Genomic DNA, 57671 nt, shown 5'->3' with positions numbered 1-57671 from the left:
TCGCGCGCATATGGTCGAGGGTGATGATGTCGGCGTTGCCGGTGGCGGTGACGAAGATGTCGCCCAAGGGGGCGGCCTCGTCCATGGTCACGACCTCATAGCCTTCAAGCGCCGCCTGAAGCGCGCAGATCGGATCGATCTCGGTGATGAGCACCCGCGCGCCCGAAGCCCGCAGCGACATCGCCGAGCCCTTGCCCACGTCGCCGAAGCCCGCGACCACCGCCACCTTGCCCGCGATCATGACGTCGGTGGCGCGGCGCAGGCCGTCCACGAGGCTCTCGCGGCAGCCATAAAGATTGTCGAATTTGGATTTCGTCACGCTGTCGTTGACGTTGATCGCCGGGAAGGGCAGCTGGCCCTTGGCCGCCAGCTGATACAGCCGGTGCACGCCGGTGGTGGTCTCCTCGGAGACGCCTTTCAGCGCGGCGCGGGCTTTGGCGAACCAGCCGGGCGCGGCCTTGATCCTTTTCAGGATCTGGGCCTTGAGGACTTCCTCCTCTTCATTGGCGGGCTTCTCAAGGAGCTTTTCGCCCGCCTCGATCCGCGCGCCATAGAGGATGTAGATGGTGGCGTCGCCGCCGTCGTCGAGGATGAGATTCGCCGTCTCGCCGTTGGGCCAGTCGAAGATCCGGTCCACATAGGACCAATATTCCTCCAGCGTCTCGCCCTTCACCGCGAAGACCGGAGTCCCGGCGGCGGCGATGGCGGCGGCGGCGTGATCCTGCGTCGAGAAGATGTTGCAGGAGGCCCAGCGCACTTCAGCCCCGAGCGCCTGAAGCGTCTCGATCAAAACGGCGGTCTGGATGGTCATATGGAGGCATCCGGCGATCCGCGCGCCCTTCAGAATCCGCGCAGGCCCGAATTCGGCGCGGGAGGCCATGAGCCCCGGCATCTCGCTCTCCGCGATGGAGATCTCCTTGCGGCCCCAATCGGCGAGGCTGAGGTCGGCGACGACATGGTCGGTCATAAGGCGGTCTCCTGCGCGGGGAAGCGCGAATTCTGGTCTTCGAAAGCGAAATCGCCCCGCCCTAACATTTCGCGGGGGCGAACTCAACCGCCGCATAAGGAAATCCTTATGCGCTCCGCTTATCGAAATCTTCACTCGGAGCGTTTTCCGCAGTCGGATCGTTCAAACGCTCCGACTTCTTTTCGGGCCGCATTTCCGCGACGCGAAGCCTGGTCGGCTTCGCTGGGACATGCTCCAGGCTTTCAATCCAGCGGAATCACGTCCACGCCCTGCTCGGTGCGCTGTTCTCCGGCCATGCGCATCACGCCGCGCACCGGCGCGACGTCGTCGTAATCGCGGCCCCGGGCGATGACGATGTGGTCCGTCCCGACGTTCAGGGCGTTGGTGGGGTCATATTCGACCCAGCCCATTTCGCGGCCGCACCAGATCCGCACCCAAGCGTGCATGGCGTCGGCGCCCTCCAGACGCTCGGCGCCCTCCGGCGGGATGGTCCGCAGAAAGCCCGAGACATAGGCCGCCGGAATCCGCAGGGACCGCAAAGCCACGATCATGATATGGCTGAAGTCTTGGCAAACGCCGCGTTTGGCCTCGAAGGCCACGGAGGCGGGCGTGTCGACGTTGGTGGCCTCGGGATCATAGGCCATCTGCTCATAAATGGCCTCGCCTATGGCCACGGCGATCTCATAGACGCTGTTTTTTCCCGCCGCCAGATCGGCGGCCCATTGCGCGATCAGCGGATCGGCGGGCGCCCGCGGCGAAGGGGCGAGGAAATGATGCGGCGCCTCGGGCTCGACGCTGGCGTATCCCGCGATCTCCGCCTCGAAGCGCTCCAGAGGCGGCGAGACGTCCTGAGGCTTCAGCCGGACATGGCGCTCGATCCGGGCCAGCATGAGGAATTCGCTGCGCTCCAGAGGCTCGTAGAAAGCCACTTCGGCGATGGGGTTCTGAAAGAAGTCGCGCCGCTCCAGACGCTCGTCCGGGCGCGGGTCGATCTTCAGACGGCTGGCGATCACCGTCTGCTCGCCCGGCAGATTCGGCGGCGTCAGACACAGCAGATGACGGCCCGTCTCGGCGGCGCGGGGATATTCGTAGATGATGGAGAGACGCACGTCGTAGCGCATGGAATCCTCCTCGGCGCCGGCCTCCGGGGCGAGCGCCTCCTTTCCTACCGCAAAGCCCGATCCGGGCAAGAAAAAAGGCCGCCCCGCCCCCAATCCGAGGGCGGAGGGCGGCCTCGCCGAAGCGGCCTCGGGCGGCGCGGACTCAGGCCGCCGCCTTCTTCCGGCGCCACAGGGGTTCGCCGGGGTCGCCCGCCATGATGCAGCCGTAGGGAAGCACCTCGTCGACGATCTCCGCGAGGCCGTAGGCGTCGATATGCCGACGCAGCGAAACGGCGTCCTTATAGGCGCTCGGGAGTTCGGAGAGATCGACCCGGCCCGAGAAGAAACGCGCCTCGATTCCGCGCGTCTCCTCGGCGAAGACCTCCTCGGGCTCCCGCCCCTCCATTTTGCGCTTATGCGCCGTCCGCGAGAAATTGCGCCCCGCCCCATGCGGCGAGAAGCCGAGCCCGTTCGGCGCGTTCAGCCCCCGCGCGATGAGGATGGGCTGCGCCATATTGAGCGGAATCAGCGTCAGTTCGGTGGCGTCCTCGGCCCAGCCGTCGAAGGCCGGAGTGGCGCCCTTGGCGTGGGCGAAGAGCCCGTCCGGGCGGCGGAAGACGAAATTATGCTCGTTCCAGAAGCGCCCGATCCGCGTCGCTCCGGCGCGCTCCGCCGCGAGATCGTGGAGGATCTCGTGATTCGCCTTGGTCCAGACGCGCAGGATCTGGAGCGCCTCCCAATAAGCCTCGCCCTCTTCGGTGTCGGGGGGGATCCAGGCGTTGACCGGCAGAGTCTCCGGCGAGAGCCGCAGACGATGGCGCTCGGCGGCCTCCACGCCGCGCGCGTAAAGCCGGGCGCCGGGGGCGCGCGAGCCGTGATGGGTCACGAGGGCGGTCTCGCCCGAGGATTTCAGACGCCCCACGTAAGCGAAGTGGTTCCCGTCGCCTTGGGTGCCGAAATGCGCCACGGCGGCCGAACCGAGATCCTTCAGGAAGGGATTCTCCGCGAAGCGCGAGAGCAGGCCCCAGCCCGGCTGAAGCTGATCGCGGGGGGCGCGTCCGCCGGGTCCGAAATGAGTCACGGCCTGCATGGCGGCCAGCAGGGGCGCGGGATCGACCTCGCGGAAGATGGAGATCATCACCGAGCAGCAGACGTCCGCCGAATGCATGCCCGGATGAATCGCCTCCGAGAGGACCACGCCGCCCACCGGAATCGCGCCCTCGACGCCCGCAGGGCAGGCGTCCGGCATGACGGCGCCCGCCCGCACCATGGGCGTGCGCATCAGCGCCGCCATCGTCCGCTTCACGGCGGCGGCGTTCTGCTCCTCCTCCAGGCTGTCCGGATAGAGGTTGACGTGAAAGGGAAGTTCTCCCGAAGCGCGCAAGGGCGTCGCCGGGGGGGCGAGAGGCGGGGCGAAGCTGAGCGCCGTCGCCAGAGCCTCCGCGAAATCGGCGCCCCGGGCGAGCGCCGCGTCTCCTGCGGCCAGAGCCGCCTTGAACCAAGCGCCCGGACGCGCGCCCGCATCGATCAAGTCTTGTCCGCTCAAGATTCTGGTCATCCTGACGACGCCTTTCTTCTCTCACTCTGTCTTTACGACGGAAGCGGCCCCCTTGAACGGAGCCTTCGTTTCGAGTGTCGGGATGCCTAAGCCTCCACGCGCGGATTCGTCAGGATCTGGAGAACGCCGACGCGGCGCGCCGTCGAAAGCCTTCCTGCCGAAGCCGCCTCCGGGGAGGCAGGCCGAGCTGCGGAATCCGAGCCGCTCCCGCCCCGAAGGACGCAGCGCGGCGGCGTGGAATCCGCGATCAGGAAGGCGACGGTCCGGCGCCGCCTTGAGCTTCAGGCCCTCCTTCCGGGGAGGGCCTTCCCGCCGATGTGCAACCCCTTGTCCGGGGCTCGGCGGCGAGCTCCGCGAATCATACGCTCAAAAGGCGTGAAACTCAACCATCGCCCTCCTGATCCGGCTGCGGGAAGCGCCGCGGCCGGCTGAGGCCGATCAGGGCCATGACGACGAAAGATGACGAAACCTTACGCCCCCGCGCTTCCAGACTGCGCTACGCCGCGAAGGTCGCGGCGGCGGGATTCGAACCCGCGGCCTGAGGCTCCCATGGAGTTCCGTCGGCATTCGTCATGGCCCTGATCGGCCTGATTCTAAATTTCGGGCGGCCCCTCGGGGTCGCGACGACAAGAAGGCGTGAAACGTTCCGCCCGAGGGCGGACCCGCTCTGCCGCTGAGCTACGGGTCCATAAATGGCGGACCCGGCGGGATTCGAACCCGCGACCTGGAGATGAGAAGTCTGGAGTTCCACGCGGCATTCGTCGCGCCCCGGAGGGGCCGCGGGACGCCCGGCGAAGCTGCGCCGGAAGTCCTCTGTTCAGGAAGGGCCGCAGCCGGTCAGGGGCGCGGCGACAAAAGAGATGAAGCGAGCCCGCCCTTCGCCACAGGGCCGCCGCGGGGCGGCTCCGCCTTCGAAAAGGCGAAGCCCGCGGAGGGCGTCGTTTGGAGACGGAGCTCCATCGGCATTCGTCGCGCCCCTGACCGGCCGCAAGGCCTTTCGAGGCGCCTTCGGCGACGGTCCGCGCCGCCGAAGGACGTTTTCACAAGACGATCTCCTCGATCCGCGAAACCCAATGGTCCGCATCCTCAGAGCCCGCGAAGCTCGCGATCACGTCGAAGACCTGATCCGAGAAGCCCCCCAGATTCAAAACGTCGGGCGCGTTCTTCATCTGGGTCGTGGCGGAGGGCTGGAGGTCGAGGCAGACCATCTTCGCCTCCGGATTGATCTGCTTCAGCTTGCTCCAGATCGTCATGGCGGCGGTCGGATAAGGACCGGAGCGCCCATTGATCCAGGATTCGTTGTCCGAAACGAAGATCAGCAGATCGAACTTCGCCTTGCGCTTGAGCAGCTCCTCCATGGGCGCGGCCATATTGGTGCCGCCGCCCCCGTAGGAGGCCAGACGCTTGGCCGTCTCGAAGATCCCCGCCTCGCGCCCGAAATCCACCTGATGGACCTGATGGTCGAAAGGCAGGATCAGAGTCTCCGGATTCGCCCGCAGGAAGGCCGCCGCCATCAGACCCGCCACGTCCACGCAGCGCGTGACCGTGGTCGAGCCCTTGCGCCAGCCCGTCACGGGCGAGCCCATGGAGCCCGAGACGTCGGGCGCCACCACGATGCGGCCCGCGAAGCGCGGAACGTTCTGCAAGGAGACGTTCAGCGCCGCGTTCAGAGCCTTCCGGACCTCAAGCGGAACCTGAGGCGAGACGTTGTCCAGCGTCGTCATCAGCTGATAGGGCATCAGACGCGTCCGGCGGATCTCCGCGCGGTCGGAGAGGCGGCCCGCGATCATCGCCGTGAAGCCCTTCTCCTGAAACAGGCCGTAACGGGCGAAGGCGTTCAGGTTCTGACGCAGCATCTGCCATCCGGCTTTCCGGGCGATCTGAGCCCAATGCGCCTTTTTCAGGGGCAAAGAGGTCAGCATCTGGAAAGGGACGTCAGGGACCGGACCGGAGATCTCGCGCTTGAAGCCCTCGAAATCCTTCACGACCTGAGGCAGAGCCCCGAAATCATAGGGACGCCCGATGAGCCAGCCGTAAAGCGCGGCGCGCTCGGGAGTCTGCGGCTTGGGATGGACCATCTTGACCACGTCGGCCAGAGAAGGATCCGCCCCCACCGAAGCCCGCAGGATCTCGACGGGCGAAGCCGCGTCGATCCAGTCGCGGATCAGCCGCTTGGGCCGCGAGCCCAGAGAAGACCGCCCCGTCTGGCCCGAACGCATGATCTGCACGAAGTTGCGCAGCATCTTGCCGTTGCGGGCCACGCGCTTGAAAGCCTTCTCGAAGAGCTCGCCGCTCTCGGGGTCGCCCTTCTGCGAGAGGACCGCCAGCAAAAGCGCGGGCATGTCCTTCATGTTGCCGCGTTCGAAGGCGTAGACCGCCGTTTTGGCGAGAAACTCCGCATCGGCCGCGTGAGCGAGGGCGAGCGTATTCTTCAGCTGCGCTTCGGCGTCGGCGTAAAAGCCGCTCGCCAGAGTTCCGGTCGCGGCGTATTGCGCCAGAGCCTGACGGGGGGTCAGGGCGTAGGCGCGGCCTCCGGCTTCGTTCACGACGTCGGCCTGAGGAAGGGCCGCGCGCCGCGCCATGCTGGCGAAGAGGGATTTCAGAGCCATCTCGTCCTCCTTTCCGGCGGTTCCGACCACCCGGGATGCGAGGGATATTTCAAGTTCGGCGCCAGATGGGGCCGGAGGCGCGGAATCCGGGATGAAATTTCTTCTAATGAATTGAATTATCTTGAAGATAAATTTTCATGCGCCGTGGATTCGGCCATGCGGCGCTTGACGATCCCGCCATATTTTCGATATGAACTTATCTGAGTTTATAAATTTGGATAAGTCATGCGCCGCCGCGTCGCCCTCTCCATCCTCGGAACCACCCTCGACGCCTCGAAGCGCGTCCCTTCGCGCTGGAGCCGCTGGCGCCCGACCTTCGCGCTCTGCCGCCAGCCCGGATTGCGCATCGACCGTCTGGAGCTGATCCACAGCCCCCATCATCAGGCTCTGGCGGATCTCATGACGGAGGATCTCGCCGAGGCCGCGCCTGAAACCGAAGTCCGCGCGCATCTGACCGACCTCAAGGATCCTTGGGATTTCAGCGAGGTCTACGCCGCCCTGAGCGATCTCGCCCAAGGCTATCCCTTCGACCCGGAGGCGGAGGATTACCTCGTCAACATCACCACCGGCACCCATGTGGCGCAAATCTGCTGGTTCCTGCTGACCGAGGCTCATGTGATTCCGGGGCGGCTGATCCAGCTCTCCCCCACCCCCCGCGCGCCGCCCGAGGAGATCCCCATCGGGCGTCATCGAATCATCGACCTCGATCTCTCGCGCTACGACGCCCTCGCCACGCGATTCGCCGCCGAGCGCGAAACCGCGACCTCTTTTCTGAAATCCGGGATCGCCACGCGGAATCCCGCCTTCAACGCCCTGATCGACCAGATTGAAAAAGTCGCGATCCGCTCGCGGGCGCCGGTGCTGCTCTCCGGACCGACGGGCGCGGGGAAATCGCAGCTCGCGCGGCGGATCTATGAGCTGAAGCGCGCGCAAAGACAGGTCTCCGGGGAGTTCGTGGAGGTGAATTGCGCCACGCTCCGGGGCGATCAGGCCATGTCGACGCTCTTCGGCCATGCGCGCGGGGCCTTCACCGGCGCCCAGAACGCCCGCGCGGGCCTCATGAAGGCCGCCGACAAGGGCTTGCTCTTTCTCGACGAGATCGGGGAATTGGGCCTCGACGAGCAGGCCATGTGTCTGCGAGCCATCGAAGAAAAGCGGTTCCGGCCCATGGGCGCCGATCAGGACGCCTCCTCCGATTTCCAATTGCTCGCCGGGACGAACCGCGATCTTGCGGAGGAGGTGCGGGCGGGGCGCTTCCGCGAGGATCTTCTGGCCCGGCTGGATCTCTGGAGCTTCCGTCTGCCGCCTTTGCGCGAGCGCCGGGAGGACGTCGAGCCCAATCTCGATTTCGAATTGCGCCGCTTCCATGAGCGCGAAGGCTTCAAGGCGGGATTCAACGCCGAAGCCCGACGGCTTTATCTGGATTTCGCCGCCTCGCCGGAAGCGCTCTGGAGCGCCAATTTCCGCGATCTCTCGGCCTCGGCGACGCGCATGGCCACCCTCGCCCATCGCGGCCGCATCGACGTCGGGACCGTGCGCGGCGAGATCGAGACTCTGAAACGCCGCTGGCGGATCGAAGCTCCCTCAGGCCCGGAGGCGATCCTCACGCCCCTGCTCGGCGCCGAACGGCTGGAGGAGGTCGATCTCTTCGACCGCGCCCAATTGGCGGCGGCGGTCGAGGTCTGCCGCGCCAGCCCTTCGGCCAGCGCGGCGGGACGCAAGCTCTTCGCCGCCTCGCGCCGCGCCAAGGCCAGCGCCAATGACGCCGATCGTCTGCGCAAATATCTTCAGCGCTTCGGGCTGAGCTTCGAAGCGCTGAAGCCCGAAAAGATCAGCCCCTGATCCGCTCGGCGTAGAGCTTGCGCAGGCGCCCTTCCTCGGATTCGGTCATGAGCGCCGTGATGCGCATGGCGCCGTCCTCCTCATCCTTGCGCGAGGCCACCAAGCCTTGACGATAAAGCCAAGCCAAGGCGTCGCCGCCCTCGGGCGCCAGAACCAAGGAGACCTCGCGGGCCTCGCGGGTCAGAGCGCCCTCCACCACGTCGAGCAGGGCGGGCAGATTCTGGCCCGTCTGAGCCGAAACCGCCACCGCGTCGGGGCGCCGCGAGGATTCGTTGAGCCAAGCCGCCTGTTCCTCAGGATCAAGGGCGTCGATCTTGTTCAGCGCCTCGACGGCGTTGTGGATCTTCGAGTCCTCGACGCCCAAATCCTTGAGCACGCTCAGAACGTCGGCCTTCTGGGCCTCATGGTCGGGATTGGAGACGTCCCGCACATGAATCAGCAGATCCGCCTCAAGCACCTCCTCCAGAGTGGCGCGGAAGGCCGCGACCAGCATGGTCGGAAGATCGGAGATGAAGCCCACCGTGTCCGAGAGGATCACCGGACGCCCTGAAGGCGTCTCGATGAGCCGCATGGTCGGATCCAGCGTGGCGAAGAGCATGTCCTTGGCCATGACGTCGGCGGTGGAGAGCCGGTTGAACAAGGTCGATTTCCCGGCGTTGGTGTAGCCCACCAAAGCCACGATGGGATAAGGAACCTTGCGCCGCGCCGAGCGGTGCAGCTCGCGGGTGCGGGCCACCTTCTCCAGATCGGCCTTGAGGCGGATCACCCGCTCGTCGATCATGCGGCGGTCGGCTTCGAGCTGGGTCTCGCCGGGGCCGCCGAGGAAGCCGAAGCCGCCGCGCTGACGCTCCAGATGGGTCCAGGTGCGCACCAGCCGGCTGCGCTGATAGGTCAGATGCGCCAGCTCCACCTGAAGCACGCCTTCGCGGGTGCGGGCGCGCTCGCCGAAGATCTCGAGGATCAGGCCGGTGCGATCAAGGATCTTGAGGCCCCATTCCTTTTCAAGATTGCGCTGCTGAACGGGGCTCAGAGGCCCGTCCACCACCACGAGGCCGATCTCCTCGGTTTTAAAGAAGGTCTTGAGGGTCTCGATCTTGCCCGAGCCGAAGAGCAGGCCGGGGCGCGGATTGGCCAGAGGAACGATCTCCCCGCCGACCAGCTCCAGCGCGCCGAGCGCCCGCGCGAGGCTCAGAGCCTCGGAGAGACGGGCTTTCGCGTCGCGCGAAGCGCCTTCGCCGTCGGAACGACGGCGAAGGTCGGGATGCAGAACATAGGCTTTGGTCAAAGAGGCCGCCTTGCGCAAGACGGCTCAAGGTCAGCCAGCGGCCGCCTCGTCGCCGTCATAGAGATTGATGGGTTGAGCGGGCATCACCGTCGAGATCGCGTGCTTATACACGAGCTGAGACTGGCCGTCGCGGCGCAGCAACACGCAGAAATTATCGAACCAAGTGATGACGCCCTGCAGCTTCACGCCATTGACGAGGAAAATCGTCACGGCGATCTTGTTCTTGCGGACGTGGTTCAGGAAGACATCCTGAAGATTTTGCTTTTCGGCGGCCATATGCGCCCCCTGTTCGGGTTTCATTGTTTTTGAGCGCCAGAAGCGCCGACAAGCCGCCTCCCCCTTGAAGGCGGCCCGCCGACGCTACACGACCCTTCGCGAGCGCGAAAAGCGCTTTCCGGTCTTCCTTAAGAAAATCGGCGCAAGTGTCACTGTTTAGCCGCGAAAGCCATACGGGAGCCGGCCCTGTTCGAGGTCTCGACGCCCAAAGACTTCAACTTCCTGTGAAGCGCCGAGCGCTCCATGCCGATGAAGGCCGCCGTGCGCGAGACGTTGCCGCTGAAGCGGTTGATCTGCGCGATGAGATATTCGCGCTCGAAGGCCTCGCGGGCCTCGCGCAGAGGCAAAGCCACGAGGCTCTCGCCCCCCACCCCCACCAGAGCCGCAGGCGCGGAGCCCACGATCTCGCCCGGCAGATCCTCGGCGCAGATGGCGCCCTCCTCGCCGGAGCCGCCGAGAATCAGCAGCCGCTCGACCACGTTGCGCAATTGCCGCACGTTGCCCGGCCATGCGTAGGTCTGGAGCGCGGCCAGAGTGTCCTCGCCGATCTTGCGGCGCGGCAAGCCCTGATCCCGGTGGAGCTTCTCGGCGATATGGTCCACCAGAGCCGGGATGTCCTCGCGGCGCTGCGAGAGCGCGGGCGCCTCGATGGGCACCACGCTCAGACGATGGAAGAGATCCTCGCGGAAGCGCCCCTCGGCGATCTCGTCGCGCAGGTCGCGGCTGGTCGAGCTGACCACCCGCACGTCCACGCGCACCATGTCGGCGCCCCCCACCCGGCTGAAGCTCTGATCCACCAGAACCCGCAGGATCTTCGATTGCGCCCCGCGCGGCATGTCGGCCACTTCGTCGAAGAAGATGGTGCCGCCATGCGCCGTCTCCAGCAGGCCCGATTGCGCGATTCCGCCCTCGCGCTCGCGGCCGAAGAGGGTCTCCTCGAGGCGGTCGGGATCCATGGTCGCGGCGCTGACCACCACGAAAGGCCCCGAGGCCCGTTTCGAATGCTGATGCAGCCAGCGCGCCGCCACCTCTTTGCCCACCCCCGAAGGCCCCGAGATCAGCACCCGCGAGCCCGTCGGCGCCACGCGCTCCAGAGTCTGGCGGAAGGCGGTCATGGCGGCCGAGGAGCCGATCATCTCGCCCGCGCGGTCGTCGCGCTGACGCAGACGCGCGTTCTCGCGCCGCAGACGCGCCGCCTCCAGAGCCCTTTGCACGATCACCAGCAGATGATCCGTCTTGAAGGGCTTCTCGATGAAGTCGTAGGCGCCCTGCTTGATCGCCGCCACCGCCAGCTCGATGTTGCCGTGGCCGCTGATGATGATCACCGGCAGCTCGGGATTGTCGCGCTTGACGATCTTCAGCAGCTCGATGCCGTCCTTGCGGCTGCCCTGAAGCCAGATGTCGAGGATGATCAGATCCGGCTGACGGATGTTGATCTCGCGCAGGGCGGAATCGGCGTCGGCGGCTCTGCGCGCCTTATAGCCCTCGTCTTCGAGGATGTCGGCGATCAGGTCGCGGATGTCGGCTTCGTCGTCGACGACCAGGATTTCAGCCATGGCTCACCTCTTCTGCGGCCCGCGCGGAGGGGCCTGATGGGGTCTTTCGATCCGTCACGCCGCAGGCGGAACGGAAACAGGCGCGAGGGCGGGAGCGGATCCCGCCTCCGGCGCGGCGGGGACCGCCTTCGCCAGAGGCAGAAGCACGCGCGCCAGAGCGCCGCAATGGGCCTCCGGCGCGAAAGGCGGCGCGTCGGTCAGGGCGAGGACTCCGCCATGCTGCTCGACGATGCGTTTGACGATGGCCAGCCCCAGCCCCGTGCCTTTGGCGCGGGTGGTGACGTAGGGCTCGGTCAGACGGCGGCGGTCCTGTTTGGGCAGGCCGACGCCGTTGTCGGAGATTTCGATCACGACATGGTCGTTCTCCAGAAAGGCTTTCGTGCGGATCTCGCCGGGAGGGCCGCCGGGGCAAGCCTCCATCCGGGCCTCGACGGCCTCGGCGGCGTTCTTCATCAGATTGGTGCAGACCTGCCCCAGCATGCCGCGGTCGGCGCTGACCGGGATCTTGTCCGGCCGGGCCGAAACCGGATAGGCCACCTGCGGATGCGCCGCGCTTTGCAGAGCGGCGGATTCCCGCAGGATCTCCACGAGATCCACGGTGAGCTTCTCGGGCTCGGGCATGCGGGCGAATTTGGAGAATTCGTCCACCATGCGCCGGATGTCGCCGACCTGACGCACGATGGTGTCGACGCATTGGTCGAAGACGGGCTTGTCGGCCTCGATCTGCTTGCCGAATTTGCGGCGCAGGCGCTCGGCGGAAAGCTGGATCGGAGTCAGAGGATTCTTGATCTCATGCGCCACGCGCCGGGCGACGTCGCTCCAGGCGGCGAGGCGCTGGGCGGCGGCCATGTCGGTCATGTCGTCGAAGGTCACGACCACGCCGCGCGAGGGATCGGAATCGGCGCTCGCGCGCACGAGGGCTTCGATCTCGGAGCCCTCGCGGCTGAAGGAGACCTTGGATTCCGCCAGACGATTGGGAGCCTCGGCGGCGGCGGCGGCCACCCGCGCCAAAGCCGGAGCCGCCTCCTTCAGCGAACGCCCGACCAAAGAGCCCTCCGGCAGATCCAAGAGAGTCTCGGCGGAGGCGTTGGCCAGCTCCACCCGGCCCGCTCCGTCGACCCGCAGGATGCCCGCCCCGGCCCCGGCCAGAACCGCTTCGATGAATTGGCGGCGGCTTTCGCTTTCCTCATGGGCCTCCACGAGGAGGTCGCGCTGAAGCTCCACCTGCTCGGTCATGCGGTTGAAGACCCGCCCGAGCATGGCGATTTCATCCCCCGCCTCGCCGGAATCGGGCACGCGGGCGCTGAGGTCGCCCCCCGCGACGCGCTCGGCCGCGCCCGCCAGACGCGAGACCGGCGCCGTCAGGCGGTCGGCGAACCAGATGCCGAACCAGATCGCCGCCAGAACCACCAGCAAGGCGAAGCCGATGTAGATCGCCGCGAAGGTCAATTGCATCTCGCCGCGCTGCGCCAGAAGGCGGCGATAATCGGCGGTCAGGCTCTCCACGACGCGATAGGCCTCGACGGCGCCGCCCCCCGCCGGACGCGAGGCGTAAAGATACAGCGGCTCGACGCTGCCGGTCACGGTCTCCGGCAGGCGGGCCAAGGCTCGGGAGGCGCGATTCTGCACGTCGACGTAGAAGCGCACCGTGGCGGGCGTCGCGAGGGCCAGCTGGTTCGGCGGCGGCGGCGTGTAGTAGAATTCATAACTGCCTTCGCTCCGCGCGATGATGCGGGCGTCGCCGGTCACGACGTAATAAGTGGTTTCGCCGCTGTTGCGCAGACGCTCAGCGGTGCGGGTCAGACTATCGCTCATGCGCGGAGGCGAGAGGGAGCCGCGTCCGGCTTCGCGGGTCATGTCGGCCATGGCGGAGCCCGCGTCTTCGAGAATGTCCTTATCGCGCTGCTCGCGATAGACCGAGGCCAGAGTCGAAGCCGCCTCCGCGATGGAGCGCACGCCGGGTCCGAACCACATGTCGAGCCCGCGCGTGACCGTCGCGCCCGCCAGAACGCCCAAGAGCAGCGCAGGCGCCACCGCGAGGATGGTGAACATCCGCACCATCCGCAGATGCAGCCGCGAGCCGCTGGAGCGGCGGCGCCGCGCCAGCACCATCTTGGCCACGCGCCAGGCTATGGCCGCCAGAAGCGCCAGAGCCAGCCCCATGTCGGCCAGAACCAGCGCCGGCAGAAAGCGGCGCACGGAGTCGTCGGGCGAGGTCAGCACGGCGTAAGTCGCCGCCGCGCAGAAAGGCGCGAGGATCGCCAGCAGGGCCGGGACGTTGATCCGCTTGCGCAAAGGAAGCCGCGCCGGAGCGGAAGGGGTCTCAGCCGAAGGAGGGAGGGACGACGTCACGACCAAAGATCAATCCGTCTGCGGCGGGAAGGACGCGCCTTCTGTTGCGATGACGCATCACTTTTTCCGCCGCGCGGCCGGAATGTCAAGCTCCCGCATCCGCTTGCGCAGCGTGTTGCGGTTGACGCCCAGAATCTCCGCCGCGCGGATCTGATTGCCGCGCGTCGCCGCCAAGGTCATGATGATCAAGGGAAAATCCACCTCGGCGAGGATGCGCGCATGCAGGCCGGGCGGCGGAAGGGCGTCTCCATGCAGCGCGAAATACTGCGCAAGATGCGCCTCGACCAAAGAGCTCAAAGGCTTAGCTCCCTCGGTCCGGCCGCCCGCAGGGGGCGGAGCGGGCGGCTCGGCGCCCGCCGCAAGCTCGGCCTCCACGGCCGCCGCCCCGATGATCTCCTCGGGATGCAAGGCCGCCAGACGCAGAATCAGATTCTCCAGCTCACGCACGTTGCCCGGCCAAGCGTAGCCTTTCAGCCGCTCCATGGCCTCCGGCGAGAGGATCTTGCGCGGCAGGCCCTCGGCGGCGGCGCGGCGCAGGAAGGCCCGCGCCAGATCCGGCGCGTCCTCCACCCGCTCGCGCAGAGGCGGCAGGCGCAGAGGCGCCACGTTGAGCCGATAATACAAATCGCTGCGGAAGGCGCCCTCGCGGGTCAGGGCGCGGAGATCCTGATGAGTCGCCGCGATGATCCGCACGTCCGCCTTGCGCGCCGAGCGCCCGCCGACCGGCGTGAACTCCGATTCCTGCAACACCCGCAAAAGACGGGTTTGAGCCTCGGCGGGCATGTCGCCGATTTCGTCGAGGAAGAGCGTGCCGCCCTGAGCCTGCGCGAATTTGCCCTCGGCGCGCGCGACCGCCCCCGTGAAGGCGCCGCGCTCATGGCCGAAAAGTTCGGATTCGATCAGGTCGCGGGGAATCGCCGCCATGTTCAGCGCCACGAAGGGGCCGCCCTTGCGGCGCCCGTAATCATGGAGCGCCCGCGCCACCAATTCCTTGCCCGTGCCGGATTCGCCTTGGATCATCACGGTGAGATCCGTGTTCATCAGGCGGGCCATGAGCCGATAGACCTCCTGCATGGCGGGCGAGCGCCCCACCAGAGGCAGGGATTCGTCGCGGCTTTCGGCGGATTCCCCGCCTCCGCCGCCCGCTCCCGCGCCTCCGGCGGCGTCGGCGAGGGCCTTGCGCACGCAGGAGATCAAATCCTGCAAATCGAAGGGCTTGGCGAGATAATCGAAGGCGCCCGCCTCAGCCGCCCGAATGGCGGTCATCACGGTGTTTTGGGCGCTCATGACGATGATCGGCAGATTGGGCCGCCGACGCTTCAGCGCGGGCAGCATGTCGAGCGCGTCGCCGTCGGGCATCATGACGTCCGTGACCACGGCGTCGCCCTCGCCCTCCTCGACCCAGCGCCAGAGCGTCGCGGCGGTTCCGGTGGCCCGCGTGCGCAGGCCCGCCCGCGCCAGAGCCTGACAAAGCACCGTCCGGATCGCCTTATCGTCGTCGGCGACGAGGATCAGCCCGCCTTCGGCGTTCATGCGGCGTCTCCTTCGGTCCAGACGGGCAGCAGCACCCGGAAGATGGTGCGTCCGGGGCGGCTGTCGCATTCGATCAGCCCGCCATGGTCGGCCACGATCTTCGAGACCAGAGCCAGACCCAAGCCCACCCCCGCCCCTTTCGAGGTCACGAAGGGCTCGAAGACATGCGGCGCGAGATCCTCAGGCACGCCGGGGCCGTCGTCGATGACGCAGATCTCCAAAGGCAGGCTTTCCCGGCTGCGGCCGTCGCGGCCGGTGAGGCGCAAGCCCGCCCGATAAGAGGTCTTCAGCGTGATCGCCCCCGAAGGCCCGGCGGCCTCCACGGCGTTCTTCACCAGATTCTGAAAGACTTGCACCAATTGGTCGGAATCTCCGGGAGCGGCGGGCAGAGAAGGATCGAAATCCAGCACGAATTTCACGCCGCGTCCGAATCCCGCTTCGGCGGCGCGGCGCGTGAGGTCCAGCACTTGATGCAGGTTCACAGCTTTGCGCGTCAAGGGCCTGAGATCGGTGAAATTCTCCATCCGATCCACCAGAGCCCGAATCCGTCGGGCCTCTTCTTGGATGAGTTGCGCCAATTCGGCCTCGGCGGGCTCGGATCCCATCTCCAGAAGCTGCGCCGCACCCGAGATCCCCGCCAGAGGATTGCGGATCTCATGAGCCAGAGCCGCCGCCAATCCGCTGATCGAGCGCGCCGCTCCGCGATGGGCCAGCGAGCGGTCCATCTTTCCGGCGATGGAGCGCGGATGCAATTGCAGGATGAGCCAACCCTCGCGCTCGGGGGTGGCGGCGGCGAGGGCGTCCACGATGCGCGGCGGATGGTCGAGCCAATGCAGGTCCATGTCGTATTCCGCGATGGAGAGCGCCCCCCGGCGCACCTCCGCCGTCAGGACTCCCACCCGCGAGCCCGGCGGCAGGAATTCGGCCAGCCGACGCCCCGCCAGAACCGCCGAACTCATGGAGAGAAACAACTCCGCCGCCGGATTCACCGCCCGAAAGCGGTCTTCGTCGTCGAGCAGCATGGTGGGTTGCGGCAGAGCCTGCCAGAGCGTTTCAAAATCAAGGCCCCCGCCCACGCCCGGCGCCCGCAGCGCGGAGACGGGCTTGCGCGCCGCCCCCTTCACGCCGCCGCCCGCCCTTCCGGACGGCCTCCCCCGGCGTGGGCCTCGAAAGCCGCGACGAACTCCGCCCGCAGCAGCTTCCGGACTTCGGCGGGCTCCTCCGTGGACATGAGCCTGCGGCGCAGGGCCTCGCCGGGCTCTCCGGCCTCGGCGAGCGCCCAGCCGAGATGTTTGCGCGCGGCCTTCACGCCGATCCGGATCCCGTAAATTCCAAGCATTCCGTCATATTGTTCAAGCGTCAGATCAAGACGCGCCTCCGGAGCGGGCGGCGCGAAATCCGCCCCCGCCAGACCCGCCGAAATCTCGGCCAGACGCCAGGGCGCGCCCTGAACCGCCCGCCCGACCATGATCCCCGCCGCGCCGGAAAGCTCAAGCGCCCTGCGGGCTTGCGCGGCGTCATGAATGTCGCCGTTGACGAGGACCGGAATGCGCACCGCCTCTACGGTCTCGCGCACGGCGGCCCAATCGGCGGAGCCCTTATAGAACTGGCTCCGCGTGCGGCCATGGAGGGTCAGCATGGCGACGCCCGCCGCCTCCAGCCTGCGAGCCAAGCTCGGCGCGGTGAGGGTCTTCTCATCCCAGCCGAGCCGGGTCTTGACGGTCACCGGCAGGCTCACGGCCTCCTTCACCGCCTCGAAGACCCGCAGGGCCAGATCGAGATCGCAGAGCAGCCCCGCCCCCGCCAGACCATTGGTCACCCGCTTGCAGGGACAGCCCATGTTGATGTCGATGAGCGCCGCCCCGCGCGCCTCGGCGATGCGGGCGGCCTCGGCCATGAGCGCGGGCTCGCGTCCGGCGATCTGGGCGGCGGTGGGCGGATCGTCCGCCGAGATGGCCGCGCGTCCCTCGGCCTCCGGACGCTCCTGCAAAAGCTCCTCTCCGGCGATCATCTCCGAGGCGGTCAGCCCCGCCCCGAAGCGCGCGACCTGACGGCGCAAAGGCGCGTCGGTGATCCCGGCCATGGGCGCGAGCAGCACCGGCGGATCGATCCGCAAAGCGCCGAGCGTCAGAGGAGGCGGAAGAGCATGCATGGATTTGCCTAATTTTTGGGCTTTCCCCGCCCTGATACTCCCGCGGGCGGCTCTCCCGCAAGGGCCTATGCGCAAGACGAGGTTTCGCTTGGATCGGCCCGCGAAAAGGTCCACAAGAGGCCCGGAGCCTGAGGGTGGAGGGAGTCGGGGTTGAGGATCGCGGCGTTGATCGTGGCGGCGGGGCGAGGCGCCCGCATGCAGGCGCAGGGGGGCGGCGGCGAGCCGAAGCAATATCTCCGCCTCGCCGGACGCAGCCTGCTCCGTCGCGCTCTGGAGGCTTTCGCGGCCCATCCCCGCGTTTCGGGGCTTCAGCTCGTGATCCGCCCCGGCGACGAGGCCCGCGCCAAGGCCGAAGCCGAGGGCCTGCCGAAGATCCTCCCCTTCGCGGCGGGGGGCGCCGAGCGTCAGGATTCCGTTCTGGCCGGGCTGGAGGCTCTGGCGCCGCAGGGCTTCGACCTTGTTTTGATTCACGACGCCGCCCGCCCCTTCGTCTCCGAGGCGCTGATCTCCCGGGTGATCGCGGCTTTAGAGGCCGGAGAGGCCGGCGCCCTGCCCGCCTTGCCCGTCGCGGACGCCCTCTGGCGCGAGGACGGCGCCGGAGGCTGCGGCGAGCCCGTCCCCCGCGCGGGGCTCTGGCGGGCGCAGACGCCGCAGGGCTTCCGCCTGCCCGAGATCCTCGCCGCCCATCGCGCGGCTCAGGGGCTCGGGCTGCTCGACGACGCCGAGGCCGCCCGTCGGGCGGGGCTCGCCGTGCGGCTCGTCGCGGGCGAGGAGGCCAACGGCAAGATCACCCATCCGCAGGATTTCGCCGCCGCCGAGGCGCGGCTCGCCCAGAAGGATAAGCCCATGGAGTTCCGGTTCGGCCAAGGCTACGACGTGCATCGCTTCGCTTCGGGAGATCATGTCATGCTCGGCGGGGTGCGGGCGCCTCACGACCAAGGGGTCGAGGCCCATTCCGACGGCGACGTCGTTCTGCACGCCCTCACGGACGCGATCCTCGGGGCTCTGGCCATGGGCGACATCGGGCGGCATTTCCCGCCCTCGGATCCGCAATGGAAAGGCGCCTCCAGCGACCGCTTCCTCGCCCACGCCGTGGAGCTGGCCGCGCGCGAGGGCTGGCGGCTCAACAACGCCGACGTGACCGTCGTCTGCGAGCGCCCGAAGATCGCGCCTCACGCCGCCGCCATGCGGGCGCGCATCGCGGAGATCTGCGGCTCCACGCCCGACCGCGTCAGCGTCAAGGCGACCACCAATGAAGGCATGGGCTTCGCCGGGCGCGGCGAGGGCTTGGCCGCGTTGGCCGTGGCTAGTTTGATCCGGGGAGTCTGACGGATGAATCCTTCCCTCGCGCGCCTGATCTCGCAGGGCTTCGGGCTGGGGCTGCTGCCCAAGGCGCCCGGCACATGGGCCTCGGCGGCGGCGATTCCGGTCGGCTATCTCTTGCATCGGATCGGCGGATTTCCGCTCTTCGGGGCGGTCGCGGTTCTGACGGCGGTCGTGGGCTGGATCGCGGTCCGGAGCTATCTCCAAACCTCCGCCGATCCCGATCCTTCCGAGGTGGTGGTCGACGAGATCGTCGGGCAATGGATTCCGCTGGCGGCGGTCTCTTACGGGCTCTGGGCCCATGGCGTGACGAGCTTTCCTTGGCCGGGCTGGGTCTGCGCCTTCCTCTTCTTCCGGCTCTTCGACATCTGGAAGCCCGGCCCCGTCGGCTGGGCCGACCGCAAGCCCGGCGCGACCGGCGTGATGCTCGACGACGTGATCGCGGGCCTGCTGGCGGCGGTCGTCACCATGGCGGCGGCGGGCTTTTATCATGGAGTTCTGGGCAGATGAGCGCGGGGCTCGATCCGGAGCTTGAAGCCGCCGCCCGCGGAGTTCTGACCGCCTTCGAGTCGCGCGGCTGGCGGCTGGCTCTGGCGGAGAGCTGCACGGGCGGACTCGCCGCCGCCGCTTTGACGGCGGTTCCCGGCTCTTCGCGCGTGGTGGAGGCGGGGGTGGTCTCCTACTCCAACGCCGCCAAGACGAGGCTGCTCGGCGTCGAGCCCGCCCTGATCGCGGCGCATGGCGCCGTGAGCGAGCCCGTGGCGGTCGCCATGGCCGAGGGCGTCCGCGCCCGCATGGCGGTCGAGGCGGCGGCTTCGATCACCGGGATCGCGGGGCCGGGCGGCTCGGAGTTCAAACCAGAGGGGCGGGTCTGTTTCGGCCTCGCCCGCGCGGAGAAGCCGACCCGCGCATGGACCGTGGATTTCGGCGCCCTCGGCCGGGGCGAAGTGCGCCGCCGCGCGGCTCTGGAGGCGCTGGGGGCCTTGGAGCGGGCGGCTCAGGAGCAAGGCCCGCCCTCCTCTGAACGCGGCGCTTAATCGTCGTCGCCGAGGCCGTTATATTCGTTTTCAATCGCCAGCTTGAGGCCGTCCATCTCCTGCCGGGCCGTCGCGCGGATGCGCTCGATGAAGGGCTTGGCGCTGGCCAGAGCCAGCTTCCCGACGAGGGTCGAGCCGACGCCTTCGAGATGCAGATCCACCGCGGTCTTCTGCGGGCCTTTCGAGGTCAGATCGAAGGCCAGACCCATCTGCACCCCGCGATAGGCCGTCTTGAACTTATAGCCCTTGGGACGCTCCACTTCGACCATGGTCGCCTCAAGATTGATGCGTCGGCCGTAAATCTCGAGAGTCTCGCGCCAACGCGCCCCGACCACGGCCCCGCCCGGCGTCAACATGCGCAGAGACTTCAGAATCGACATATATCGCGGCGCGTCTTCGATTCGCGCCAAACAATCGAAACAAAACGCCGCCGGCGCCTCGACGACCACGCTATGCGACAGCTTCATAAGCCCCCTCGTCCCCTCACGCTTTCTTCACGTCCGCGCTTCGCCGGCCTCAGCCGCTCCGCGCGCGCGCCGACGAGCGGTCGGGAGAACCCTCCCCGACACGCCGACGGCGCATGCGGACAGAGAAACGGGTTTCCGCTTTTGATCAAGAGAATTCGTCTGAAAGACCTCCCAACCACCATCTTTCGCGTCTGAGGCGAAGGGAAAACGGGGCTTGCGGCTCATAGGGCGCCGGCTTATGGTCCCTTATCTCGCGCATGTCGTCCCACGCCTGTTGAAAAGGCCCCTTACTTGCGTCACCAAGTCCGTAAAGTCGTTTTTCCCGTCGCAGGCCTCGGGACGCGGTTTCTGCCCGCCACGAAATCCATCCCCAAAGAGATCCTCACGCTCGTCGACCGCCCCCTGATCCAATACGCCATCGACGAAGCCCGCGCCGCCGGAATCGAGCAGTTCATTTTCGTGACCTCGCGCGGGAAAAGCTCGCTTGAGGATTATTTCGACGACGCCCCCCATCTCGCCGCCGAACTGGCGAGCGGCGGCAAAACGGATCTGCTGGAGATCCTCGAAGCCACTTATATGAAAAGCGGCTCCCTCGCCTATGTGCGCCAGAACCGCGCCCTTGGGCTGGGACATGCGGTCTGGTGCGCGCGCCATCTCATCGGCTCCGAGCCCTTCGCGGTGCTTCTGCCGGACGACGTGATCGCCGCCGAAAAGCCCTGTCTGCGCCAGATGGTCGAGGCCTATGGCGACGTCGGCGGCAATATGCTCGCCATGATGGAGGTCGCGCCGGAGCGGACGTCCTCCTATGGCGTGCTCGACGTGGCGGCGGAGCCGAAGCGGCTGCGGCCCGTGCGCGGCATGGTGGAGAAGCCCCCGGCGGGCGAAGCCCCCTCCAATATGGCGATCATCGGGCGCTATATTCTGACGCCCTCCGTTCTGGAGGCCATCGGCCGCGCGGCGCCGGGCTCCGGCGGAGAGATCCAGCTCACCGACGCCATCGCCTCCGAGATCGGCCGTCGCCCCGTCAACGGCTTCGCCTTCGAGGGGCGGCGCTTCGATTGCGGATCGAAGGCGGGCTTCGTTCAGGCCACCATCGCCTTCGCGCTCCAGCGCCCGGATCTGCGCGAGGCCGTGCTGGAGATCATCGCCGAAACCGCCGCGACGCGGCGGGCCTGAGGGCTTCGCTTGCGCGGCGACAGATGATAGACAGGCGGACGAAGCCCTCGGCCTTCGCCTGCGCGCGGGCGCTTTCCCTCTGACCGGATCCGGGAGTCCGAGCTTTTGGACGTCTCCGCCCTTTTCGCTCCATGGCGCCGAGCCTCCGCGCAATTCGCGCTGAGGCGGCGCGTCGATCCGATCTGGCGCGCCGCCCGAAGCCGCCGCGGGCCTCAGGCTCCGACGGCGGTCCTCGTCGGGTTTTCGCGCTGGAAGACCTTCATGCTCGATTTCCTGCCCGAGCATAACGTGGCCGTCCTCTCGCATGACGGCTCGGCGCCTTTGGCGGCTCTTGAGGGCCTCCTGCGCCTGCCCAAGCCGGAGATCTTCGCCTGGAGCTATAATTTCGCGCCGGATCTGGAGCTGTTTTGTCGGCGCAAGGGCCTGCCTCTGACCTACGTCGAGGATGGATTTCTGCGGTCTCTGGGGCTCGGGGTGGCGCGCAGCGCTCCGGCCAGCCTCGTCTTCGACGACCGCGCCATGCATTTCGACCGTCTGCGGCCTTCGCGGCTGGAGGAGCTTCTCGCCTCCTACGACTTCGACGCGGATTCCGAGCTCATGGCGGCGGCGGAGGCTCTGGCCGGACTCATGCGCGGGCGGGGCCTGTCGAAATATAATCTCCCCGCCGCGCGGCGGGTCGAGGAGGCGCTGAGGCCGGGCAAGCGGCGCGTCCTCGTGCTGGGGCAGGTGGAGGACGATCTCTCCATCCGCTATGGAACGGAGTCGCCGCTCACCGGCAATCAGATGGTCATGCGGGCCGCCGAGGAGAATCCGGAGGCGCAGATCCTTTATCGGCTCCATCCCGACACCGCTTCGCACGCCCGGCCGCAATATTCCGATCCGGCGCTGGTGGCGGATCTCTGCGCGATCCTCGGGCCGGAGTTCGGCATCGCCGATTGCCTCGATCAGGCGGATCTCGTCTATACGGCCACCTCTCTGGCGGGCTTCGAGGCGGCCTTGCGCGGCAAGCCGGTCGTGACGCTCGGCGCGCCCTTCTACGCCGGATGGGGGATCACCGAGGACCGCCTGCCCGTCCCGCGCCGGAGCCGCAAGCTGAGCGCCCTCCAGATTCTGGCGGGCGCCTATCTGCTCTATCCGCGCTATGCGGGCGTCCGGCCGGAAGCCGGGCCGCGCGCGATCCTCGATCTTCTGCCCGGACTGCTCGCCGCTCAGACCTGAGCCTGCGGCCTCCGCGCCGTCCGCCAGACCAGAGGCGCGAGGATCAAAGCCACGGCGGGGAAGATCAGCCAGTTGATCATCCGCCAGCCCGAGGCGTTCAGCAGAGCGCCCGAGAAGAAGGAGGCCGCCGCCACCACGCCGAAGACGAGAAAATCGTTCAGGCCCTGAGCCTTGCCGCGCTCGGCGGGACTATGGGCGGCGGCCACCATGGCGCTGGCCCCGATGAAGCCGAAGTTCCAGCCCACGCCCAGCAGGATCAGCGAAACCCAGAAATGGCCGAGATCCATCCCGCCCAGAGCCACCGCGCCGGAAAGCGCCGTGACCACGAGCCCGACCGCCGCCACCCGCTCGGCGCCGAAACGCGCGATGAGGCGCCCCGTCACGAAGCTCGGCGCGAACATGGCCAGCACATGCCATTGAATCCCCTGAGCCGCATGATCCACGCTATGGCCATGCCCCACCATGGCCATAGGCGCGGCGGTCATGACGAAGGTCATCAGCCCATAGGAGACGATCCCCGTCGCCACCGCCAGCAGATAGCGCGGCGAAGATAAAAGCTCGCCGAGGCCGCGCCCGCCCTCGGCGGCGCCCGCGCCCATCGCGGCGGGCTTGGGCGTCCGCAGCATGAGCAGAACCGGAATCGCCAGAAGCGCCAAAGCCGCCTGACTGAAGAAGGCCCCGGCGAAAGGCGCGTCCGGGATGGAGTCGCGGGTGTGGATGACCAGCTGCGGCCCGATGATCGCCGCCGCCAGACCGCCCAGCATCACCCAAGAGATCGCTTTGGCCTTCATCGGCCCCTCGACGCCGTCGGCGGCGGCGAAGCGATAGCTCTGGACATAGGCGGCGTAAAAGCCCGCCAGAGTCGCCCCCGCGCAGAAGACCGCGAAAACCGCCGAGATCACGCCGAAAGCCGCGATCAGCCCGGAGACGATCCCGAAGCAGGCGCCGAAGACATAAGCGCTGCGGCGTCCGTAGCGGCGCATCAGATAGGCGGCGGGCAAAGTCCCGAGCGCCAGCCCGAGATTGAAGAGGCTCACCGGCAAAGTCGCCATGGCGGGATCGGAGGCCAGCCTCTGACCCACCAGCCCGCCCAGAGAAATCAAAATCGGCGGACTCGCCGAGCCCAAAGCCGCCGCCATCGTCAGCGCGACGATATTGCGGCGGGCCGAAGCCGGTTCGGAAGCCTGAAGAGGGGCCTGAGGGGACATGGGGCGCGGTCTTTCTGAAAAGGCGAAGAGGCGGCCCCGCCGCGCGGAGCCGCCTCCCCTCCTAGATCATTCGGGAGCCGAATAAGCTTATGCTTTTCGCCGCAGAGGCTTAGTTTTCGTCGAGCCGCACCACCGTCACCGAGACTTCGGGCTTCTTGCCCCAAAGCGCCGCCGAAACCCGGCGCGTCGCGAGGACGGCGGCTTCCTCAAGAGAGCCGTCGGAGCGGCGGGCCTTGGCGCTCATGGCCTCCACCGCCGTCTCGACCGCCGCCGTGATCTGATCCTCGAAGCTGCCGCGCCAGGAGGAGGATTCCTCCGGCGCGCCCAGAGCGCGGGCCTCGGGATCGGCGATGAGCTCGCCCGCCTTATCCACCACCAGCGTCACGGCGATATGGCCGTTCATCGCCATCTTGCGCCGGGCGCGGACCACGCCGTCCATGGCGCCGATGAGCTGATGCCCGTCCACATACATGCGACCGGTCTCGACCGTCTCCAGCACCTTGGGCGCGCCCGGCCCCAGACGCGCGAGGCGTCCGTTGGGCGCGAGCACCGCCTGATCGGCGCCCCATTCTCCGGCCATGCGGGCGTGCTCCAGCAGATGGCGGAATTCGCCATGCATCGGAATGGCCAGCTTGGGACGCAGAAGCTCGTAGAGCCGGGCGATCTCGTCGCGGCGGGCGTGGCCCGAGACATGGACGTGATGACGGTCCACGTCCACCACCTCCACGCCCTTCTCCGCGAGCTTGTTGTAGATGCGATAGACGCCGTTCTCATTGCCGGGGATGATCCGCGAGGAGAAGATCACCGTGTCGCCGTCGCCGAGATCCACGCCGGAGAACTGCCCCTCGGCGATGCGCGCCAGAGCCGCCCGCGATTCGCCTTGGCTGCCCGTGACCAGATAAAAGGCCTCATGGTCGGGCAGATCGCGCATGCGCTCCTCCGAGGTCACCGGAGGGAAGCTGTCGATCACGCCGGTCTCCAGCGCGGCCTCGATCATGCGGCGCATGGCGCGGCCCGCCACCGAGACCTGACGCCCCGCCTCGATCGCCGCTTCGGCCAGCATCTTCACGCGCGCCACGTTGGAGGCGAAGCTCGTGGCCGCGACGCGGCCCTTGCGCGCCGCGATGATCTCGCGGAGGCTGTCCTTGAGGCTGGATTCCGAGCGCGACCAGCCTTCCTGAAAGACATTGGTGGAATCGCAGGCCAGAGCGAGAATCCCCTCGTCGCCGAGGCGCTTCAGAGCCTCTTCGTCGATGGGCGCGCCCTGCCCCGGCATGGGGGTGCGGTCGATTTTAAAGTCGGCGCTGTGGAAGATGGTCCCGACCGGCGTGCGGATGATCAGCGCGTTGGTTTCCGGCGCGGAATGGGTCATGGCGAAGGTCTCGACGGTGAAGGCGCCGACCGTCACCCGCTCGCCCGGAGCCATTTCGCGAATGGCCTTCGCGTCGATCCGCGCCTCGGCGAGCTTGCCGCGCCCGATGGCCGCCGCGAATTTGCCCGCGTAGATCGGACAATTCAGCTCAGGCCAGAGATATTCCAGCGCGCCGATATGGTCTTCATGGGCGTGGGTGATGAAGAGCGCGTCCAGACGCCCCGCCTCGCGCTTGAGGAAAGAAATGTCGGGGGTCATGACCTCCACGCCGGGGGCGTGGGCCTCCTCGGGGAAGCCGATGCCGCAATCCACGGCGATCCAGCGGCGGTCGTTCTGCGAGCCGTAGCCGTAGAGATAGAGATTCATGCCGATTTCGCCCGCGCCGCCCAAAGCGACGTAGTAAAGGCCTTCTTGACGCGCCATGCGTCCCTCCATGTTGATCTTCGCCCAAAAGGCGAAGCCGCGGTCTGAAAAGGCCCCGCGGCGCGGCCCTATGGCGTCATGCGTCTGCTTTAAGCATCTCCGGGGGGCTTCGCCCGGTTCAACGCATGGATGTAGGCCAGTCCGCGCATGGTCAGATCCGGATCTCCGTGATCGATGCGCGGGGTGGCCTTCGAAAACAACGGCGCGAGCCCGCCGGTGGCGATGACGGTCATGGGGCGCCCATGCTCGGCCTCGATGCGGTCGCAGAGGCCCTCGATGAGTCCCACATATCCCCAATAGACGCCGCTGCGCATGGCGTCGACGGTTCCTTTGCCGATCACCCGCGCCGGACGCGCCACGTCGATGCGCGGCAGCTTGGCGGCCGCCTGATGCAGCGCCTCCAGAGAGAGGTTGATCCCCGGGGAAATCGCGCCCCCCGCATAGGCGCCGTCCTCGTCGCAGACGTCGAAGGTGGTGGCGGTGCCGAAATCTATGATGATGAGGTTCGGGCCGTAGTCGCGCAGGCCCGCCGCCACGTTGACGAGGCGATCCGCGCCCACCTCGCCCGGATTGGGCATGCGCACCTCGATGCCGAGCGCGCAGCCCGGCTCGCCGACCACCAGAGGCTCCACCTTGAAATATTTCCGGCAGAGACTGCGCAGATTGAACAAGGTCTGCGGCGCGACCTGCGCCAGAATGGCGTCCGTCACGGCTTCGGGGTCGACCCCCTCCAGCGCCATGAGGTTGCGCAGCCAGACGTAATATTCGTCGGCGGTGCGGCGGCCGTCGGTGGAGATGCGCCATTGCGCGCGAAAGCCCTCGCCGTCATGCAGGGCGAAGAGGGTGTTGGTGTTGCCGACGTCGATGGCGAGCAGCATTCTAGGGAGCCCCCCGGCGATCAGGTTCAGGAAAATGCACGTCGGCCGCCGCGATGCGGAGCAGGCCGGCTCCCTGACGGAGCATCAGAGCGCCCTGCGCGTCAAGATCCTCGAAGATCCCTTCGAAATTTTCGGCCCCCGCCCGCGCGAGGATCGGGCCGCCCAAACCCGCCGCCCAAGTCAGCCAAGCCGCCCGCAAAGGCGCGAAGCCCTCGGTGGCCAGCCGCAAGGCCCAATGGTCGAAGCGCGCCGCGACCAGCGTGAGATAAGCCTCAGGATCCAGAGGCGCGGCGGCGAAGGCGTCGAGCCGGGTCGGCGTCCAGCGCGCCCCGGCGGCCTCGGGGACGGTCGCAAGGTTCACGCCCATCCCCACCGCCAGCCAGTCCACGCTGCGGCCGAGTCCGCCGCCCGAGGCCTCCAGCAGAAGCCCGGAGGCCTTGCCGCCCTTCACCAGCAGATCATTCGGCCATTTCAGCCGGACCTCCGCGCGGGCGAGCTTCGGAACCGCCTGAAGCGTCGCCTCGGCCAGAGCCAGCCCCGCCGCGAAAGCGTGAAGCGCCGCCTGAGCGGGCGGCGCCTCCGGCGCGAAGAGCAGGGTGGCGGCGAGATTGCCCTCCGGCGTGGACCATGCGCGGCCTGAGCGTCCGCGTCCCGCCGTCTGGCGCTTCGCGAGGATCCAGAGCGGCCCCCGCTCGCCGGAGGCGGCGCGTCTGGCCGCCTCGGCGTTGGTGCTGTCGAGATCGTCGAAGCGGAGAACCCGCGCGGAATCGAGACCGAGGCCGAGACTCACGCGCCGCCGCCGATCAGGGCCGTCGCGGCCCGCTGCGCCGCCTCCGGCAGGCCGAAGCCGCCGATGACGAAGATCAGGCTGAAGGCCGCCGCCGCGTAAAGCGCCAGCCTCTGCCCGAAGGGCTGCGGGTCGAAGGCCTCCGCGGGCTCGTCGAAGAACATGACCTTGACGACGCGGATGTAATAAAAGGCGCTGACCACCGCCGCGAGGACCGCGATCACCAGCAGATAGCCCAGACCCGCCGTCCAGGCGGCCTGGAAGGCGTAGAGCTTGGCGAAGAAGCCCGCCAGAGGCGGAACGCCCGCCAGACTGAACATCAGCGCGCCGAGGCAAAGCGCCGAAGCCATGTCGCGCCGGGCCAGCCCCGCGAAATCGGAGATGGCCAGCGCGGGCTTGCCGCCCCGGCGCATCCCGAAGAGGAAGGCGAAGACGCCCAAAGTCGTGACCGCGTAGATCACCATATAGAGCAGGCCGCTGGAGATTCCCTGCGCCGTGCCCGCCGCCATGCCCGTCAGGGCGAAGCCGACGTTGCCGATGGAGGAATAGGCCAGCAGCCGCACGACGTTGGTCTGCACCAGAGCGCCGAAGCCGCCGACCAGCATCGAGGCCGCCGCCAGCACCGCGAGGATGTCGCGCCATTGGCTCGTGGCCTCGCCGAAGGCGCCGTAGAAAAGGCGCAGCAGCATGGCCGCCGCCGCGATCTTCGCCGCCGAGGCGAAGAAGGCCGCGATGGGCAGAGGCGCGCCCTGATAGACGTCGGGCGTCCACATGTGGAAGGGCGCGGCCGAGAGCTTGAAGCCGATGCCGCACGCCATCAGGGAGATGCCGATCAGCAGGCCGACGGAGAGGTTATGACCCTCCTCCACCGCCGTGACGGCGCGGATGACGTCGAAATTGATCGAGCCGGTGTAGCCGTAGACGAAGCTTGCGCCGAAGAGCAGCAGGCCCGATGAAAGCGCGCCCAGCACGAAATACTTCAATCCGGCTTCGGTGGCGCGGGCGTCGTCGCGGCGCAGGGCGGCGAGGACGTAAAGCGCCAGAGACTGAAGCTCAAGGCCGATGTAGAGCGAGATCAGATCATTGGCCGAGGCCATCATCCCCATGCCGAGGGCGGCCAGCACCACCAGCACGGCGTATTCGTAGCTCAGAGCCTCCAGCCGCCCCATGAGGTCGCGCGAGAGCGCCAGAGCCGCCGCCGCCGTCAGGAAGGCCGCGACCTTGGCGTAGCGCGACAGCCCGTCGAGGATGAAGGCGTCCGAGAAGGCGCGTCCCGCCGGAGCCCAGAACCCCGCCCAAAGCGCCGCGAGGATCAGAGCCCCCACCGCGAACCACAAAGCCCATGCGGCGTTGCGGCGCTCGGCGAGGGCGGCGGCGGGCTTGTCGCCCGCAGCCAGCAGATAGGCCGGAGCCGGAGCGCGCAGCACTCCGAACATCAGGATGGCGAGCGCCGCCACGGCGAGGATCAGTTCCGGCGCGGCGGCCGCGAGATTCAGGCTCATCTTACGCCCCTCCGGATCAATGATGCGCTTCGGCGGCGGCGGGAGCCGCGCCCGGCAGAGCGATGGGCGGACGCTCGCCCACCGCCGCCTCATAGCGGGTCAGCAGATGGGCCGTCGAGGTTCCGAAGGCGTCCAGAGCGGGCTTCGGATAAAGGCCGAAGTACAGCGTGGCGATCACCAGCGGCGCGAAGAGCGCGATCTCGCGACGGCCCATCTCCTTCATCTCGGCGACATGGGGGTTGGTGATCGTCCCGAAGGCCACCCGGCGGTAAAGCCAGAGCGCGTAGCCCGCCGAGAGGATCACGCCCGTCGCCGCGAAGAAGGCGACCCAAGTGTTGGCCTCATAGGCGCCGGTCATGGTGAGGAACTCGCCCACGAAGCCCGAGGTGCCCGGCAAGCCCACGTTGCCCATGGTGAAGAACAGGAAGACCACCGCGAACATCGGCATGACGTTGACCACGCCGCCGTAAGCCGCGATCTCGCGGGTGTGGAGGCGGTCGTAGACCACGCCCACGCAGAGGAACAAGGCGCCCGCGATGAAGCCGTGGCTGAGCATCTGGAACATGGCGCCGTCGATCCCCTGCTGAGTGCCGGAGAAGAGGCCCATGGTCACGAAGCCCATATGCGCCACCGAGCTATAGGCGACGAGCTTCTTCATGTCCTCCTGCACCAGCGCGACCAGCGAGGCGTAGACGATGCCGATCACGCTGAGCGTGAAGACGAAATTCGCCATGAGGTCGGAGGCGACGGGGAACATCGGCAGATTGAACCGCACGAAGCCGTAACCGCCCATCTTCAGCAGGATCGAGGCCAGAACCACCGAGCCCGCCGTCGGCGCCTCGACGTGGGCGTCGGGGAGCCAGGTGTGGACCGGCCACATGGGCATCTTCACCGCGAAGCTCGCGAAGAAGGCCAGCCAGAGCAAAGTCTGCGCCCCGCCCGTGACCATGAAGCCGAGCACCCGGAAGCCGTCATGCGGGAAATCCGTCACGAGCAGCTTTTCGATGTCGGTGGTGCCCGCGTAGCTCCACATCCAGATCATCGCCACCAGCATCAGCAAGGAGCCGAGCAGGGTGTAGAGGAAGAATTTGAAGCTCGCGTAGATGCGCCGCTTGCCGCCCCAGACGCCGATGATCAGGAACATCGGGATCAGGCCGGCCTCGAAGAAGAGGTAGAAGAGCACCATGTCCAGCGCGCAGAACACGCCGATCATCAGCGTCTCCAGCACGAGGAAGGCGATGAAATACTCCCGGACCCGCGTCTCGACGTTCCAGCTCGCCAGGAAGACGATGGGCATCAGCGCCGTCGTCAGCATGAGGAAGGGGAAGGAGAAGCCGTCCACGCCGAGCTTATAATTCAGCCCCGCCAGCCAAGGCCGGTCCACCACGAACTGGAAGGCCGGAGAGCTGGAGTCGAAGCTGAAGAGCAGGATCAGCGAGATCAAAAAGGTGAGGACCGAAATCCCAAGGGACCAACGCTTGATCAACAACCGCTCCGCCGGACCATCGCCCTTCAGAAGCAGCAGGATCAAGCCGCCGATCAGCGGCAGCCATAAAACGGCGTTCAACACATAGCCCATGCTTGCGGCCCCCTCAAACCACCGCCAGACCGACCAGCACCACGACCCCAAGGATCATCGCGAAGGCGTAGTGGAACACATATCCGGATTGCGCCCGGCGCAGCAAACCGGCGATGGCGGGGGCGATCTTCATCGAAGCCCCGTCGATGGCGCCGTCGATGGTCGCGCCGTCGCCCTTCTTCCAGAGGAACCGCCCCAGAGCCTGAGCAGGCTTCACGAAGAGGAAGTCATAAGCCTGATCGAACCACCAGCGATTCAGGAAGAAGGTGTACAGCGCCTCCTGAGACCGGGCGAGCTTCGCAGGCAGATCGCGGCGGCGCTCATAGAGCGTCCAGGCGATGAAGAAGCCCGTGACCATCATCATGAAGGGCGCAAACTTCACCCACAGCGGCACATAATGGAAGTCGTGCATGACGTGGTTGTTCGGGCCGAAGAAGATGGAGCCGCGCCAGAATTCTTCATATCCGTCGCCGATGAAGCCCGGCGCGAAGATCGCGCCCGCGAGGATCGCGCCGACCGTCAGCACCCCGATGGGGATGAGCATGGTCTTGGGGCTCTCATGCGGATGAAGCTCGTGATGGCCGTGGCCGTGATCATCTCCATGAGCATGGTCGTCATGCGCCTCTTCGACCGGCGTCGGATAAGGATCGGGATCGTCCTTCCAGACGCGGGGTCCGAAGAAGACCTTGAAGATCAGCCGCCAGGAATAGAAGGAGGTCATCGCCGCGACGAGCAGGCTCACGAAGAAGGCGTATTGCGCCGTCCAGCCCTTGCCGACGAAGGCCACCTCGATGATGGCGTCCTTGGAGTAGAAGCCCGAGAGCAGCGGCAGGCCGGTGATCGCCAGAGTGCCCACCACCATCATGACGAAGGTCAGCGGGATATAGCGCCAGAGGCCGCCCATCTTGCGGATGTCCTGCTCATGATGCATCGCATGGATGACCGAGCCGGCGCCCAAGAAGAGCAGAGCCTTGAAGAAGGCGTGCGTGAAAAGGTGGAACATCGCCACCGGATAGGCCCCGAGGCCCGCCGCGAAGAACATATAGCCGAGCTGCGAGCAGGTCGAATAAGCGATGATGCGCTTGATGTCGTTCTGCACGAGGCCGACCGTCGCCGCGAAGAGCGCCGTGGTCGCGCCGATGAAGGTCACGAAGGCCAGAGCCCCCGGCGCCCACTCGAAAAGCGGCGAGAGGCGGCAGATCATCACCACGCCCGCGGTCACCATGGTGGCGGCGTGGATCAGCGCCGACACCGGCGTCGGGCCCTCCATGGCGTCGGGGAGCCAGGTGTGCAGAAAGAACTGCGCCGACTTGCCCATGGCGCCGATGAAGAGCAGGAAGCAGATCGCCTCCAGAACCTTCACCTCCATCCAGAGGAAATGGAAGGTGGATTCGGCGTATTGCGGCGCGGCGGCGAAGACGGTGTCGAAATCCAGACTGCGGAAGACCGCGAAGACGCCGAACATGCCGAGCAGGAAGCCGAAATCGCCGACGCGGTTGACGATGAAGGCCTTCATCGAGGCGGCGTTGGCGCTGTCCTTCTGATGCCAGAAGCCGATGAGCAGATAAGACGCGACGCCCACGCCTTCCCAGCCGAAGAACATCTGCAGGAAGTTGTCGGCCGTCACCAGCATCAGCATGGCGAAGGTGAAGAACGAGAGATAACTGAAGAACCGCGCCTTAGACGGATCCTCCGCCATATAGCCGACCGAATAGAGATGGACCAAGGCCGAAACCGTGGTCACCACCACCAGCATCACGGCGGTCAGCGGATCGGCGCGCAACGCCCAATCCGTCTGAAGCTCGCCCGAGGAGATCCAGGTGAAGAGCCGCACGAGGCGGTCCTCTCCGCCGAGGGTCTGGGCGAAGACGATCCACGAAAACAGCGCCGAGACGAAAAGCAGCCCCGTCGGGATCCATTGCGCCAGAGTCTCGCCGAGGCGCTTGCCGAAGAAGCCCGAGATCAGCGAACCGATCAGAGGCAGAAAGACGATCGCGGTCAGCATGCCCTCAGCCCTTCATCATATTGACGTCGTCCACCGCGATGGTCCCGCGATTTCGGAAGAAGCAGACGAGAATGGCGAGGCCGATGGCCGCTTCCGCAGCCGCCACGGTCAGCACGAAGATCGTGAAGATCTGCCCCGTCAGATCCTGAAGATGCGTCGAGAAGGCGACGAAATTGATGTTCACCGCCAAAAGCATCAGCTCGATCGACATCAGAATGACGATCACGTTCTTGCGGTTGAGGAAGACCCCGAAGATCCCGACGACGAAGAGCATCGCCGCCACGGTCAGATAATGCTCCAGCCCGATGGTCATGAGCGCGTCTCCTGAAGGCCCTCGCCGGGCTTGGCGTCCACCAACTCCATCGCCTCCTCGCGGGTGCGGTGGATCTGCGCGAGCGGGTCTTGCCGCTTGATCCCTTCGCGGTGGCGAAGCGTCAGGGCGATGGCGCCGATCATGGCCACCAGCAGCACCAGACCCGCCGCCTGAAAGGCGTAGACGTATTGCGTATAGAGCACCATGCCGATGGCGTGGGCGTTGGGCAGATCGGCGGGGGTCGGCGTGGCGGCGGCGGCGCGCTGCGCGACGCCCTCGCTCCAGGCGCCGAAGCCCATGACGAACTGCACCAGCAGGATCACGCCGATCAGCGCCCCGAGCGGGAAATATTCTGCGACGCGGCCCCTCAGCGCGGCGAAATCCACGTCGAGCATCATCACCACGAAGAGGAACAGCACCATCACCGCCCCGACGTAGACGATGACCAGCAGCATCGCGAGGAACTCCGCGCCCATCAGCACGAAGAGCCCCGCGGCCGAAAAGAAGGTCAGGATCAGCCAAAGGACCGAATGCACCGGATTGCGGGCGAAGACCACCAGCAACGCCGCGACGACGGCCACAAGGGCGAATAGGTAAAAGGCGACGGCTTGCAGCGCCATGGTCTCTCGCTCCCCCGGGGACCGGCCTTAACGGTAAGGCGCGTCCAGCTCCAGATTTTTGGCGATCTCCCGCTCCCAGCGGTCGCCGTTCGCGAGCAGGCGGTCCTTGTTATAGAACAGCTCTTCGCGGGTCTCGGTGGCGAATTCGAAATTCGGCCCCTCGACGATGGCGTCCACCGGGCAGGCTTCCTGGCAGAAGCCGCAGTAGATGCATTTGGTCATGTCGATGTCGTAGCGCGTGGTGCGCCGCGAGCCGTCTTCGCGCGGCTCGGCCTCGATGGTGATCGCCTGAGCCGGACAGATCGCCTCGCAAAGCTTGCAGGCGATGCAGCGCTCTTCGCCGTTGGGATAACGGCGCAGGGCGTGCTCGCCGCGAAAGCGCGGGCTGAGCGGGCCTTTTTCGAAGGGATAATTCAGCGTCGGCTTGGGCTTGAAGAAATACTTCATCCCCAGCTTGAAGCCCCCTACGAAATCGGCGAGCAGAAAGGCTTTCGCCGTCCGCGACCAACTAACGCCCATGGCTCACCTCCACGGCGCGGCCGATCTCGCGCGCCTCGTCGCTCATCGTCCAGGGCTGGATGTCGAACGTCTTCATGAAGCCGGCCGTCAGCACCACGAAGGCGAGGGACAGCGGCAGGAAGATCTTCCAGCCCAGACGCATCAGCTGATCATAGCGATAGCGCGGCACGATCGCCTTCACCATCGCGAACATGAAGAACACGAAGACCATCTTCCCGGCCATCCAGAGCACGCCATGCGGCAGGCCCGGGATCGGCGACAGCCAGCCGCCGAGAAAGAGGATGCTCGTCATCGCGCACATCAGCACGATGTTGAGATATTCGCCCACCATGAAGAGCAGATAGGGCGTCGAGGAATATTCGACCTGATAGCCCGCCACCAGCTCCGATTCCGCTTCGGGAAGATCGAAGGGCGGACGGTTCGTCTCGGCCAGCGCCGAGATGAAGAAGACCACGAACATCACCGGCTGCTTCCAGAAGAACCAGCCCATCAGCCCGAAGCCCTGCTGCGCCATGACGATGTCGGTCATGTTCAGCGAGCCGACCATCAGCAGCACGCAGACGATCACGAAGCCGATGGAGACTTCGTAGCTCACCATCTGCGCCGCCGAGCGCATGCTTCCGAGGAAGGGATATTTCGAATTGGAGGCCCAGCCTCCCATGATGATGCCGTAGACGCCCAAGCTCGAAATGGCCAAGACGTAGAGCACGCCCACGTTCAGATCCGAGATCACCCAACCCAAGTTGAAGGGGATCACCGCCCAAGCGATCAGCGCGAAGATGAAGCTCAGCAGAGGCGCCAGAAGGAAGATCGGCTTATCGGCGCCCGCCGGAACCACGATCTCCTTCAGCACGAATTTCAGGAAGTCCGCGAAGCTCTGCAGCAGGCCGAAAGGGCCGACCACGTTCGGGCCGCGCCGGATCTGCACCGCCGCCCAGACCTTGCGGTCCATATAGAGCAGGAAGGCCAGAGCGATCAGCAGCACGATCGTCAACAGCAGGGTCTGCCCCAAGATCACGAGGCCGGGCCACACATAGCCGGACCAGAGACCAACCTCCATCACCCGCGCTCCCCCATTCGCGTCATTCCGGCTCCCGCGTCTCTCCGACGCGAAAGCGGCTTTTCAAGGCGTCCGTCCCTCGGCTTCGCCATGCTCGTCACTCCGCCGCCGCGAGCGTCGTTCCGCGACGCTCCTTGGCGAGCTTCGACAGCTCGGCCATGGTCGCGCTGGCGCGGGCCACGGCGTTGGTCATGAAGTAATCCGGCACGCTCTCGGCGAAGGGCGCGCCCGAAAGCCCGCCCTCGGAAGCCGGAACCCCGCTCCAGACCGCCGCCTCGCGCGAGTCGACGGCCGCGAGCCTCGGGAATTCGGCGAAGAGCGCCTTGCGCAGCCCGCCGAGATCGTCGAAAGGCTGCGCGACGCCCAGAGCCGCCGAAAGGGCGCGCAGAGCCGCCCAATCCTCGCGAGCCTCGCCGGGCGGCAGAGCCGCCGTCAGAGCCAATTGCGGACGGCCTTCCATATTCACGTAAAGGCCCGGCTGCTCCAGCCAAGCGCCGGTCGGCAGGATCACGTCGGCGCGATGAGCGCCTTTGTCGCCGTGATGGCCCTGATAGACCACGAAGGCCGAACCCAGCCGCGACGGGTCGATCTCATCCGCGCCGAGCAGCCAGACCGCCTTGAGCGCGCCGGAAGCGGCGTCGTCATAGATCTTGGCGATTCCGCCTTCCGAGGCGAAGCCGATCTCCAGCCCGCCGACCCGCGAGGCCGCCTGATGCAGCAGAGCGAAGCCGGTCCAATCCTCGCGGATCGCGCCGAGGCTCTCGGCGAGGCCCATGGCCGCCGAGAGGACCGCCGCGCCGTCGGCGCGCGAAACCGCGCCATTGCCGAGGATGATCAGCGGGTTCTTGGCCTTCGCCAGCGTCTCGCGGACCCAATCGAGATTCGCCGCGTCGGCGAGGGTCTCCGGACCCGCGCCCAGCCGCGTGACGGGATAAGTCAGATCGGCGTCGGGGCCGATGGTCGCGATCTCGGCGCCGTTGAGCCAAGCGCGGCGCAGACGGGCGTTCAGCACCGCCGCCTCTTTGCGCGGATTGGAGCCGATGATCAAAATGGCGTCGGCCCGGTCGATCCCGGCGATCCCGGGATTGAAGAGCCAGGCGGCGCGGTTCTCCGGCGGCAGGGCGGCGCCCTCCTGACGGCATTCCACCCGCGTCGAGCCGAGCCGGCCGAGCAGATCCTTCAGCGAATACATCGCCTCGACGGAGACCAGATCCCCCGCGACGGCGGCGATCTCCTCGCCCTTCAGCCCATGCAGCTTCGCGACGATATGGGCGAAGGCCTCGTCCCAAGTCGCCGGGCGGAGCTTGCCCTCATGACGGATATAGGGCCGATCCAGACGCTGACGCCCCAAGCCGTCGATGGCGTAGCGGGTCTTGTCGGAGATCCATTCCTCGTTGACGTCGTCATGATTGCGCGGCAGCACGCGCAGAACCGCCCTGCCCCGCACGTCGGCGCGGATGTTCGAGCCCAGCGCGTCCATGGCGTCGATGGTCTCGGTCTTGCGCAATTCCCAAGGCCGGGCCGCGAAAGCGTAGGGACGGCTCGTCAGAGCCCCCACCGGGCAGAGATCGACCACATTGCCCGAAAGCTCGCTGGTCAGCGCCTGATCCAGATAGGAGATGATTTCGGCGTCTTCGCCGCGCCCCGTGGAGCCCATTTCGGTGACGCCGCAGACTTCGGTCGTGAAGCGGACGCAGCGCGTGCAATGGATGCAGCGCGTCATCGCGGTCTTGACAAGAGGCCCGAGGTTGATCTCGTCATGGGCGCGTTTGGGCTCATGATAGCGGCTGCCCGCCTCTCCATAGGCCATGGCCTGATCCTGAAGATCGCATTCGCCGCCCTGATCGCAGATCGGGCAATCCAGCGGATGATTGATCAGCAGGAACTCCATCACGCCTTCGCGCGCCTTCTTCACCAGAGGCGAGAAGGTCTTGACTTCCGGCGGCTCGCCGTTGCGTCCGGGCCGCAGATCCTTGATCTGCATGGCGCAGGAGGCCACCGGCTTGGGCATGCCCGCCACCTCGACGAGGCACATGCGGCAATTGCCCGCGATGCTCAGGCGCTCGTGATAGCAGAAGCGCGGGATCTCGGCTCCGGCCTGCTCGCAGGCTTGGAGGATGGTCATATTCCCGTCGACGTCCATCTCGGCGCCGTCGACGACCAGTTTCAGCGTCTTATTCATCGCCGTCTCCTCGCGTCCTTCACTCGGCCGCCACGGCCGCAGTCATGCGGCCTCTGCGCTTCGCCCTGATGCGGTCTTCGATCTCGTCGCGGAAATGCGCGATGAGGCCCTGAATCGGCCAAGCCGCCGCATCGCCCAGAGCGCAGATCGTATGACCCTCCACCTGCTTCGTCACCGAAAGCAGCATGTCGATCTCCTCGATCTCGGCCTCTCCGCGCACGAGGCGGTCCATCACGCGCATCATCCAGCCCGTGCCTTCGCGGCAGGGGGTGCATTGCCCGCAGGATTCGTGTTTGTAGAATTTCGAGAGCCGCCAGATGGCCTTGATGATGTCGGTGGACTGATCCATCACGATCACCGCCGCCGTGCCGAGGCCCGACTTATGCTTCGACAGATCGTCGAAATCCATCAGCACGTCGTCGCAGACGGATTTCGGAATGCAGCGCACCGAAGAGCCGCCGGGGATCACCGCCTTGACGTTGTCCCAGCCGCCGCGCACGCCGCCGCAATGACGGTCGATCAACTCGCGCAGCGGAATGGACATGGCCTCTTCGACCACGCAGGGCTTGTTCACATGGCCCGAGATTCCGAAGATCTTGGTGCCTTTGTTGTTGTCGCGGCCGAAGGAGGAGAACCATGAGGCGCCCCGGCGCAGGATGGTCGGGGCCACCGCGATGGACTCCACGTTGTTCACCGTGGTCGGGCAGCCGTAAAGGCCCGCGTTGGCCGGGAAAGGCGGCTTGAGCCGCGGCATGCCCTTTTTGCCTTCGAGGCTCTCCAGCAGCGCGGTTTCCTCGCCGCAGATATAGGCGCCCGCGCCGTGATGCAGATAAAGGTCGAAATCCCAGCCGGAGCCCGCGGCGTTCTTGCCCAGAAGCCCGGCGTCATAACATTCGTCGATGGCCGCCTGAAGCGCCTCGCGCTCGCGGACGTATTCGCCGCGCAGATAGATGTAGGCCGCATGGGCGTTCATCGCGAAGCTGGCGATCAGACAGCCCTCGATGAGGGTGTGCGGATCATGCCGCATGATCTCGCGGTCTTTGCAAGTGCCCGGCTCGGATTCGTCGGCGTTGACCACGAGGTAATGCGGACGCCCGTCCGATTCCTCCTTGGGCATGAAGGACCATTTGAGGCCCGTCGGGAAGCCCGCGCCGCCGCGTCCGCGAAGGCCCGAGGCCTTCATCTCGTTGATGATCCAGTCCTTGCCCTTGACGATGAGTCCGGCGGTGCCGTCCCAATGGCCGCGCGCCCGCGCCCCCGCGAGGGAGCGGTCGTAAAAACCGTAAAGATTGGTGAAGATCCGGTCTTCGTCCTTCAGGAAATCGAACGCCATGATCTAAGCTCCCCGATCCGAAGGGTATGACCCAGCCAGCGCCGTCAGGCGCGAAATTCCAAAATGCGCGGTCATGTCCGAAGCTCCGCGTTGATCTCGCTGGACAGCGCCAGCATGCGGACGAAAATCGCGATCATGAAGACCACCTCGGTGACCAGCAGGAAGATCAGCGCCGCGACCATGTAAGGGACCGCCAATTCCGGGCCGACGCCCGAAATCTGCGGCGCCGCGAAGATCAGCAGCAGGGCGCTGATGAAGACGAAGAGCGGACCCGCGCTGAACAGCTGCGCCCAAATCAATTCGCGCGTGGGATTCACGCCGCCCGGCGGAGTCGCCACGATCCGGCGATCATGCAGCGGCGCCGAAGCCTTCGGGAAAAGCCTCACCTGACGGCGCAGCTCCGCCGAGCGCGGCCAGAGCGCGCCCCACAGCAAAACCAGCTGCGCGACCGCCCCGATGAGGACCGAGCCCCGCGCGACCAGACTCCGCGATTCCAGCGAAGCGCCCTCAAGGACGAAAAGCGCGAGGATCGTCGCGACGAAGGTCAGCAGACCAATGGCGCAGGCGATGGGCGCCCAGCCGCGGAGCAGCCGCGCCGCGTTTTCATAGACCGCCTTGCGGTCGCTCGCGCCTCGCCCGACGACGGTCATCCGGCCGCTCCCTGCGTCTGAGCCAGAGCCACCGAGGAATTCACCGCCTCGCGGCTCTGATCGCTCTCGGAGAGCGCGGCGGGGCCGCCCAGAGGCTCGGAGGAGAAGCGGCCGTTCTGCGGGCCGGGCTTCGGATATTCGCCCTTGCGGAAGGCTTCGAGGATCTTCTCAAGGCTCTCCGGGGTGAGGTCTTCGTAATAATCGGAATGCGCCCCGCCCTTCACCTGAGAATGGATCTGGGCCATGGGCGCGTTGGTGCAGGCGCCGAGGCACTCCACTTCCTCCCAGGAGAGGTCTCCATCCGCGGAGGGCGTGTTGTGATGCGCCGAGATATGGCGTTTGCAGACCTCGGTCAGCTCCTCGGAGCCGCGCAGCATGCAGGGCGTGGTTCCGCAGATCTGGATATGCGCCTTGCGCCCCACCGGACCGAGTTGGAACATGAAGTAGAAGGTCGCGACCTCCAGCGCCCGGATATAGGGCATGGAGAGCTTATCGGCGACATATTCGATGGAGGCGCGGGTCAGCCAGCCGTCGTTCTGCTCCTGAGCGCGCCAGAGCAGCGGAATCACCGCCGAAGCCTGACGGCCCGCAGGATATTTGCGGATCTGGCGCTCGGCCCAAGCCTCGTTCTCCGCGTTGAAGGCGAAGGGACCGGCCTGAAGGGCGGCTTGGCTTAAACGACGGGTGGACATGCGCGACCTCTCGGACTTGCGGCCGTCGCGGCGGGGGTTTCTCCCCACAGCGGCGCGCGGACATCGAATGTGAGTTGCGGCGCGCTCATCGGCAGGGCGCTCCGATATTCAGATGGATCACGGCCTCGCCTTCGACCGAGCGTTTCACGTCTTTGGTGGCGGCGAGGTCCAGAAGCGCCGCCTCGACGGCTTCGTCCCAGAGCCCTTCCGCATTTCCGGCCAGACGGGCGAAATCCGCCTCGGAGAGCGCGCATTCGCCCGCCTCGGCTTGGCTCAGCAGCGTCTGACGCAGAAGATTCGGCGCCTCGGCCGGATCAAGGCGGCGGATCTCCTCCTCGCGGCTGTCCGCAGGATTCAGAGCCCCGCAGAATTCGCCCGTGCGATAGACGATGCGGGTCGGGCCGAAGCCGCCGATCTGCGTGAAGTCGCCTTCGGAGAAGAGATCGCCCATCGCCGCGAGGAACTCGTCGCGCCGCGTGTCGAGCAAGGCGGCGAGTTCGGGGAGGCGCGTCTGGACGACGCAATCATGCGTTTCGAGAAGATGCGCGAGCTCGCCGCGCATGTCGGAGGCGCCCTGCTCCAGCGGCGGCTTGGGATCAGGCGGACAAGCCGGATCCAGCAGGCTCACCCGCTCCGGGCGGCTCAGATGCAGCCGCGTCAGGCCCTGACGCGTCAGGGAGAAGACGGCGTTCTCGATCTTCTGGCTTTCGCTCAGCCCCTCGTCGCGCAAAGCGCTGCGCAGCCGGGAATTGATGAGCGTGCAGTCGTCGGCGGCCTTCAGCGCCTTGAGCACGGCGGCCTCATAGGGGCTGAGCGGCTCCTCGGCGCGCGCCGCCGTCCCGAAAGCGGCGAGGCTCCCCAGCAGGAAGGCCGCGAGAGGAAGGGCGCGGCTCATCTGTCCACCTCGCCGAAGACGATGTCCTGCGAGCCGAGGATGGCCGAGACGTCGGCGAGCTGATGCCCGCGGCACAGATGATCCATCGCCTGAAGATGCGCGAAGCCCGGAGCCCGGATGCGCATGCGGTAAGGCTTATTGGTGCCGTCGGCCACGAGATAGACGCCGAATTCGCCCTTGGGCGCCTCGACGGCGGCGTAGACCTCGCCGGCGGGGATCTTGAAGCCCTCGGTGTAGAGCTTGAAGTGATGGATGAGGGCCTCCATGGAGGTCTTCATGTCGGCGCGACGCGGCGGCGCCACCTTATTATCCGTGGTCAGCACCGGCTCGCCCGCGCATTGGTCGAGCTTGTCGCAGGCCTGAAGCATGATCTTCACGGATTCCCGCATCTCCTCCATCCGCATCAGATAGCGGCTGTAGCAGTCGCCGGTCTTGCCGACGGGAATGCGGAAGTCGAATTCGTCGTAGCGCTCATAGGGCTGCGCGCGGCGCAGATCCCAGCGCAGGCCCACGCTGCGGGCCACCACGCCGGTGAAGCCCCAAGCATAGACGTCTTCCTCGGTCACGATTCCGATGTCGACGTTGCGCTGTTTGAAGATGCGGTTGTCGGTCAGCAGCCCGTCGAGGTCGTCCACGAGCTGCGGGAATTCATGGCACCAAGCGCGGATGTCGTCCACGAGCTTCTGAGGCAGATCCTGATGGACGCCGCCGGGCCGGAAATAGGCCGCATGCAGCCGCGCGCCGCAGGCCCGCTCATAGAAGACCATGAGCTTCTCGCGCTCCTCGAAGCCCCAGAGCGGCGGCGTCAGAGCGCCCACGTCCATGGCCTGAGTCGTGACGTTCAGCAGATGGTTCAGAATGCGCCCGATCTCGGAGTAGAGCACCCGGATATAGCTGCCGCGACGCGGAACCCCGATCCCGAGAAGCTTCTCGATGGCGAGGCAATAAGCGTGCTCCTGATTCATCGGAGCCACATAGTCGAGGCGGTCGTAATAGGGCAGATTCTGGAGATAGGTGCGGCTTTCGGCCAGCTTCTCGGTGCCGCGGTGCAGCAAGCCGATATGCGGATCCACGCGCTCGACGATCTCGCCGTCCAGCTCCACCACCATGCGCAGCACGCCATGGGCCGCAGGATGCTGCGGGCCGAAATTCATGGTGAAATTGCGGATCTCGCGCTCGGGCGTCAGGATCTCGTCGCCCGTCTCCGCAGTGATCGCGGCTTCGGTCATGGTCAGCCCCCCGCTTTCGCCTTGTCGTCGCCCGGCAGAATATGAGGCGCGCCCTCCCAAGGGCTGAGGAAGTCGAATTGCCGATATTCCTGAATCAGCTTCACCGGCTCATAGATCACGCGCTTGCGCTCTTCGTCGTAACGGACTTCGACGTAGCCCGTGGTCGGGAAGTCCTTGCGCAAAGGATGGCCGCGGAAGCCGTAATCGGTCAGGATGCGGCGGAGATCCGGATGGCCCGCGAAGATCACGCCGTTCATGTCGAAGACTTCGCGCTCCAGCCAATCGGCGCAAGGATGCAGATCGACCACGCTCGGCGCGGCCTCGTCCTCGCGCACGCCGACCTTCACCCGCAGACGCCAGTTCTTGCGCATCGACAGGAAATGATAAACCAGTTCGGTGCGCGCCTCGCGGCCCGGCCAGTCCAGAGCGCAAAGGTCGGTGAGCTGGTCGAGCAGCAGATCCGGGTCGTCGCGCAGACGCCGGATCGCCTCATGCAGCCCCGCCAGAGGCAAAAGCAGCGTGAGTTCGCCGAAGGCGGCTTCGACCGCCCCTTCCGGGAAACCGGCGCCGAGCTTCTCGGCCAGAGCGTTGAGATCCGCCATAGGGGCGCCTCCTCAGCGGGCGATGGAGCTGGTGCGGCGGATCTTCCGCTGCAATTGCAGAATGCCGTAGATCAGAGCCTCGGCGGTGGGCGGGCAGCCGGGGACGTAGATGTCCACCGGAACCACGCGGTCGCAGCCGCGCACCACCGAATAGCTGTAGTGGTAATAGCCGCCGCCGTTGGCGCAGGAGCCCATCGAGATGACGTAACGCGGCTCGGGCATCTGATCATAGACCTTGCGCAGAGCCGGAGCCATCTTATTGGTCAAAGTGCCCGCGACGATCATCACGTCCGATTGACGCGGCGAAGCGCGCGGCGCGGCGCCGAAGCGCTCCATGTCGTAGCGCGGCATGGAGGCCTGCATCATCTCGACGGCGCAGCAGGCGAGGCCGAAGGTCATCCACATCAGCGAGCCGGTGCGCGCCCAGGCGATGAGGTCGTCGGCGGTGGTGAGGATGAAGCCCTTATCCGCGAGTTCGTCCGACAACAGGCGCGTGGCGTGCTCTTTGTCGGGACCGGCCGAAGCGATCACTCCCATTCGAGGGCTCCTTTGCGCCATTCATAGACGAAGCCGATGGTCAGCACGGCGAGGAAGACCATCATCGACCAAAACCCGAAGCTTCCGATGAAGCCGAAGCTCGCCGCCCATGGAAAGAGGAAGGCCGCCTCAAGGTCGAAGATGATGAAGAGGATGGCCACCAGATAAAAGCGCACGTCGAATTTCATGCGCGCGTCGTCGAAGGCGTTGAAGCCGCATTCATAGGCCGAAAGCTTCTCGGCGTCGGGGCGGCTCGGGGCGAGGAACACCGCCGCCAGAATGAAGGCCAAGCCAAGCCCGACGGCCAAAGCGAGGAAGACGACGATGGGAAGATATTCCCGCAAAAGATCGTTCATGCGCCCTCTCCCGATCCGATCCGATCCATCCGCGAAGCGGCGCGACGCGCCGTCCGAACGCAGCTAGTGGATAGCCCTCGGAGCGTCTGGCGTCAATCATATGCGGTGCAAAATGGGCTGTTCAAAGCCTTTTCGCCGCAGGAGGCGGCGGGGGGAAGCCCCAGAAAAACCGAGGAAAATCGTCGGATTTACGGGCGCAGGAGAGGAGCGGCCCCCAGAAGGGGAATTAACCTCTTACAAAACCGCAATATTCCCTATTTCGTACCAAACAGGCGATCGCCCGCATCTCCGAGACCCGGCACGATATAGCCATGTTCGTTCAGCTTCTCGTCCACCGCCGCGACATAGACGGGAACGTCGGGATGGACGTCGTGGAAATTCCTCAGCCCCTCGGGGGCGGCCAGCAGCGAGAGAAAGCGCAGACGCTGCGCGCCATGGGCCTTCATGGTCGTCACGGCGGCGGCGGCGGAATGGCCCGTCGCCAGCATGGGATCGACGATCACGACGAGTCGGTCGTCGAGATCCTCCGGCGATTTGAAGTAATAGGACACCGGCTGAAGGGTCTCCGGATCGCGGTAGAGCCCGATATGCGCCACGCGGGCCGAGGGCACCAGATCCAGCATGCCTTGCAAAAGGCCGTCGCCCGCCCGCAGCACCGAGGCGAAGACCAGCTTCTTCCCCGCCAGACGCGGCGCCATCATCATCGAGACCGGGGTGATGATCGGAACCATCTCCAGTTCGAGATCCCGCGTCAGCTCGTAACAGAGCAGATGCGAGATCTCTTGCAGCAGGCGCCGGAAGCTCGCCGTGGAGGTGGCGCGGTCGCGCATGATGGTCAGCTTATGCTGAATCAGCGGGTGGTCGATGATCCGCACGTCTCTCATGGCCCGCTCTCTCCTGCTTTCGGTCAGGCCTGCGGTTTACGACGCCAGCGGAGCCTCGTCCAGACGCTTGATCAGCCGCGCGCGGGTCGGCTCGTCGCAGAAAGCGGCCTCCAGAGCCGTGCGCGTGATTCCGCGCAGATCCTCGGCGCTGAGGCCGAAGGTTTCGGCGGCCTCGCGGTAATCGCGCGTGAGGGTCGTGCCGAAGAAGGGCGGATCGTCGGTCGAGATGGTGACCTTCACGCCCGCGTCGCGCAGCTTCTTAAAGGGATGGGCTGCGAGATTCGGATAAACCTCCAGCACCACGTTGGAGATCGGGCAGACCTCCAGCGTGATTCCCTCTTCGGCGAGGCGCCGCACCAGCGCGGGATCCTCAGAGGCGCGCACGCCATGGCCCACGCGCGCGAGCTTGAGATGCTCCACGGCGACCGCCACGCTCTCCGGCCCGCCGAACTCGCCCGCATGGGCGGTGAGCTTGAGGCCCGCCTCGCGGGCGAGGTCGAAGGCGGGGGCGAAATCGCGCGGATGGTGCATGCGCTCGTCTCCGGCCATGCCGAAGCCGGTCACGTAAGGATGCGCGGTCTTGGCCACGAGCTCGGCCACGCGCTTGGCGTTCTCCGGCCCATAGCCGCGCACGCAGAGCGGAATGAGACGCGCCGTGATTCCATGAGTCTTCTCGGTCGCCTCGATGGCCCGGACCACGGCGCCGAGATACTCCGCCCATGAGACGCCCGTGGCCTCGGCGTGGTCGGGCGAGACGAAGAATTCGGCGTACAGCGTGTTCTGCGCCGCCAGACCCTCGAGGATCGAGCGCGTCAGAGCCTCGTAATCCTCGGGCGTGGTGAAGACCGCCGCCGCCGCGTCATAGGCCGCGAGGAACTCCGAGAAGCCGCGCCAGACATAGCGCCCGTTCTGGACCAGACCTTTCAGATCGACGCCCTTCTTCGCGGCCAGAGCGGCCACGAGATCCGGCGGCGCGGCGCCCTCCAGATGAAGATGAATTTCAGCCTTTGGAATCGAATCCACGTTCAACACTTGAATATCCTTACAGGAAAGAAACTCCATGGCGGCCCGGCGCCAGCCCCAGATGGGCCGCCAGAGTCTCGCCCAGATCGGCGAAGCCCGCCCGCGCCCCGACGCTCCGCGCCATGCGCCCCGGCCCGGTCATGAGGATCGGAACCTGCTCGCGGGTGTGGTCGGTGCCGTGCCAGGTCGGATCATTGCCGTGATCGGCGGTGACGAGGGCCAGATCTCCCGGCCGCAGCTTCGCCAGAAACTCCGGCAGGCGCGAATCGAAGAGCTCAAGCTGCGCGGCGTAGCCCATGGGGTCGCGGCGATGGCCGAAATCCGAATCGAACTGCACGAAATTCGCGAAGACCAAATCTCCCGGCTGCGCCTGATCCGCCGCCTCGAGGAGGCGGTCGAAAAGCGCCATGTCGTCCTTGCCCTTGAGGATCTCGGAGACGCCATGATGGGCGAAGATGTCGGCGATCTTGCCGATGGTCCATGTGCGCCCGCCCGCCGCCTGAACGCGGTCCATGAGGGTGGGCTCCGGGGGCGGAATGGCGTAATCGCGCCGATTGGGCGTGCGTTTGAACTCGCCGCGCCGCTCGCCGAGGAAGGGCCGCGCGATCACCCGCCCGATCATCAGAGGATCGAGGATCTTGCGCCCCGCCTCGCAGAGCTTGAGCAGGCGCTCAAGCCCGAAATGCTCTTCATGGGCGGCGATCTGCAACACGGAATCCACCGAGGTGTAGAAGATCGGCCAGCCGGTGCGGATATGCTCCTCGCCGAAATCCTCGATGACTTCGGTGCCGGAGGCGTGGCGATTGGCCAGAGAGCCCTCAGCCCCGGCGGCCTTATGCAGAGCCTTCAGCACCTCGGGCGGAAAGGCCGGGACGCGTTCGGGGAAATAGCCCCATTGGAAAGGCACCGGCAGACCCGCGATCTCCCAATGGCCCGAAGGCGTGTCCTTGCCCTTGCTGACCTCGCGGGCGCAGCCCCAGATTCCCTGCGGCTCGGCGCCCAAGCCCGGCGGAATCCGCCCCGTCGCCAATTCGCAGGCCCGGCCAAGGCCCAGAGCGTCGAGATGGGGCAGACTCAGAGGCCGCCCCGCCTCCGCCCGGGCTTCGGCGATATGGCCGAGCGTGTCGGCGCCGTCGTCGCCGAAGGCCGCCGCGTCGGGCGCGCCGCCGATCCCGACGGAGTCCATCACCAGCAAAAAGGCGCGGGCCATTCAGGCGATCCTCTCTAAAACCGCCAAGGCTTTCGGCTCGGCCTCGGGGGCGATCCGATAGGCGGCGCGCAAGGCGCTTTCGGCGGCTTCGGCTTGAGCCTCGCTGCGGGCGTGGACGACCCCGAGCCTTTCGGCCTTCTCGCCGATTCCGGCGAGATCGGTGAAGCCCACCGCGAAATCTATAGCGTCCTCGGGCCGACGTCGGCCGCCGCCGAGCTCGATCACGGCGAGGCCGATCTCGCGGGCTTGGACGCTCCGCACGAAGCCTTGCTTCTCAGCGAAGATTTCGCGCTTGATCGGGGCTTGCGCAAGATGCTTCCGCGGATTTTCAAGGAAATCCTTCGGGCCGCCCAGAGCCGCGATCATCCGCGCGAAGCGCTCGGCCGCCGCGCCGGAGGCCAGAGCCTTTTCCGACATCCGAAGACCGGCCGTGAAGTCGGGCGCCAGCTTCGCCAGCCGCAGAGCCTCGGCGCAAAGCGCGAGCGTGACCTCCAGCAGGCGCGGATCGCGCCGCGCTCCGGTGAGGAACTCCACGGCGTTGAGGGTCTCAAGGGCGTTGCCCGCCGCGCTGGCGAGGGACTCGTTCATGTCGGTGATGAGCGCGCCGGTCTGCATGCCCGCGCCGCGCCCGACCAAGAGCAGGCTTTTCGCCAGCTCCTCGGCTTGGGCGCGCTCGGCCATGAAGGCGCCGGAGCCGGTTTTGACGTCCAAAACCAGCGCGTCCAGCCCCGCCGAGAGCTTCTTCGAGAGAATCGAGGCGGTGATGAGATCCACCGATTCCACGGTTCCGGTCACGTCGCGGATGGCGTAGAGACGCTTATCCGCAGGCGCCAGTTCGCCCGTCTGGCCGATGACGGCGCATCCGACCTCGCGGACCACCTTGCGCAGAAGCGGAAGATCGGGCTGCGTGACGTAGCCCGGCACGGCGTCGAGCTTATCCAGCGTGCCGCCCGTATGCCCGAGGCCGCGCCCCGAGATCATCGGCACATAGGCCCCGCAGGCCGCCAAGATCGGCGCGAGCATGAGCGAAACATTGTCGCCGACGCCGCCTGTGGAATGTTTGTCGACCGTCGGGCCGGGGAGGTCGGACCAATCGAGGACTTCGCCGGAATCGCGCATGGCCTCGGTGAGGGCGACGCGCTCGGCGACCTCCATCTTCTGGAAGAAGACCGCCATGGCGAAGGCCGCCGCCTGACCTTCGGAGACTTCATTGCGGGTCAGGCCGCCGATGAAGTCCTTGATCTCGTCAGCGGAGAGGGTTTTCCCGTCGCGTTTGCGGCGGATGATTTCCTGAGGAAGCATAAGGGCCTCACGCCAAATCTTGAAGGAAGCGCTTCACCACGGCGATGAAGCGTCCGGCGAGTTTGGCGCCCTCCTCCTTCGTCTCCTCATGGCTGAGGGGAAGGCCGGTCATGCCCGCGCCGAAATTGGAGATCGCCGAAACCGCCCCCACCCGCAAGCCGATATGCCGCGCGAGGATCGCCTCCGGCACGGTGGACATGCCCACGGCGTCGGCGCCGAGCAGCCGCGCCATGCGGATCTCGGCGGGAGTCTCGAAGGAGGGGCCGGAGAACCACATATAGACGCCTTGAAGCTGAGGCTGCCCCTCGGCCTTCAGCGCCGCCAGCAAAGCCGCCCGCAGCTCGGGATCATAGGCGTCCACCATATTGACGAAACGGGAATCGCCCTGCACGCCGATCAGCGGATTGAGCCCCGACCATGAAATATGGTCGTTCAGGACCATCAGCGAACCCGGAGGCGCGTCCTCGCGCAGAGAGCCCGCCGCATTGGTCAGCAGCAGCCTTGAGACGCCGAGCGCCTTGAAGGTCTCCAGCGGGACGCGCATGATCTTGGGGTCGCCATGCTCGTAATAATGCGCCCGCCCGGCCAGCAAGGCCACGTCGCGCCCGGAGAGGCGGCCGAGGATCAGCTCGCCCTTATGAGATGAAACCCCCGAGCGAGGAAATCCCGGCAGATCCTTGAAAGGAAAGCGCCGCGCGCCCTCCACTTCCTCGGCCAGAGCCCCCAGACCCGAGCCGAGGACCACCGCCACGGGATCCGCTCCCCAAGCGCCGCCCATTGCGCGGCGGATGAATTCTGCGGCTTCAGTCATCGGAGGACTCCAGAGAAAAAGCGGCGGGCAGAAGCTCGCCCAAAGTGAAGCTGCGGCGCAGCCCCTGAGGCCCGACCGAATGCACCGGAGTCGCGGCGGCGCCGAACTCCGCCAGACGCTGGCGGCAACCGCCGCAGGGCGTCAGAGGCGCGGGGGAATCCCCGGCCACGCAGACCTCCGCGATCTGGCGCTCGCCCGCCGCGATCATCGCGCCGATGGCCGAGGTCTCGGCGCACCAGCCTTCGGGGAAGCTGGAGTTCTCGACATTGGCCCCGACGTAGATCCGCCCCGAGGCGCCGCGGATCGCCACCCCCACCAGAAAGCGCGAATAGGGCGCATAAGCCTTCTCGCGGACTTCAAGCGCCGCCTTCACAAGATTCTGCATGGCTCAGCGCTCCTTGACGTAAGGCACGCCGCCCGCCTTGGGCGGGATGGCCTTGCCGATGAAGCCCGCCAAGAGGATCACCGTCAGAATATAAGGCAGGGCTTGGATGAACTGCACCGGCACCACGCCGACGCTCGGCAGCGAGACGCCCTGAAGCCGGTTGGCCGAAGCGTCGAGGAAGCCGAAGAGCAGACAAACGAACAGCGCCGGGACCGGACGCCATTTCGCGAAGATCAGCGCCGCCAAGGCGATATAGCCGCGTCCGGCGGTCATGTTGTTGAGATAGCCCGCGTTCAGGCCGATGGCGAGATAGGCCCCCGCCACGCCGCAGAGCGCGCCGCAGATGATTTGTCCGGAATAGCGCAGCCGCGTCACCGAGACGCCTGCGGTGTCCACCGCCGCCGGATTCTCGCCCACCGCCCGCAGACGCAGGCCGAAACGCGTGCGGCTCAGCAGCCACCAAGACAGGAAAGGCGCCAGAAAGGCGAAATAGACGAGGAGATTATGGCCGGAGACCACATCCGCGTAGAAACGCCCGATCGGCCCCATCTGAGCGGCCTCGGCGGCGTAAGGAAGCTCAATGGCGGTGAAGCGTCCGGAATTCGGAGGCGCGGGCGTCTTGCCGCCCTGTCCGAACCAGCTTTGTCCCAGAACCGCCGCCAAGCCTAAAGCGATGAAGTTGATCGCCACGCCCGCCACGATCTGATTGCCCCGCTGCGTCACGCAGGCGAAGGCGTGGACCAATCCGAAGAAGACCGAAGCGCCTATGGCCGCCAGCAGCGCGATCCAGGCCGAGCCGGTGAAGACCGCCACCGCGCCCGCCGCGAAGGCGCCCGCGATCATCTTGCCCTCCAGCCCGATGTCGACCACGCCCGCGCGCTCGGTGAAGAGCCCCGCCAGACAGGCCAGCAAAAGCGGCGTCGAGAGCCGCACGGCGGAATCCAGCACATTGAGGAAGGTCAGCCAATCCATAGGTCTTTCCTCCCTTTAGGCCGCGCGCGGCGCGAAGATCCGCGCCACGGCCGGACGAAACAGATTCTCCAAAGCGCCGGAGAAGAGGATCACAAGGCCCTGAATCAAAATCAGCATGTCGCGGCTGATGCTCGGTTTTTCAAAGGCCAGCTCGCTGCCGCCCTGATAGAGCATCCCGAAGAGCAAAGCCGCGAGGATCACGCCCAGAGGATGCGAACGCCCCATCAGCGCCACCGCGATTCCCACGAAGCCGGCGCCTCCGGGGAACTCCAGCAAGAGGCGTCCCTGATCCCCCAGCACCGGATTCAGCGCCATCATGCCCGCCAGAGCGCCCGAAATCAGCATGGCGATGACGATCACCCGCGCGATGGGCACGCCCGCATAGGCCGCCGCCGAAGCGTTATGCCCAAGCGCGCGGATCTCATAGCCGAGCCGCGTCCGCCAGAGCAGCAGCCAGAGGCCCAAAGCCGCCAGCAGCGCCACGATCAGCGATAGATTCGCCGGAGATCCGCCCAGATCCACGCCGAAAGGCGCGAGGATCTCGGATAATCTGGGCGGAACGGCCTCGGCGTTGAAGAAGCGCGTGCCCGGCGACATGCTCCCCGCGCCGGGATTCAGCACGTCCACAAGGAGATAGGCCATGAGCGAGGCGGCGATGAAGTTGAACATGATCGTCGTGATGACGATATGGCTGCCGCGTTTGGCCTGAAGCACCGCCGGAATATAAGCCCAGAGCGCTCCGAACAGCGCCGCCCCGATCACCGCGAGGGGCGCCAGAAGCCACCAAGGCAAATAAGGATCCAGCCCCAGCGCGACCAAGGCCACGCCCAAGCCGCCGATATAGGCTTGGCCCTCGCCGCCGATGTTGAACAGCCCCGCATGGAAGGCCACCGCCACCGCCAATCCGGTGAAGATGAAGTTCGTGGCGTAAAACAGCGTGAATCCGACGCCTTCGCCATAGCCGAAAGCGCCGTAAATGATGATCCGCGCCACGTCGAGCGGGTTCTCGCCGATCACCGCGACCACCAGACCCGCCACCGCGAAGGCCGCCACGAGATTCAACAAAGGGATCAGGCCGAAATCGACCCAGAAAGGCAGTTTGGCCGCCGGTTGGCTCATGGTCTGGGCTCCATCATGCGGGCGCCTGAGGCGGAGGCGGCCGCGCGCGCCCCCAAGGAAAAGCGCGGACTCCGCTTGAGCTTCTCAGGATAATCCCCTGAAAACAAGCGGGAAGGCGTCGGGTTCGCCGCGCTCCCCGCAAGACGGGCGGGACTCACGCCGCGCCTCTTTCGCTCGTTCCAGCGCCGGGCCCGGCGCCAGCCCCGGTCACGCCCGCCATCAGCAGGCCGAGTTCGCGTTCGTCGGTCTCCGGCGGGCGCTCGCCGACGATCCGGCCGTCGAACATCACCAGCACCCGATCCGACAGCGCCCGGATCTCGTCCAGCTCCACCGAGACCAGCAAAATCGCCTTGCCCGCGTCGCGCATCTCGATGATGCGGCGATGGATGAACTCGATGGCGCCGATGTCCACGCCGCGCGTCGGCTGGCCGATGAGCAGCACATGAGGCCCGCGCTCGAATTCGCGCGCCAGAACGATCTTCTGCTGATTGCCGCCCGAGAAATTCGCCGTCTTCAGACGGCTGTTCGGAGGCCGCACGTCATAGGCCTCCATCTGGCTCTGACATTCCGCCTCGATGGCCGAATTATTCAGCAGCGCGCCGCCGTAACGATGGTCGAGGTGATAGCCGAGGATCGAATTCTCGCGGGTCTCGAATTTCAGCACGAGGCCCATCTTATGGCGGTCCTCAGGGATATGGGCGAGGCGCAGCTCCCGCAAGGCGCGCGGATCATGCGGGATCGGCGCGCCGTCGAGCAGAATCCGTCCGGAGCTGGGTTTGCGCAAGCCCGCGATGGCCTCCAGAAGCTCTGATTGCCCATTGCCCGCCACGCCCGCGATCCCGACGATCTCGCCGCGCCGGAGCGTCAGGGAGACGTTCTTCAGCCGCTCGACGCCCGCGCCGTCGCGGAGCGTCAGATTCTCGACCGTCAGCGCCGGAAGGCCGGGATTGGCCGGGCCTTTCTCGACCTTCAGCAGCACCCGCCGCCCCACCATCATCTCCGCGAGCTGATCCGGGCTGGTTTCGGCGGTGCGCAAAGTCCCGACCATCTTGCCCTGACGCATCACCGAAACGGAATCGGTGATGGCCATGATCTCGCGGAGCTTATGGGTGATGATGAGGACGGTCTTGCCCTCGGCGCGCAATTGTTTGAGCACCTCGAAGAGCTGATCCGCCTCGTCGGGAGTCAGCACGCCGGTCGGCTCGTCGAGGATGAGGATCTCGGCGCCGCGGGTCAGAGCCTTGAGGATCTCGACGCGCTGCTGCGCGCCCACGGGCAGATCCGAGATCAGGGCGTCGGGATCCACCTCAAGCCCATGTTCGCGGGCGAGGGCCGCCAGTTTGGCGCGCGCCTCGGCTTTGCCCTTGCCGAGCAAGGCGCCGCCCTCGGCCCCGAGCAGCACGTTCTCCAAGACGGTGAAGTTCTCGACCAGCATGAAATGCTGATGCACCATGCCGATCCCGAGCCGAATGGCCTCTTGGCTGTCGCGGATTTCGACCGGCCGGCCATTGATGCGGATCTCGCCGGAATCGGCCTGATAAAAGCCGTAGAGGATCGACATGAGGGTCGATTTCCCGGCGCCGTTCTCACCGACGATTCCGTGGATCGTCCCCTTGTCGACGCGCAGATGAATGTCGGAATTCGCCTTGACCGGGCCGAAGCTCTTGCTGACGCCGATCAATTCGATGGCCGCCGGACGCGCCCCATTCTCCAGATTCATCCGAAATCCCCCCTGCGCCTCTCAAGCCTTTGATTCAAATGGGCCGCGAGGCGAAACCTCGCGGCCCGTTGCGGGCTTACTGGACCGGGCAGGCGCTGTCCGACATATAATCATGCACTTGAATCTCGCCGCTGATGACGCCCTCGCGGGCGGCCGCGATGGCGGCGGCGATCTCTTCGGTGATGAGGGCCTGATTATTTTCATCCATGGCGAGGGCCACGCCGTCCTCCGCAAGGCCGAAGACCTTCAGGCCCGGCCGCCACTCGCCCGCCTGAGCCTGTTTGAAGGTGTCGTAGACGGCGGTGTCGACGCGCTTGACCATCGAGGTCAGCACATGGCCCGGGTGCAGGTCGTTCTGGTTCTTATCGACGCCGATGCCCAGCTTGCCCGCGTCGGCCACGGCCTGAAGCACGCCTTCGCCGGTGCCGCCCGCCGCGTGATAAACCACGTCGGCGCCGCGCGCCATCTGCGACTTGGCCAATTCGCCGCCGCGCACCGGATCGGCCCAAGCGGCGCCGGTGGTGCCGGTCATGTTCTGGAAGATCTCGGCTTTGGGATCGGTCGCCTTGGCGCCCTGCACGTAGCCGCAGGCGAATTTGCGGATCAAGGCGATGTCCATGCCGCCGACGAAGCCGACCTTCTTGGTCTCGGAGGCCAGAACCGCCGCCACGCCCGCCAGATAGGAGCCTTCATGCTCCTTGAACACGATCGAGCTGACGTTGGGCAGATCCACCACGGAATCCACGATCACGAATTGCGTGTCGGGGAATTGCGGCGCCACCTTGGAGACCGCGCCCTCATGGCTGAAGCCCACCGAGATGATCGGCGAAAAGCCCTGACGCGCGAAGCGGCTCAGAGCCTGCTCGCGCTGGCTGTCGTTTTGAATCTCGAAATCGCGGAACTCGACGCCCGTGTCTTCTTTGAATTTGGCCGCGCCGGTATAGGCGGATTCATTGAAGCTCTTATCATTGCGCCCCCCCAGATCGTAAACGATGGCCGGCTTGAATTCGGCGGCGAAGGCGCCCCCTGCGGCGAGGGCGGAGACCGCGGCGGCGAAGAGCGTGGAACGGATCATAAGGGGGTCTCCCGACTGAGCGGCCGCGTTTCCGACGCCTTGAAGACGGGCCCGGCCTGACGTTGTGCGCATGAGGATATGCTGATTTCACATGGTCAGTCCACAGGGATCGGGCGCTTTGAAAAGGCGTCCTCGCGGAAGCCTCGGCCACAGGAGAACCGGGAGGCGAGGCTTCGTCAAATCGTCCCGATCCCTCCTCTAAAGACTTGCTCTCCGGCCAGGAAGGACCGAACCTGCTCCGCAATCGTCAGGATCCGGATCTCAGGGCCGCCATCTCCGAGGAGGCAGACATGTCGAAGACCATCACCCGCCGCAGCCTTCTCGTTCAGGGCGCCGCCCTGAGCGGTCTGGCCGCGCTGCATCCTTTTTCGGCGCGGGCCGCCGCAGGACAGGCGCATCTGCGCATCCTCTCCACCACCGACATCCATTACCACATCCACGCCTACGACTATTACGCCGACAAGCCCAACGACACGATGGGCCTCGCCCGCACCGCCTCGCTGATCGAGGCCGCCCGCGACGAAGCCCGCAACAGCATTCTTCTCGACAACGGCGATTATCTTCAGGGCAATCCGCTCGGCGACTTCATGGCCTATGGCTCGGCTTCGGTGCGGCAGGGGCCGCATCCCATCGCCGCCGCCATGAACGCCCTCGGCTATGACGCGGGCGGGCTCGGCAATCATGAGTTCAATTACGGCCTCGATTATCTTCAGGAAGTGAACTCCGGGCTGCAGCACCCTGTTTTCTGCGCCAATTTCGCCGAGGCCCCTTTGGCGACCAATCCGCTGAAAGACCGCCTGCCCTGGCAGCCCTACGGCATCTTCGACCGCTGGCTCATCGACGGCGCGGGCGAGCGCCATGTGATCCGCATCGGCGTCATCGGCTTCGTCCCGCCGCAGATTCTGCAATGGGACGCCAAGCATCTCGCCAATTACGCCGCCCGCGACATCGTGGAGGCGGCCCGCGTCTGGGTGCCCAAGCTCCGCGAGATGGGCGCGCAGATCGTGGTGGCGCTCAGCCATTCGGGGATCAGCCTCGAGCCCCATGAGCCGGGGATGGAGAACGCCTCCTATCATCTGGCGGGAGTCGAGGGGATCGACGCCATCGTGATGGGCCATGCGCATCGCGTCTGGCCCTCGAAGGATTACGAAGGCGAGGGGCTGGATCAGGAGACCGGCAAGATCCGCGGCAAACCCGCCGTGATGGCCGGATTCTGGGGCTCGCATATGGGGCTCATCGACCTGCTTTTAGAAAAGGACGGCGAAGGCTGGCGCGCCATAGACGGAAGCTCAGAGGCGCGGCCCATCTTCGAGCGTCAGGCGGATCGCTCGATCAAGCCGCTGGCGGAGGATTACGCTCCGGTGATCGACGCCACGCAGGAGGACCACGAGGACGCGTTAGAATATGTCCGCGCCGAGGTCGGGCGCACGGCCTCGCCGCTGCATAGCTATTTCGCCCTCGTCGCCGACGACCCTTCGGTGCAGATCGTCAATCTGGCCCAGATGTGGTATGTGAAGGATCTCATCCAAGGGACCGAGAACGCGGATCTTCCGCTGATCTCGGCGGCGGCGCCCTTTAAGGCGGGCGGACGCGGCGGTCCCGAATATTACACCGACGTTCCCGCCGGTCCCGTCGCGCTGAAGAACGTGGCGGATCTCTATCTCTATCCGAACACCCTTCAGGTGGTGAAGATCCCCGGACGCGAGGTCCGGGAATGGCTGGAGCGCTCGGCGGGGATGTTCAACCAAGTCGCCGAGGAGGCCGAGGACGCGCCGCTCCTCAATCCCGATTTCCCGAGCTTCAATTTCGACGCCATCGACGGCGTGGCCTATGAGATCGACCTGAGCCAGCCTTCGCGCTACGCCGCCGACGGCGCCTTGGCTGATCCCGAGGCGCGGCGCATCGTGAATCTGACCTATCAGGGCGAGCCCATCGACGAGGATCAGTTATTCCTCGTGGCGACGAATAATTATCGCGCTTCGGGCGGCGGGAAATTCCCCGGCGCCGACGGCTCGACCATCGTGATCGAGGCCCCCGACGCCAATCGCGACGTGCTGGTGCGCTACATCCACGAACAGGGCGAGGTGAAGCCCGCCGCAGACGCCAATTGGCGCTTCAAGGCGCAGCCCGGCGCGACCGCGCTTTTCGAGACCGGGCCGGGCGCCGCCGCCCATCTGGAGGAGGTCCGCGCCCGGGGTCTGGAGATCGAGGAGGCGGGCGAAGGCGAAAACGGCTTCGCGCGCTATCGCCTCAAGCTGTGAAGCTGCGGCGAGGCCGGCGGGCGTCAGATTTCATTCGCCGGCTTCGCCCAAGGCCCGTGTTTCTCCGGCCCGCCGTCGAGGCGCTGAAAGCCATGGGCGCCGAAATAATCGCGCTGGGCCTGAATGAGGTTGGCCGTCCCGCGTTTGGTGCGCATCTGATCGAACCAGAAGAGCCCGGCGCTCAGCGCCGGAGCCGCCAGACCATGCAGCGCCGCGCTGGCGACCACCCGGCGCAAAGCGGGAAGATCGGCTTCGAGCCGCGCCGCGAAAGCCGGATCGAGGATCAAATTGCGCTCCGGGGCGCCTTCGAGGGCCTCGGCCATGTCGTCGAGCATGGCCGAGCGGATGATGCAGCCCGCCCGCCAGATCCGCGCGATCTCCGCCGAGGGCAGGCTCCAGCCGAATTCCGCCGAAGCCGTCGAGATCATGGCGAAGCCCTGCGCGTAGCAGAGGATCTTGCCCGCGATCAAAGCCTGCTCCAGCACCGAGACCTCGCCGGAGAGCGGCTGCGGCGCTGGCCCGAAGCGAGCTTCGCCCGCCGCGCGCTCCTCCAGCCGCGCCGAGACGTCGCGCGCCGTCACCGCCGCCTCTATGACCGGAATCGGCGCCCCCAGACGCGCGCCCTCCACCACCGTCCAGCGGCCGGTTCCTTTCTGGCCCGCGCTGTCGAGGATCACGTCCAGCATGGGGGCGCCGGTGCGCGGATCCTTCGCGGCGGCGACCTCCCCTGTGATCTCGACGAGATAGGATTTCAGCGGACCCTCGTCCCATTGACGGAAAACCCCGGCGATCTCGTCGGCGCCCATCTCGAAGCCGTCGCGCAGCACGCCGTAGATTTCGGCGATCATCTGCATGTCGGCGTATTCGATGCCGTTATGCGCCGCCTTGACGAAATGCCCCGCCCCCGCCTCGCCGAGCCAGGCCGCGCAGGGCGAGCCGTCGGGGGCGCGGGCGGCGATGGCGGTCAGAATCGGCGCGACGCGGTCCCAGTCGGCCTTGTCGCCGCCGCCCATGATCGAAGGCCCGTGGCGCGCGCCCTCCTCTCCGCCCGAGACGCCCATGCCCAGAAAGCGCATCGGCGGACCCGCCGCCGCCCGACGATTGGTGTCATGGAAATCGGCGTTGCCCGCGTCGATCACCAGATCCTCAGGATCGAGCAAAGGCGCGAGGGCCTCGATCTGCTGATCCGTCGCCGCTCCGGCGGGAACCATCAGAATGATCGCGCGCGGCTTCTCAAGGGCGGCGACCAGCTCCGCGAGGCTTTCCGTCGGAAGGATCCGCGCGGCGAGGTCGCCCGCTTCGGCGCGGAATTCGCGTGTGCGGGCCGTGGTGCGGTTCCAGACCGCGACGGGGAAGCCTTTCTCGGCGATGTTCAGCGCCAGCGCCGAACCCATGGTTCCCAATCCGATCAGACCGATCTTCGCAGAGGACATATGCCGACTCCTGTCGTCCCTCCCCCTTCTCCCGCGGGCAGCTTAGAGCATTTTCCACCGAAGCCGAAACGGCTTCCCGCCGCGACCGAATCAAAACTGAGAGCGTTTGAACGATCCGGCCTCCGGGGCGGGCGGCCCGAATCAGGCGAGGCCCTCGGCGCGAAATTCGGCGGAGAGGCGAATTTCCCCTTTTGCGAGAAAAATATAATTAAAATTCTCTTTAAAAGATATTCCTGAAGATGGACTCCTCAGCGTGTTTTCGCTAAAAATCGCGATAAATTCA

General features: G+C 66.4%; 50 protein-coding genes (1 of these 50 cut by a window edge). 7 read left to right on the top strand and 43 right to left on the bottom strand.

Translation table 11 applies throughout. The features are described 5' to 3' along the window. The 4 genes from ahcY to B161_RS0111565 all read right to left on the bottom strand — a co-directional run. A protein-coding gene (ahcY, locus tag B161_RS0111585) for an adenosylhomocysteinase (RefSeq protein WP_018633571.1) crosses the window boundary here: on the bottom strand, positions 1-967 show its 5' portion. 425 nt of this gene lie to the left of the window's left edge; 967 of the gene's 1392 nt are visible here — the first part of the coding sequence; it begins with the start codon at positions 965-967; its stop codon lies off the left edge, out of view. A gap of 242 nt (positions 968-1209) precedes the next feature. After that, entirely contained in the window at positions 1210-2088 is an 879-nt protein-coding gene (locus tag B161_RS0111580) for a transglutaminase family protein (protein WP_018633570.1), read from the bottom strand. Positions 2089-2230: 142 nt separating this feature from the next. After that, entirely contained in the window at positions 2231-3613 is a 1383-nt protein-coding gene (locus tag B161_RS0111575; RefSeq protein ID WP_026310390.1) for an RtcB family protein, read from the bottom strand. Between the two features lie 1052 nt (positions 3614-4665). Further along, a complete protein-coding gene (locus B161_RS0111565; RefSeq protein ID WP_018633567.1) occupies positions 4666-6234 on the bottom strand; it encodes a vWA domain-containing protein in 1569 nt (522 codons plus the stop codon). Positions 6235-6459: 225 nt separating this feature from the next. Here B161_RS0111565 and rtcR point away from each other — a divergent pair, with 225 nt between their 5' ends. Then, positions 6460-8076 carry an RNA repair transcriptional activator RtcR gene (rtcR, locus tag B161_RS0111560; RefSeq protein WP_018633566.1) on the top strand — a complete coding sequence of 539 codons (1617 nt, stop codon included), beginning with the start codon at positions 6460-6462 and terminating at the stop codon, positions 8074-8076. On the opposite strand, the gene hflX is transcribed toward rtcR, so the two are convergent. The 7 genes from hflX to dusB form a co-directional block, all read right to left on the bottom strand. After that, positions 8066-9361, bottom strand: a complete 1296-nt coding sequence (gene hflX / locus B161_RS0111555; protein ID WP_040789960.1) for a GTPase HflX — start codon at positions 9359-9361, stop codon at positions 8066-8068. The genes rtcR and hflX overlap by 11 nt on opposite strands. A gap of 30 nt (positions 9362-9391) precedes the next feature. After that, positions 9392-9637 (bottom strand): RNA chaperone Hfq, encoded by a 246-nt coding sequence (gene hfq / locus B161_RS0111550; RefSeq protein ID WP_026310389.1) that lies wholly within the window; start codon positions 9635-9637, stop codon positions 9392-9394. 149 nt (positions 9638-9786) lie between these two features. Then, positions 9787-11193 (bottom strand): nitrogen assimilation response regulator NtrX, encoded by a 1407-nt coding sequence (ntrX, locus tag B161_RS0111545; RefSeq protein ID WP_018633563.1) that lies wholly within the window; start codon positions 11191-11193, stop codon positions 9787-9789. 54 nt (positions 11194-11247) lie between these two features. Continuing rightward, positions 11248-13545: a sensor histidine kinase NtrY-like gene (locus B161_RS17895; protein WP_157755612.1), complete on the bottom strand. Its 2298-nt coding sequence runs from the start codon at positions 13543-13545 to the stop codon at positions 11248-11250. A gap of 57 nt (positions 13546-13602) precedes the next feature. Continuing rightward, positions 13603-15078 carry a nitrogen regulation protein NR(I) gene (ntrC, locus tag B161_RS0111535; RefSeq protein ID WP_018633561.1) on the bottom strand — a complete coding sequence of 492 codons (1476 nt, stop codon included), beginning with the start codon at positions 15076-15078 and terminating at the stop codon, positions 13603-13605. Further along, on the bottom strand, positions 15075-16202 hold the full coding sequence (locus tag B161_RS0111530) for a two-component system sensor histidine kinase NtrB (RefSeq protein WP_018633560.1): 1128 nt from the start codon (positions 16200-16202) through the stop codon (positions 15075-15077). The genes ntrC and B161_RS0111530 overlap by 4 nt, the downstream gene beginning before the upstream one ends. Beyond that, complete coding sequence (gene dusB, locus B161_RS0111525) at positions 16199-17230, bottom strand: tRNA dihydrouridine synthase DusB (protein WP_018633559.1); 1032 nt, start codon at positions 17228-17230, stop codon at positions 16199-16201. The genes B161_RS0111530 and dusB overlap by 4 nt, the downstream gene beginning before the upstream one ends. A 150-nt stretch (positions 17231-17380) precedes the next feature. On the opposite strand from dusB, the gene B161_RS0111520 reads away from it, so the two are divergent. Genes B161_RS0111520 through B161_RS0111510 form a run of 3 tightly spaced genes read left to right on the top strand, consistent with a single transcriptional unit; the run spans position 17381 to position 19590 of the window. After that, positions 17381-18559, top strand: a complete 1179-nt coding sequence (locus B161_RS0111520; protein WP_026310387.1) for a bifunctional 2-C-methyl-D-erythritol 4-phosphate cytidylyltransferase/2-C-methyl-D-erythritol 2,4-cyclodiphosphate synthase — start codon at positions 17381-17383, stop codon at positions 18557-18559. 3 nt (positions 18560-18562) lie between these two features. Beyond that, a complete protein-coding gene (locus B161_RS0111515) occupies positions 18563-19063 on the top strand; it encodes a phosphatidylglycerophosphatase A family protein (RefSeq protein WP_018633557.1) in 501 nt (166 codons plus the stop codon). Continuing rightward, positions 19060-19590 carry a CinA family protein gene (locus B161_RS0111510; protein WP_018633556.1) on the top strand — a complete coding sequence of 177 codons (531 nt, stop codon included), beginning with the start codon at positions 19060-19062 and terminating at the stop codon, positions 19588-19590. The genes B161_RS0111515 and B161_RS0111510 overlap by 4 nt, the downstream gene beginning before the upstream one ends. Here B161_RS0111510 and B161_RS0111505 read toward each other — a convergent pair. Beyond that, the gene (locus B161_RS0111505) at positions 19587-20057 is read right to left on the bottom strand and encodes an SRPBCC family protein (RefSeq protein WP_018633555.1); all 471 of its coding nucleotides are present in this window, start codon (positions 20055-20057) and stop codon (positions 19587-19589) included. The genes B161_RS0111510 and B161_RS0111505 overlap by 4 nt on opposite strands. 291 nt (positions 20058-20348) lie before the next feature. On the opposite strand from B161_RS0111505, the gene B161_RS0111500 reads away from it, so the two are divergent. Beyond that, positions 20349-21233 (top strand): UTP--glucose-1-phosphate uridylyltransferase, encoded by an 885-nt coding sequence (locus tag B161_RS0111500; RefSeq protein ID WP_018633554.1) that lies wholly within the window; start codon positions 20349-20351, stop codon positions 21231-21233. A 105-nt stretch (positions 21234-21338) separates the two neighbouring features. Then, complete coding sequence (locus B161_RS17890) at positions 21339-22451, top strand: capsular polysaccharide export protein, LipB/KpsS family (RefSeq protein ID WP_018633553.1); 1113 nt, start codon at positions 21339-21341, stop codon at positions 22449-22451. Here B161_RS17890 and B161_RS0111490 read toward each other — a convergent pair. The 30 genes from B161_RS0111490 to B161_RS0111340 all read right to left on the bottom strand — a co-directional run bounded on the left by B161_RS0111490 (position 22442) and on the right by B161_RS0111340 (position 53694). Next, positions 22442-23659: an MFS transporter gene (locus B161_RS0111490; RefSeq protein WP_018633552.1), complete on the bottom strand. Its 1218-nt coding sequence runs from the start codon at positions 23657-23659 to the stop codon at positions 22442-22444. The genes B161_RS17890 and B161_RS0111490 overlap by 10 nt on opposite strands. 109 nt (positions 23660-23768) lie before the next feature. Next, entirely contained in the window at positions 23769-25454 is a 1686-nt protein-coding gene (locus tag B161_RS0111485) for a ribonuclease J (RefSeq protein ID WP_018633551.1), read from the bottom strand. An 89-nt stretch (positions 25455-25543) separates the two neighbouring features. Beyond that, complete coding sequence (locus B161_RS0111480; protein WP_018633550.1) at positions 25544-26332, bottom strand: type III pantothenate kinase; 789 nt, start codon at positions 26330-26332, stop codon at positions 25544-25546. A 1-nt stretch (position 26333) separates the two neighbouring features. Further along, positions 26334-27122: a biotin--[acetyl-CoA-carboxylase] ligase gene (locus B161_RS0111475; protein WP_018633549.1), complete on the bottom strand. Its 789-nt coding sequence runs from the start codon at positions 27120-27122 to the stop codon at positions 26334-26336. Beyond that, entirely contained in the window at positions 27119-28621 is a 1503-nt protein-coding gene (gene nuoN, locus B161_RS0111470) for an NADH-quinone oxidoreductase subunit NuoN (RefSeq protein ID WP_018633548.1), read from the bottom strand. Before nuoN ends, B161_RS0111475 begins: the two co-directional genes overlap by 4 nt. A 16-nt stretch (positions 28622-28637) precedes the next feature. Next, positions 28638-30200, bottom strand: a complete 1563-nt coding sequence (locus B161_RS0111465; RefSeq protein ID WP_018633547.1) for an NADH-quinone oxidoreductase subunit M — start codon at positions 30198-30200, stop codon at positions 28638-28640. A 13-nt stretch (positions 30201-30213) separates the two neighbouring features. Further along, the gene (gene nuoL, locus B161_RS0111460; protein WP_018633546.1) at positions 30214-32205 is read right to left on the bottom strand and encodes an NADH-quinone oxidoreductase subunit L; all 1992 of its coding nucleotides are present in this window, start codon (positions 32203-32205) and stop codon (positions 30214-30216) included. A 4-nt stretch (positions 32206-32209) separates the two neighbouring features. Next, entirely contained in the window at positions 32210-32518 is a 309-nt protein-coding gene (nuoK, locus tag B161_RS0111455) for an NADH-quinone oxidoreductase subunit NuoK (protein ID WP_018633545.1), read from the bottom strand. Continuing rightward, the gene (locus B161_RS0111450) at positions 32515-33138 is read right to left on the bottom strand and encodes an NADH-quinone oxidoreductase subunit J (RefSeq protein WP_018633544.1); all 624 of its coding nucleotides are present in this window, start codon (positions 33136-33138) and stop codon (positions 32515-32517) included. Before B161_RS0111450 ends, nuoK begins: the two co-directional genes overlap by 4 nt. A 27-nt stretch (positions 33139-33165) precedes the next feature. Then, on the bottom strand, positions 33166-33657 hold the full coding sequence (nuoI, locus tag B161_RS0111445; RefSeq protein ID WP_018633543.1) for an NADH-quinone oxidoreductase subunit NuoI: 492 nt from the start codon (positions 33655-33657) through the stop codon (positions 33166-33168). Further along, positions 33647-34717, bottom strand: a complete 1071-nt coding sequence (gene nuoH, locus B161_RS0111440) for an NADH-quinone oxidoreductase subunit NuoH (protein ID WP_018633542.1) — start codon at positions 34715-34717, stop codon at positions 33647-33649. The genes nuoI and nuoH overlap by 11 nt, the downstream gene beginning before the upstream one ends. Before the next feature lie 97 nt (positions 34718-34814). Then, positions 34815-36899, bottom strand: a complete 2085-nt coding sequence (gene nuoG / locus B161_RS0111435; protein ID WP_018633541.1) for an NADH-quinone oxidoreductase subunit NuoG — start codon at positions 36897-36899, stop codon at positions 34815-34817. 19 nt (positions 36900-36918) lie between these two features. Beyond that, on the bottom strand, positions 36919-38232 hold the full coding sequence (gene nuoF / locus B161_RS0111430) for an NADH-quinone oxidoreductase subunit NuoF (RefSeq protein ID WP_018633540.1): 1314 nt from the start codon (positions 38230-38232) through the stop codon (positions 36919-36921). 71 nt (positions 38233-38303) lie between these two features. Then, positions 38304-38882, bottom strand: a complete 579-nt coding sequence (locus tag B161_RS0111425; RefSeq protein ID WP_018633539.1) for a hypothetical protein — start codon at positions 38880-38882, stop codon at positions 38304-38306. Further along, positions 38879-39574: an NADH-quinone oxidoreductase subunit NuoE gene (gene nuoE / locus B161_RS0111420; protein WP_018633538.1), complete on the bottom strand. Its 696-nt coding sequence runs from the start codon at positions 39572-39574 to the stop codon at positions 38879-38881. Before nuoE ends, B161_RS0111425 begins: the two co-directional genes overlap by 4 nt. Positions 39575-39659: 85 nt before the next feature. Beyond that, entirely contained in the window at positions 39660-40469 is an 810-nt protein-coding gene (locus B161_RS0111415) for a hypothetical protein (protein WP_018633537.1), read from the bottom strand. Next, positions 40466-41698: an NADH-quinone oxidoreductase subunit D gene (locus B161_RS0111410; RefSeq protein ID WP_018633536.1), complete on the bottom strand. Its 1233-nt coding sequence runs from the start codon at positions 41696-41698 to the stop codon at positions 40466-40468. Before B161_RS0111410 ends, B161_RS0111415 begins: the two co-directional genes overlap by 4 nt. Before the next feature lie 2 nt (positions 41699-41700). After that, positions 41701-42300 (bottom strand): NADH-quinone oxidoreductase subunit C, encoded by a 600-nt coding sequence (locus B161_RS0111405; protein ID WP_018633535.1) that lies wholly within the window; start codon positions 42298-42300, stop codon positions 41701-41703. Between the two features lie 12 nt (positions 42301-42312). After that, the gene (locus tag B161_RS0111400; protein WP_018633534.1) at positions 42313-42837 is read right to left on the bottom strand and encodes a NuoB/complex I 20 kDa subunit family protein; all 525 of its coding nucleotides are present in this window, start codon (positions 42835-42837) and stop codon (positions 42313-42315) included. Next, complete coding sequence (locus B161_RS0111395) at positions 42828-43193, bottom strand: NADH-quinone oxidoreductase subunit A (protein ID WP_018633533.1); 366 nt, start codon at positions 43191-43193, stop codon at positions 42828-42830. The genes B161_RS0111400 and B161_RS0111395 overlap by 10 nt, the downstream gene beginning before the upstream one ends. A gap of 254 nt (positions 43194-43447) precedes the next feature. Further along, positions 43448-44077: a uracil phosphoribosyltransferase gene (upp, locus tag B161_RS0111390; RefSeq protein ID WP_018633532.1), complete on the bottom strand. Its 630-nt coding sequence runs from the start codon at positions 44075-44077 to the stop codon at positions 43448-43450. A 36-nt stretch (positions 44078-44113) separates the two neighbouring features. Next, entirely contained in the window at positions 44114-45109 is a 996-nt protein-coding gene (locus B161_RS0111385; protein WP_322785904.1) for an adenosine deaminase, read from the bottom strand. Positions 45110-45119: 10 nt separating this feature from the next. Continuing rightward, positions 45120-46310: a phosphopentomutase gene (locus B161_RS0111380; protein ID WP_018633530.1), complete on the bottom strand. Its 1191-nt coding sequence runs from the start codon at positions 46308-46310 to the stop codon at positions 45120-45122. Next, complete coding sequence (gene deoA / locus B161_RS0111375; RefSeq protein ID WP_018633529.1) at positions 46311-47612, bottom strand: thymidine phosphorylase; 1302 nt, start codon at positions 47610-47612, stop codon at positions 46311-46313. 7 nt (positions 47613-47619) lie between these two features. Next, on the bottom strand, positions 47620-48423 hold the full coding sequence (locus tag B161_RS0111370) for a purine-nucleoside phosphorylase (RefSeq protein WP_026310385.1): 804 nt from the start codon (positions 48421-48423) through the stop codon (positions 47620-47622). Continuing rightward, entirely contained in the window at positions 48416-48808 is a 393-nt protein-coding gene (locus B161_RS0111365) for a cytidine deaminase (RefSeq protein WP_018633527.1), read from the bottom strand. Before B161_RS0111365 ends, B161_RS0111370 begins: the two co-directional genes overlap by 8 nt. Before the next feature lie 3 nt (positions 48809-48811). Then, the gene (locus B161_RS0111360; RefSeq protein WP_018633526.1) at positions 48812-49780 is read right to left on the bottom strand and encodes an ABC transporter permease; all 969 of its coding nucleotides are present in this window, start codon (positions 49778-49780) and stop codon (positions 48812-48814) included. A 15-nt stretch (positions 49781-49795) separates the two neighbouring features. Continuing rightward, positions 49796-50899 (bottom strand): ABC transporter permease, encoded by a 1104-nt coding sequence (locus B161_RS0111355; RefSeq protein WP_018633525.1) that lies wholly within the window; start codon positions 50897-50899, stop codon positions 49796-49798. A 154-nt stretch (positions 50900-51053) separates the two neighbouring features. Beyond that, the gene (locus tag B161_RS0111345) at positions 51054-52619 is read right to left on the bottom strand and encodes an ABC transporter ATP-binding protein (RefSeq protein WP_018633523.1); all 1566 of its coding nucleotides are present in this window, start codon (positions 52617-52619) and stop codon (positions 51054-51056) included. A 76-nt stretch (positions 52620-52695) separates the two neighbouring features. After that, on the bottom strand, positions 52696-53694 hold the full coding sequence (locus tag B161_RS0111340; protein WP_018633522.1) for a BMP family lipoprotein: 999 nt from the start codon (positions 53692-53694) through the stop codon (positions 52696-52698). Between the two features lie 290 nt (positions 53695-53984). Between B161_RS0111340 and B161_RS0111335 the strand changes: the two genes are divergently transcribed. Continuing rightward, positions 53985-55955, top strand: a complete 1971-nt coding sequence (locus B161_RS0111335) for a bifunctional 2',3'-cyclic-nucleotide 2'-phosphodiesterase/3'-nucleotidase (RefSeq protein ID WP_018633521.1) — start codon at positions 53985-53987, stop codon at positions 55953-55955. A gap of 23 nt (positions 55956-55978) precedes the next feature. Here the strand turns inward: B161_RS0111335 and gndA are convergent, their stop codons facing one another. Further along, the gene (gndA, locus tag B161_RS0111330; RefSeq protein ID WP_018633520.1) at positions 55979-57388 is read right to left on the bottom strand and encodes an NADP-dependent phosphogluconate dehydrogenase; all 1410 of its coding nucleotides are present in this window, start codon (positions 57386-57388) and stop codon (positions 55979-55981) included. Between the last annotated feature and the right edge of the window lie 283 nt (positions 57389-57671).

Source organism: Neomegalonema perideroedes DSM 15528 (assembly GCF_000374145.1).
Classification (GTDB): Bacteria; Pseudomonadota; Alphaproteobacteria; order Rhodobacterales; family Rhodobacteraceae; genus Neomegalonema; species Neomegalonema perideroedes.
Note: the sequence above shows the minus strand (reverse complement) of the source record. Positions and strands in the feature narration are given on the sequence as shown.

Excerpts from the sequence above, each read along its gene's own strand:
- B161_RS0111580 (WP_018633570.1), bottom strand. The coding sequence starts at position 2,088 with ATGCGCTACGACGTGCGTCTCTCCATCATCTACGAATATCCCCGCGCC.
- B161_RS0111565 (WP_018633567.1), bottom strand. The coding sequence starts at position 6,234 with ATGGCTCTGAAATCCCTCTTCGCCAGCATGGCGCGGCGCGCGGCCCTT.
- rtcR (WP_018633566.1), top strand. The coding sequence starts at position 6,460 with ATGCGCCGCCGCGTCGCCCTCTCCATCCTCGGAACCACCCTCGACGCC.
- hfq (WP_026310389.1), bottom strand. The coding sequence starts at position 9,637 with ATGGCCGCCGAAAAGCAAAATCTTCAGGATGTCTTCCTGAACCACGTC.
- ntrX (WP_018633563.1), bottom strand. The coding sequence starts at position 11,193 with ATGGCTGAAATCCTGGTCGTCGACGACGAAGCCGACATCCGCGACCTG.
- ntrC (WP_018633561.1), bottom strand. The coding sequence starts at position 15,078 with ATGAACGCCGAAGGCGGGCTGATCCTCGTCGCCGACGACGATAAGGCG.
- dusB (WP_018633559.1), bottom strand. The coding sequence starts at position 17,230 with ATGCATGCTCTTCCGCCTCCTCTGACGCTCGGCGCTTTGCGGATCGAT.
- B161_RS0111515 (WP_018633557.1), top strand. The coding sequence starts at position 18,563 with ATGAATCCTTCCCTCGCGCGCCTGATCTCGCAGGGCTTCGGGCTGGGG.
- B161_RS0111510 (WP_018633556.1), top strand. The coding sequence starts at position 19,060 with ATGAGCGCGGGGCTCGATCCGGAGCTTGAAGCCGCCGCCCGCGGAGTT.
- B161_RS0111505 (WP_018633555.1), bottom strand. The coding sequence starts at position 20,057 with ATGAAGCTGTCGCATAGCGTGGTCGTCGAGGCGCCGGCGGCGTTTTGT.
- B161_RS0111490 (WP_018633552.1), bottom strand. The coding sequence starts at position 23,659 with ATGTCCCCTCAGGCCCCTCTTCAGGCTTCCGAACCGGCTTCGGCCCGC.
- B161_RS0111485 (WP_018633551.1), bottom strand. The coding sequence starts at position 25,454 with ATGGCGCGTCAAGAAGGCCTTTACTACGTCGCTTTGGGCGGCGCGGGC.
- B161_RS0111480 (WP_018633550.1), bottom strand. The coding sequence starts at position 26,332 with ATGCTGCTCGCCATCGACGTCGGCAACACCAACACCCTCTTCGCCCTG.
- nuoN (WP_018633548.1), bottom strand. The coding sequence starts at position 28,621 with ATGAGCCTGAATCTCGCGGCCGCCGCGCCGGAACTGATCCTCGCCGTG.
- B161_RS0111465 (WP_018633547.1), bottom strand. The coding sequence starts at position 30,200 with ATGGGCTATGTGTTGAACGCCGTTTTATGGCTGCCGCTGATCGGCGGC.
- nuoL (WP_018633546.1), bottom strand. The coding sequence starts at position 32,205 with ATGCTGACCGCGATCGTCTTTCTGCCTCTGATCGGTTCGCTGATCTCG.
- nuoK (WP_018633545.1), bottom strand. The coding sequence starts at position 32,518 with ATGACCATCGGGCTGGAGCATTATCTGACCGTGGCGGCGATGCTCTTC.
- B161_RS0111450 (WP_018633544.1), bottom strand. The coding sequence starts at position 33,138 with ATGGCGCTGCAAGCCGTCGCCTTTTACCTATTCGCCCTTGTGGCCGTC.
- nuoI (WP_018633543.1), bottom strand. The coding sequence starts at position 33,657 with ATGGGCGTTAGTTGGTCGCGGACGGCGAAAGCCTTTCTGCTCGCCGAT.
- nuoH (WP_018633542.1), bottom strand. The coding sequence starts at position 34,717 with ATGGAGGTTGGTCTCTGGTCCGGCTATGTGTGGCCCGGCCTCGTGATC.
- nuoG (WP_018633541.1), bottom strand. The coding sequence starts at position 36,899 with ATGAATAAGACGCTGAAACTGGTCGTCGACGGCGCCGAGATGGACGTC.
- nuoF (WP_018633540.1), bottom strand. The coding sequence starts at position 38,232 with ATGGCGTTCGATTTCCTGAAGGACGAAGACCGGATCTTCACCAATCTT.
- B161_RS0111425 (WP_018633539.1), bottom strand. The coding sequence starts at position 38,882 with ATGACCGTCGTCGGGCGAGGCGCGAGCGACCGCAAGGCGGTCTATGAA.
- nuoE (WP_018633538.1), bottom strand. The coding sequence starts at position 39,574 with ATGTCCACCCGTCGTTTAAGCCAAGCCGCCCTTCAGGCCGGTCCCTTC.
- B161_RS0111415 (WP_018633537.1), bottom strand. The coding sequence starts at position 40,469 with ATGAGCCGCGCCCTTCCTCTCGCGGCCTTCCTGCTGGGGAGCCTCGCC.
- B161_RS0111410 (WP_018633536.1), bottom strand. The coding sequence starts at position 41,698 with ATGACCGAAGCCGCGATCACTGCGGAGACGGGCGACGAGATCCTGACG.
- B161_RS0111405 (WP_018633535.1), bottom strand. The coding sequence starts at position 42,300 with ATGGCGGATCTCAACGCTCTGGCCGAGAAGCTCGGCGCCGGTTTCCCG.
- B161_RS0111400 (WP_018633534.1), bottom strand. The coding sequence starts at position 42,837 with ATGGGAGTGATCGCTTCGGCCGGTCCCGACAAAGAGCACGCCACGCGC.
- B161_RS0111395 (WP_018633533.1), bottom strand. The coding sequence starts at position 43,193 with ATGAACGATCTTTTGCGGGAATATCTTCCCATCGTCGTCTTCCTCGCT.
- upp (WP_018633532.1), bottom strand. The coding sequence starts at position 44,077 with ATGAGAGACGTGCGGATCATCGACCACCCGCTGATTCAGCATAAGCTG.
- B161_RS0111380 (WP_018633530.1), bottom strand. The coding sequence starts at position 46,310 with ATGGCCCGCGCCTTTTTGCTGGTGATGGACTCCGTCGGGATCGGCGGC.
- deoA (WP_018633529.1), bottom strand. The coding sequence starts at position 47,612 with ATGCTTCCTCAGGAAATCATCCGCCGCAAACGCGACGGGAAAACCCTC.
- B161_RS0111370 (WP_026310385.1), bottom strand. The coding sequence starts at position 48,423 with ATGACTGAAGCCGCAGAATTCATCCGCCGCGCAATGGGCGGCGCTTGG.
- B161_RS0111365 (WP_018633527.1), bottom strand. The coding sequence starts at position 48,808 with ATGCAGAATCTTGTGAAGGCGGCGCTTGAAGTCCGCGAGAAGGCTTAT.
- B161_RS0111360 (WP_018633526.1), bottom strand. The coding sequence starts at position 49,780 with ATGGATTGGCTGACCTTCCTCAATGTGCTGGATTCCGCCGTGCGGCTC.
- B161_RS0111355 (WP_018633525.1), bottom strand. The coding sequence starts at position 50,899 with ATGAGCCAACCGGCGGCCAAACTGCCTTTCTGGGTCGATTTCGGCCTG.
- B161_RS0111345 (WP_018633523.1), bottom strand. The coding sequence starts at position 52,619 with ATGAATCTGGAGAATGGGGCGCGTCCGGCGGCCATCGAATTGATCGGC.
- B161_RS0111340 (WP_018633522.1), bottom strand. The coding sequence starts at position 53,694 with ATGATCCGTTCCACGCTCTTCGCCGCCGCGGTCTCCGCCCTCGCCGCA.
- B161_RS0111335 (WP_018633521.1), top strand. The coding sequence starts at position 53,985 with ATGTCGAAGACCATCACCCGCCGCAGCCTTCTCGTTCAGGGCGCCGCC.
- gndA (WP_018633520.1), bottom strand. The coding sequence starts at position 57,388 with ATGTCCTCTGCGAAGATCGGTCTGATCGGATTGGGAACCATGGGTTCG.